This window comes from Candidatus Pacearchaeota archaeon, from assembly GCA_035404185.1.
Taxonomy (GTDB): Bacteria; Patescibacteriota; Minisyncoccia; order Minisyncoccales; family Minisyncoccaceae; genus UBA2211.
This window is the reverse complement of sequence record DAONGN010000001.1, coordinates 228,877-286,547: the sequence shown is the minus strand read 5'-3', so window position 1 is coordinate 286,547 and position 57,671 is coordinate 228,877. Positions and strand designations below refer to the sequence as shown.

Here is a 57,671-nt window from a genome sequence, read left to right as displayed (position 1 = left end):
ATAATCTTCCTATCTCTGGCTTCATCCCTGCCCCTAATCCTTTAGTAATTTTATCTCCTATTCTTAATTTTAAATGCGCTTCCTTCTTTTTTAAATCTTGGGCATCAGTATTAATACTAATTAGTTCAACATTCTTAATTTTTGCTTTCGTTAATCTATCAATAGTATTTGAACCAGCCCCTCCAACCCCTATAACTTTTATTCTTGTTAAGCTCATATATTTTAAGGAATAAAGTTTTCAAAAAACCCTTTAATTTTTTTCCCAATTCCACCACCTCCTGAATGAGAAACTTCTTTGTCAATTTTACTTATAACCAATCCGCAAACGGTAGACAAAGAACTATCTTTTTCTAATCCTTTTAAACTATTGCAATATCCAATTCTGCAAGGAAGCTTAAATTCTTTTTTAGCTAAATCAACAATGCCAGGTAACTTACTTCCTCCTCCCGTTAAAACTATTCCTCCTGGTAATAGTCCTTGTTTGGAAACTTTCTTGATTTCTTTATCAGCTAATTCAAATATTTCAGAAACCCTAGCTTCAATTATTTTACTTAGTTCTTTTTCAGAAAAAGATAATACGTTTTTAGGTTTTTTCTTTACCACTTTCTTTTTTTTACCTAAAATATCTTCTTCATCATCCTCTTCTTCGTCATTTGCAGAAAGATTAAAATCTATCTTCTTTTTTACATCGCTAGACAAACAAGAACCATACTGCTTTTTAATACGTTCTGCTATCTCTATTTCTGTTTTAAATCCTATGGCAATATCATTGGTGATATTTGCTGAGCCAATAGGAAAAACAGTCATATTCAAAAGCCTATCTTCTTCGAAAACAGCGACACCAGAAGTTCCAGCTCCAATATTAATCAAAGCCACCCCTAATTCTTTCTGATTGGGTGTTAAAACAGCATTAGCATCAGCTATTAGTCCTGGAATAATATTTTCATCTTCTAAATCAACTGCTTCTACGGAGTCAATAATTCCCTCAATATCTGAATTAAAAGAAGATAAAAGTAAAGCATCTAATTCTAATCTTACGCCTTGCAATCCTAATGGATTTCTTATCTCTTTTTCTCCATCTAAAATCCATTCTCGAGGAAACACTTCAAGAATAGTTTTATTGCTAGATTGAAGATTAATCATCTTAACTTCATCATTAATCCTTTCAATGTCTTCCAAAGAAACTTTTTGATCAGCTCTTCCCACAGAAACTAAAGCATGACTCGGAACAAGCTGAAGCTTGGTTCCATTAATATTTACAAAAATATTATCTATTCTGCAATTATGTTTTCTTTCAACTTTTTCAATAAGTTCTGCTACTCTCTTCGCAACTTCATTTGAATCTTTAACTCTTCCTTTTTGGACCCCAAATGAATCTATTTTTTCAAAGAATAAAACTTCTGGCTCAGATTCAGAATCTTTTTTAACTCCCAAAATCTTTATTGTGTTCGTTCCAATATCTAATCCAGTAATTATTTTTTTTCTAGACATGTTGCTTATTTAATTAAAATTTAATCTTAGAAAAATATTCTTCTTGTTTTTGAAACATTTTCTCCGCCTCTTTCTTTGTCTTCTCATGATCGTATTTGAAAAGATGAAGGATCCCATGAATTAAAACTAATGTTAACTCTTTTTTAAAATCTTTTCCATTCTTTTCTACTTCTTCAGGACAAATAACTACTTCTGAAATGTCTTCGCCTATTTCTCCGAACGAAAGAACATCGGTTGGCTTGTTAATATTTCTATATTTCTTATTTAATTTTTTAATTTCTTCCGGATTAACAATAGCAATAGACAATTCTATCTTTTTTTTATTCTTTTCTCCTCTCAGAACTTTCTCAGCAACTTTTTTCAAAAAAACTTTGTCTATCTTTTTATAATTCTTCGAAAGATTGTTTATTTCTATCATTTGCTTTTTCTCTATTTTACTAAATTAAGAAGGTTATTGCAAGTTTAGCCAAAAAAGGCCCGTTTAAGGCCTTTAAAGTATGAAAAAACCGCTTTTTAAGCGGCTTGTAATTAATTTCCTAACTCTTCTCTCACAATCTTCGCCACAATGTTTCCATCTGCTTTGCCTTTTGTCTGTGGAGAAACTTCTTTCATTACAATTCCGATATCTTTCATTGTCGTTGCTCCTGTTTTGGCAATCGAATCTTTAATAATTTTTCTAATCTCATCCTCTGTCAACTCTTTCGGAAGATATTTTTTTAAAACTTCTAACTCGCTCTTCTCTTTTTCAATCAAATCAGTTCTACCTCCCTGCTCAAATTGACTAATACTATCTCTTCTTTTTTTAACTTCAGAAGAAAGAACTTCTATCACTTCTTCGTCTGTTAATTTAACCCTCTCTTTTATTTGTTCTTCGCTTAAATTTGGTTCAACTTCTAAAACTTTAACTCTCTTTTCCATTTCTTTATTAAAGATAGAAGAAGTTACCATTCTCAAGGTAGAGACGGCTAGTTCATTTTTTTCTTTTAGCGCAGAAATTAAATCTTTTTTAATTTCTTCAACGATCATATTATTTTTTATTTATGGTTTTGCCCAATTTTTTGGCTTTATCAAACTCCTTCTTTTTTTCTACCTTAACTAGGGCAGCTCTTCTTTGCATGTTTTCGCTTTTTGTTCTTTTGGTGAATCTTCTTTTTCTAGCTTCAACCAAGACACCACTTTTTTGAACGGCTTTTGTAAAGCGATACACTAAAGATTGAGAAGTTTCTCTTAATTGCTTCTGTATCTTCATACTATTTTTCTTTTAATATATTCTTAACTTCTTTTATAATGTCTTCTTGTTTTACTTCGACCTGTTTAGCTGTCTGCATATTCCTTACCAATATCATATTATTTAAGGCTTCTCTTTGTCCTAAAATTAAAACTACTTTAGAGCCCAACCTACTCGCTTTTCCTAATTGGGCCTTTAAAGCGTCTTTTCCAAAAGCTTCTCCTACCTTAATTCCAGCTTTTCTTAAATCTTCTAAAATAGGTAAACTTTTCTTTTTGGCCAAAGGTCCGATCTGAGCAAAAAATATTTCAGGAACTGAAGAAAAGCTGACTCTCGCTTTATTCTCTTTCATTTCCGCGATAATCCTTTCTACTCCTGCAGCCGCTCCGCAAGCAGGTGTTTCTCCTCCTCCGAGCATCTTTGATAAGTTATCATATCTTCCCCCTCCTGCCAAGACTCCCCCCGTATTTTCTCCTGCTTTTGTGGATTCTATCTCAAAAACGGTTCTTGTATAATAATCAAGCCCACGAACAAGACGACTATCTAAACAATAAGGAACTTTCAATTCATCTAGATATTCTAAGACATCTTTCAAATGTTTTTTGCATCCCTCACATAAATAATCAACGCTTTGAGGAGCTGAAGACAATACTTCTTGGCATTTTTCATTCTTGCAGTCTAAAACCCTCAAAGGATTAACTTTCATTCTTTTTTGACAATCAGAACATAATCCTGATTTCTTTTCTCTTAAATACTTAACCAAAGCTTTTCTGTATAAAGGACGGCAATTATCGTCTCCAATTGAATTAACTTTAACCATTAATCCTTTTAATCCTAAATCATTAAGAACACTATACATTACTAAAATAGTTTGAACATCAACGATTGGATCTGCTTCTCCGATAATTTCTACTCCAAATTGATTAAATTGTCTATATCTTCCTGCTTGAGGTTTTTCATATCTAAAAAATGGTCCATAATACCAAAGTCTGACCGGTTGGGGTAAAGAAAGAAAACCATGTTCAAGATATGCTCTCATTATCGAGGCTGTTCCTTCTGGTCTTAAAACTAAAGAATCCTTACCTTTAGTTTTTAAAGTAAACATTTCTTTTTCAACAATATCAGTGTTCTCTCCCACGCTTTTAATAAATAAATTAGCATCTTCTAGAATAGGAGTGTCTATTTTTTCAAAATCATAGAACGAAAAAACCTTCTTCGCTGCCTCCTGTATTTTTTCATAATACGCTTGGTCTTGAGGAAGAATATCGTGCATTCCTGTTACCGTTTGAAATTTTGGTTTACTCATATTTTAATTTGTTGTCGCATTTTGACTTAAAGTGTTAACTAATATTTCATAAGGAGAAAGTCTTAATAATACTCTCCCTGTTATGTTGTTTGCAGGAAGAACTCCCCACACTCTTGAATCAGAAGAATTATTTCTATTATCTCCCATTACAAAATATTCATTTGCTTTCAAGGTTAATGGATTATAATTAGTACTTTTCCATTCTTCTTGAACCTTGGTAGAAAGATACAAACTTTCATCAACTTTTTTAAATTCTCCATTATTATTACCAACAAATACTTCTCCATTCTTTATTTCTATTGTTTCGCCTGGTAATCCAATAATTCTCTTAATATATCTGTATGAAGGATTCAATGGATATTTAAAAACAATAACCTCTCCTCTTTGAGGTTCTCTTAGTTTATACGATAATTCATCGATAATTAAATAATCACCTGAATGATAATTAGGCTCCATTGAAGACCCCTTTACCATAAAAGGCTGAAATAACAGCATTCTTATGGGAATAACTATTGCTAAAGCAATTAATAGTATCTTTAAAGAGTCTAATAGAAAGGTAAAAACTTCTCTTGATTCCATAATAAGACTATTATAAGGGAAAAGTAATTTTTAAGCAAGGTTTACTATTTTCTCAAAAATACATATAATAGGTATATGAAATTAATTACTGGTCTAGGAAACTACGGGCCTGAATATGAGAAAACCAGGCACAACTATGGCTTCATGGTTGTTGATGAAATTCAAAGAAAGTGTAGCTTTCCTGAATTTAAATTGGAAAAAGAACACAATGCTTTGATTTCAAAAAAAGGAGAAGTTCTTTTGGTCAAGCCTCAGACATATATGAATCAATCTGGTAAAGCGATAAAAAGCATTGCTTCTTACTATAAGATATCGCCTAAAGATATAATTGTCATTCATGATGATGCCGAAACTAATTTAGGAGAAATAAAAGAGGTTGAGGGAAGAAGCGCCGCTGGACACAATGGAGTTAGATCAATTATCGATGAATTGAAAACTAATGAATTCAAAAGATTAAAATTGGGCATTGCTTCTGATGATCCATCATTTAAAAATAATTCTCTTGAAGACGTGGTTTTAAAAAACTTCAGCAAAGCAGAAGAAATTATTGCTATGGGAGTCATAGAAAAAGCGGCTGAATTAATAATTAATGAAATTATTGATTTAATTGTATGACAATTTGTATATTTGGAGACAGCATAGCTTGGGGAGCCAGCGACTACGAAAAAGGAGGATGGGCTGATCGATTAAAAAATTATTTAATGACTGAAGACATTGATGTTTACAATCTTGGAATATCTGGAGATACCACCGAAGAACTACTTAAAAGATTTGCTGTTGAGACAGAAGCTAGAAAACCAGATATTATCATCTTTGCCATCGGAATAAATGACTCATTAAGCATAAAAGAAAATAAGCCCGTAAATTTAGAAAAATTTCGTAACAATCTAGCCTCTCTTACAGATAAAGCAAAACAATTCACTGATAAAATTATATTCATCGGTTTAACTAATGTAGATGAAACCAAAACTAATCCTTATTTCCCAAGCGAAACCGGTAAATCATATAACAATCAAAGTATTGGAGAATACGATGAGGCTATCAGATCTTTTTGCGAAGATAATGATTTAATGTTTATTGAAATGCTAGGATTATTAATAAACGATGATGATTTATGTGATGGATTGCATCCAAGTTCAATCGGACATCAAAAGATGTTCGGAATAATAAAAAATGCAATTGAATCAATATGGAGGGAATAATTTCTTTTGAAGATAAAAAATATCCAAAGAAATTAAGGGAAATAAAAAATCCTCCTAAAAATATCTATTACAAAGGACATATTATCTGGAATCAACCCTGCCTAGCCGTAATTGGCTCAAGAAATTGTTTAAATCAAAATAAAAATATCTGTTTACGAATTATCAAAAACTTGCCACAAGATTTTGTTATTGTTTCTGGTCTCGCTAGAGGAATTGATACCTTCGCACATTTATCAGCTTTAAAATCTAATAAATCAACTATTGCTATTCTCCCTTCTGGAATTGAAAGAATCTACCCTAAAGAAAATGAAAATCTATCTAAAAAAATTCTAGAAAGAGGAGGACTTTTAATTTCTGAATATCCAAGCAAGACCAGACCAACTAAATTTTCTTTCATTCAAAGAAATAGACTTACCGCCGGTTTATCATCCGCTGTTTTAGTAATTGAAACACAAATAAAATCAGGCACTATGCATACAGTAAAATATGCACAAGAACAAGGAAAAACAATTTACGCTGTTCCTGGTTCTGAAGGAACCGATTATTTAATTTTAAGCGGAGCAATTCCAGTTTTATCAGCCAATGATATTTGCCTTTAAGTTTTAAAAATGATATGAAAAATACATGAAATCATTAATAATTGTTGAAAGTCCAACCAAAGCTAATACGATTAAAAAATTCTTAGGCGCCGAAACAAGCGTCCTTTCTTCATATGGACACATTAGAGATTTACCAAAAAGCACCCTGGGTGTTGATGTAGAAAAAGACTTTGAGGTTAAATATGTTATTCCAACTAAAGCCAGAAAAAATGTTAACCTTCTCAAAAAAGAAGTAGAAAAAGCTGATACGGTATATGTCGCTACCGATCCTGATCGAGAAGGAGAAGCTATCGCTTGGCACTTAATTGAAGTTCTAAAATTAGATAAAGATAAGTATAAAAGAATATCTTTCCACGAAATTACCAAACCAGCTATTGAAGAGGCTTTAAAAAATCCAACTGAATTAAATCTTGATTTAGCTGATGCACAACAAGCAAGAAGAGTTTTGGATAGAATTGTAGGATACAAACTTTCCCCATTCCTTTGGAAAAAAGTAATGAGAGGCCTTTCTGCTGGAAGAGTTCAATCGGTTGCAGTTAGATTAATAGTTGATAGAGAAAATGAAATCAAAAACTTTAAGCCAGAAGAATACTGGAGCATAACTGCTTTATTGGAAAAAGAGTCGAAAGAACAATTCGAAGCTATTCTAAGCAAGAAAGATGGAAAAGCTATTTCCAAAATGGGAATTAAAACTAAAGACCAAGGAGAAGATATTAAAAAAGAACTGGAGGCAGCTAAATATTCAATTGCTTCGATTGAAAAAAAAGAAACAAAAAGAACTCCTCTTCCTCCATTTACAACTTCTTCTTTGCAACAAGAAGGTTCAAAAAAATTAAGGTATCCAGCTAAAATGACGATGAGTGTTGCTCAGACTCTATATGAAAAAGGTTTAATTACTTATCACAGAACAGATTCTTTGAATCTTTCTGAACAAGCCCTTCATTCAGCTCAAAACTTTATTAATAATAAATTCGGAAATAATTATCATCAATTAAGAAGATTTAAAACTAAAGGAAGAGCGCAAGAAGCTCATGAAGCTATTAGGCCAACAAACATTGAAAATGAACCTGACAGTTTAAAGATTGAAGATAAATACAAAAAACTATACAAACTAATTTGGAATAGATTTGTTGCTTCCCAAATGACTGAAGCTATTTTTGATTCAATTAAAGTTGAAGTTAAAACAGACAATAACTACACATTACAAAGCAATGGATCAACTTTAAAATTCGATGGATTCTTAAAGGTCTATCCGATGAAGTTTGAAGAAAAAACTCTTCCTCAATTAAAAGAAGAAGAAAACGTTGATTTAGTTAATATAAAACCAGAACAGCATTTTACTCAACCACCAGCCAGATATACTGAAGCCAGTTTAATTAAAGAATTAGAAGAAAACGAAATCGGAAGACCATCAACCTATGCTCCTATTATCTCAACTATCCAAGCTAGAAACTACGTTGAGAAAAACAAAGAAAGAAGATTTGAACCCACAGAAATAGGAACAACGGTTAATCAAATTCTTGTTGAACATTTTCCTCAAATAGTAGACATTAAATTCACTGCTAACATGGAAAAGGAACTAGATGAAATCGCTGAAGGGAACGAAAACTGGAAAACTATTTTAAAAGATTTCTATACTCCCTTTAATGAAAATCTTGAAAATAAATACAATGAAGTAGAAAAGAAAAAAGAAGAACCAGTTATTACTGATAAGGTTTGTCCTAAATGCGGAAAACCATTAGCTATTAAAACAGGAAGATTTGGAAAGTTCTTAGCCTGCACTGGATTCCCTGATTGTAAACATACTGAAAATATTGAAGATAAAACAAAAAAGACAGGCATCATCTGTCCCGAATGTAATCAAGGAGAAATAACTCAAAAGAAAACAAAAAAAGGTAAAATATTCTATGGCTGTCCCAATTGGCCTGATTGTAATTTTGCCTTATGGGATAAACCAACCGGAGAAAAGTGTCCTAAATGTGGAGCCTTAATGGTAGAAAAAGGAAAAAAAATAAAATGTTCAAACAAAAACTGCAAGTAATTATCAACTTGCAGTTTTCTTATTGGCGATATTATCCTCTTAATTTCTTAAGCCATTCGTTGACATCATCTTCTGACTTGAAATTAACTACCACCTGAATACTATCTTTTTTCTTCTCAATCTTTATATTTTCCAAGTTTAATATTTGTCTAACTTTCTTTTCTAAAAACTCGCTAACCATTAAAGGAACTTGCTTAACAAAGCTTCTTTTAGGACCAGCTCCAGCATTTCTTTCTTTTACTCTCCTTTCCGTTTCTCTAACTGAATATCCATTAGTTATTATTTCCTCTAATAACTCTTTAATCATTTTAACGTCTTTACATCCCAATAATGCCCTAGCGTGCCCCTCTGATACGCTTCCCTCTTTTAAAGCTTTTTTAACTTCTACTGGTAAGGCTAATATTCTTAAGCTGTTAGCAATAGCTTCTCTGCTTGTTCCAGCAATTCTAGCAATTTCTTTTTCTAAAAGACCAAATTCCTCTCTTAGTCTGTCAAAAGCCTCGGCCTTATCAATTGGATTTAAGTTCCTTCTTTGTACGTTTTCAATTAAAGCTATTTCTAATTTTTCTCTGTTTGACTGCTCACGAATAATTACTGGAACCTGTTTTAAACCAATTTTATCAGCTGCCCTCCACCTTCTTTCTCCTGCAACAATCTGATATTCATATGTAATTCCTCTATCGCTCTTTTTTTCTATCTTATTAACTATAATTGGCTGAAGTATTCCATACTTTTTGATTGATTCTCCCAAAGACTCTAAAGCTTCCTCATCAAATTCTTTACGAGGCTGATAAGGATTAGGCTTTATTTTTTCTATCTCAATCCAGAAGATAAAATCCTTACGAATCTTATCTTCGGGAATAGAAGTATCTTTTTTAGGTATCAATGATTCAATTCCTTTTCCAATCATATTTTAAATTATTAATTTTTTGATATTATTTCACGTGCTAGTTCTCTAAAAGCATGGACAGCACGAGAATTAGGAGAGTGCCTTAAAATTGTTTTACCGGTTATAGGAGATTCAGACAAAGAAACTGTTCGAGGAATAACAGTATCAAACACATAACCAGGAAAGCTTCTTCTTAGATCTTTTGAAATTGCCGCGCAAACTCTATTCTTCCTATTGTACATTGTCATTACTGAACCTAATACTTTAATATTCATTTCTAAATTATCATTAATCAATTTAATGTTCTGTAATAATTGCCCTAATCCTTCCATTGCTAGATATTCACATTGAACTGGAATTAAAACTTCATCGGCAGCAATCAAAGCATTTAAAGTTAACAATCCTAAACTAGGAGGACAATCTATTAAAACGAAATCGTATTGGTCTTTAATTGTATCTAATACTTCTTTTAATTTGAACTCTCTATTTTCCATGTTAACCAATTCTATATTAGCTCCAGCTAAATTATGTGAAGTTGGCATAATATCAAAAGCCAAAAAAGGAGTCTTCTTGATGATATCTCTCGGAGAAACTTGCCCTAATAATGCTTCATATAAAGATATATTCAAATCTCTAGGTTTTATTCCCATCGAAAAAGTAGCATTAGCTTGGGGATCAATATCAACAAGAAGAACCTTCTTTCCAAAGGCAGTTAAAAACACGGGTAAATTAACAGCAATTGCTGTTTTCCCGACTCCACCCTTTTGATTAGCAATAGCGATTACTCGAGTCATTAATATAATTTTAACACAAGGCTTTTAAATTTACAAACAATGTTTTTTATGGTAAATAAAGATATATGCCGAAGTGGCGGAACTGGCAGACGCGTAGCACTCAAAATGCTATGGGGGCAACCCCGTGAGAGTTCAAGTCTCTCCTTCGGCACATTTGTGTTTTTTTTATTTGCCGAAGTGGCGGAACTGGCAGACGCGTAGCGTTCAGAACGCTATAGATTTATTCTGTGTGGGTTCAAGTCCCACCTTCGGCACTACTTGTCTTTTTCAATCTTTTCACCAGGCAAAGTTGATTTATTAGCTCCAATTTTTCTACCGGGATAAATTATTGTGTTTATTCCTGTTTTAACATTGTCACCTATAATTGTTCCAAATTTACTTCTTTTGGTATCAATCAATTCTCCCTTTATTTCTGTCTTTACTGTTTCGTGGTTATGTTTTAAATTGGCAACAATTGTTCCAGCTCCAAAGTTACAATTTTCTCCAATTATTGAATCTCCAATATATGATAGATGACTAGCGCGTGTTCCTTTTCCGATTAAAGAATTTTTAATTTCGACTCCTTGTCCTATTCTACAACCGTCTTCAATAACAGATCCCGAACGAATAAAACAGTTGGGTCCAATAATGCAATCTTTGCCAATATATACTGGTCCTTCAATATACGCTCCACTTTTTACAACCGTTCCTTCCTTAATAATAACTTCTCCTTTTAAAACTACTCCTTTTTCTATTTTTCCTTTCCTTTCTTTCTTTTGCTTCTCAAATAAATAAGGGATTACGTCGAAAATATCCCAAGGATATGAAGCTGGCATCCAAAAAGAAGCCTCACAAATACGAAGCTTTTTTTCGTGAATAAACTTTTTAATATAATCTGTAAACTCGAATTCACCACGAGCTGATTTTTGAATCTCATAATCAAATATTGTTTTGGGCAAACAATACAAAGCTGAATTAACTAATTTAGAAACTGGCTGAGATGGTTTTTCGATAATACTTTTAGCATATCCTTCTTCTTCATCAATCACTCCAAAACAAGAAGGATTCTCATGTTCTTTAACTAAAATAGATGGACATTTATTAATTGCTTTTTTAATGTCTTCTGTTGAATAAAAATCATCACCATTTAAAAGCAAAAACTTATCTTTTAAGTAAGAATAAGCTAACTTAGCTGAAGAACCTGTTCCTTCAATCTTACTATCTTCAATATAGGTTATTTTCATTTTACCGTATTTCTTTCCAATCTTCTCTATTATCATTTCTTTCTTGTATCCAACGATAATAATAACCTCACTAACCAATCCATCTAATTCATCTAAATTATATTCCAAAATACTCTTTCCAAAAACTGAAAAGAGTGGCTTTGGTCTGCTCTCTGAAAGAGGTACAAACCTTGTTCCTTTCCCGGCTGCTAAAATTATTGCTTGCATATCTTTAATAATACTTCTGCTATCTTACTTGAATCGTGAATAATCTCACCCTCTTGAGGTAGCAAATCTAATCCGATATATTTGTCGCTCTTAGATAAATTATCAAATTTAACCATTTCAAGAAATTGAGGATGTGTTTTTAAATATTCGTCGATTCTCTCTTTATTAGGCATGTTTGTATTAAAGATAACATAATCAAGCTCACACTTCAAACAATTTTCTACTTCCCAAACAAAATCATTAACAGTGAAACCGTTTGATTCCCCGTTCTTGGTCATCAAATTGCAAATATATACTTTCTTTGCTCTGCTCATCTTTATTGTTTCTGAGGTACCGTCAACCAATAAAACCTGCATTAAAGAAGAATAAATATCTCCTGGGCCGATAACAACCATGTCTGCCCTTTTAATTCTTTTCACTGTTTGCGGACAAGCCTTAGTTATTGGTCTTAAAAACAATTTCTTAATTTTTAATTTAGGGTCATGCTTAGGAACATCAATATTTGATTCTCCAATAATTTCTTCATCATTTTCTAAAACAGCGACTAAATCAGCCTTGTGTGTTGTTGATGGAAGTATTTTGTGATTTTGGATAAGCATTGAATTCATTTTTTCGAAAAGAGACCTGTATCCACCTTTTTCCAAAGCCATGGCAACGAAAGCAATGTTCCATAAATTATGTTCATGCAAGTCACCATTTTCAAATCTATAATCTAATAACAATTTGTCTTCTTCTGATAGATTGCATAATTCTAAAAATGCTCTTCTAATATCTCCTGGAGAAATAACATCATAGTCTTTCCTTAGTCTTCCCGAAGATCCACCAGAATCTAAAACTGCCGAAACAACAGTTAGGTTAACCTTTTTATTTTTTAATCCAGAGAGAACGACCTTAGGCATAGCATTGCCCCCTCCAATACAAACAATATTCTTTTTTACAAATGGGTTTGTAAACATTTTTCTATCTCTGGTTTTTTATCTTTTACGAGATGCTTAGTCGCTTCTTCTTCAAAACAAGCTCTATCTTTTTTAAACAAAATTCCTAATGGTATTTTCCCTTCTCCATTATAGTTCCATTCTTTAATTAAAGTTAAAGCTTTTGTTCTTGAGTCTAATTCTTCATTAACTGCCTCGTAAACCTTCTCGTTATAGAATTGAATATTGTTGAAGAAACTAGTGCACGGCTGCATAACTTCAATAAAAGAAAATCCTTTATGATTTACTGCTTCGATAATTAAATTCTTCAAATGTTCTATCTTTGCTGAATACCCTCTAGCAATAAAAGAAGAATTGGCAGCCAGCATTAATTCTAATGGGTTAAGAGGCTCTTCAATTGATCCAAAAGGAGTAGATTTTCCTTTTAATCCTTTAGGAGAAACAGCTGTAAATTGCCCAGTGGTTAATGCAAATAACCTATTATTGTGCATAACAACATTAATATCTGAATTTCTCTTAGCAGCGTGGATTAAATGAGAAATTCCTTCATCCAATGCCGCTCCATCTCCCAAAAATACTATTATCTTTAATTCTGGATTAGCTAATTTAATTCCCATGGCAGTTGCAATAGATCTGCCATGAAGAGAATAAAAACTATTCAAATTTAAGTAATCTACTATTTTTGAATTGCATCCAATGTCAGAAACGATAACAATGTTTTCTTTAGGAGTTCCTTTTAAAATCAAATCATTAATCGCCAATTTAACCGCCTGAAGAATTCCAAAATTTCCACAACCAGGACACCATGTATTTATAGAATTTGTTTCTAGTTTTTCCATATTAAATATTCTTTAATTTCCTTTCTAATTCTTCTACAGTAAAAGGCCTCATGTCATACTTGAGGATTTTTTTATCAACTTTAACTCCATTACAATTAAAAAGTTTTTCCATTTGTCCTGAAGCACTACATTCGACTAATATTAATTTGCTAACGCCTTTAAGTGCTTTTTCAAATTGTTTCTTTGGGAATGGCTGGAGAACAAGAGGTTGAATAAATTTCAATCCTAATTTTTCAGCAATCTCTAATGACACGCCCTTGGTTGAACCCCAAGCAACAATTGCTTTTTTAGATTTTTTATTTCCGTAAACTTTAACAGCTTCTAATAAATCAACTTCTGCTCTCATCTCTTCAAACTTTCTTAATCTTTTTTCCTGCATCAACATAATGGTCTCGCTATCTTCAACTGATAATCCCTTTTCATCGTGTTCATAGCTAGTTCCCTTAACTATCGCTTTATCTCCTGGAAAAGCCATTGGAGAAATTCCGCTCTTCAAATCAGTATATCTTTTGTATTCTCCTTTTCCACTCCACAAAACAGGCTTCTCTTTTTTGATTTCTTTTAAAATCTTCTCATCGAATTCAAAGGTACTTTCTGATAACTCTTTATCAACTAACAAAATAGCTGGAGTTTGATATTTCCAAGCTAAATTCAATAATTTACCAGACCAATAACAAGATTCATTAGCATCTCCAGGAGCAGCAATGAATCTAACGAAATCTCCGTGTCCTGAATTAAGAGTAAAAAGCAAGTCAGCTTGGCTACCATATGTTGGAACTCCTGTCGCTGGACCTGATCTTTGACTACTAATAATCAGAACTGGAGTTTCTGCCATAGCTGCCAAACTTATCCCCTCGGTCATTAAGGCAAATCCTCCTCCTGATGTTCCAACCATTGATCGTTTTCCAGCAAAAGCTGAACCAACAGCTGAATTAATTACTGCTATTTCATTTTCTAATTGAGCAGTAATAATATTAAAATCTTTTTCGTGTTCAGCTAAATAATGAAGAATACTAGTAGCTGGAGTCATGGGATAAGCATAATAAATATCTAGTCCCGCCTTAACTGCTCCCAAAGCAATTGCTTCGTTTCCAGTTAAAAGAGGATCGGGATTAGCTTTCAATTTTTCAATATTTAAAACTGTTTTTGTTTCTTCATAGGCTTTTTTAGCTATCTCTAGATTTTTTTCAATTCCTTTTCCTAATTCCTTTTTTAAAGCATCCTCTAATACTTTCCATTCTATTCCCATCGCCTTGCTGAATCCAGCAATTAAAGCCGTGTTACTCATAATAGGAAGACCTCCTAATTCTTTAGTGATAGTATCAGAAGCTATTCCTACTCCTTTTTCTTTTTTAATTTTGTCTTTATTGAAAATAATACAACCATTCTTTTCTAGTGATTTTTCATGCCTATTAATTGTGTTTGCATCTAAGGCTAACAAAAAGTCGGCCTTTTCACGATTAGAAAAATGCTGACCTTCAGAAATTCTTACTACCGAAAAGTTATGTCCTCCTTTAATTAAAGATTGATAATCTTCAGAGATAAAAACATTGTAGCCAAGATTATTAAAAAGCTTAGCGATTATTAATCCTGCCTTTCTTGAGCCTTGTCCGGCGGCCCCTCCGATGATGATTGAGTAGTCTTTTTTATTTTTCATAATAGGCGTATTTTATCACAATAGAAACAAAAGAAAAATTAATTATCCACAGTTCTAGTGATAATTTTATTCAACGGTAACACTCTTAGCTAAGTTTTTTGGCTTATCAATATCTCTACCTAATGAATCAGCAAAATAGTAAGCGAACAAGTGAAGAGGAATGACTGAAAGTATTGGCGTTAACATTTCTAATGTTTTAGGGATATAAATAACATCATCGGCAATCTTTTCGATTTCTTTGTTTCCAATAGTTGCAATAGCAATAATTTTTCCTTTCCTGGCTTTAATTTCTTCGATGTTCGAAATCATCTTTTCATAAACTGAATCAGTTGGACAAATAGCGATTGTTGGACAATTCTCGTCAATCAAAGCCAATGGACCGTGCTTTAATTCTCCACCAGCTAATCCCTCAGCATGGACATATGAAATCTCCTTTAATTTAAGAGCTCCTTCTAGGGCAATTGGATAATTATACTTTCTTCCAATAAACCAAAAATCTCTACAGTGTTTGTATTTTTCAGCAATTTTCTTAATCTCATTTTTCTGTTTTAAAATTTCTCTAGCTAGTTCAGGAATTTTCATCAATTCAGAAATAATTCTTTTTCCTGTCACAATTGACATATCTCTCTGTCTTCCTAAATATATTGTAATTAGGGATAAAATTGTTAATTGACCAAGAAAAGCTTTAGTAGAAGCAACTGCAATTTCTGGACCAGAACGAGTATATACTCCCGCATCAGTTTCTCTTGATTGAGAAGAACCAACAACATTGGTTATTCCTAAAGTTAAAACCCCCTTAGCTTTCATTTCTCGCAAAGCTGCCAAGGTATCAGCAGTTTCTCCAGACTGGGAAACAAAAATAGCAGCTGTAGATTTATTTACAATTGGTTTCCTATATCTGAATTCAGAACCAATATCAGTTGAGGTTGGAATATTTGCATATTCTTCAAGCATGTATTCTCCAATCTTAGCAGCATAATGTGCAGTACCGCATCCAATCAAAGTAATGTTGTCTATTTTTCTTAGTTGATCTTGAACTGATTCTAATCCTCCTAATTTAACCGAGCCTTCATCTTCTAATAATCTTCCTCGCATCGCATCTTCAATTACGTTCGGCTCTTCCATTATCTCTTTTAACATAAAATGCTTGTAACCACCCTTTTCTGCTTGTTCAATGTCCCAATCAATTGTTTCAATATTTTTCTGAGCTTCTTTTTCTTCTTTTAAAATACAAAATCCATCTTTCTTTAAGATTGCCATTTCTCCGTCATCTAAATTAATAATCTGTCTAGTTCTAGTAATTATTGCTGAAGGGTCAGAAGCAACTAATAATTCATCAACTCCAACTCCGATAATTAAAGGAGAGGACATTCTTGCAGCTACAATCTTGTCTGGATCTTTTGTTGAAATAACAGCTAAGCCATATGTTCCTCTTATGTCCCTTAAAGCTTTTCCTACTGCTTCTTCTAAATTATCAACATAATATTTCTCTATTAAATGGGCGATTATTTCGGTATCAGTTTCTGATTTAAAAACATGCCCCTCATTGATTAGTTTAGCTTTTAATTCTTTATAATTTTCAACGATTCCGTTATGAACTACAAAAATTTCTTTTTTGCAATCACAATGAGGATGAGCATTTTCTTCAGTTACTAACCCAGTAGTTGCCCAACGACTGTGCCCTATTCCAATCTGTCCGCTAAAGTCTTTTTCTAAAAATTCTTTTTCGGTATTATCTATTTTACCAACTCTTTTAAAAAGAGACGCTTTGTTGTTATTTAAAAAACAAAAACCATAGCTGTCATAACCTCTGTATTCCATTCTCTTTAATCCAGACAAGAGAATCGGAGATGCTTCTTTTGTTCCAATGTATCCAATTATACCACACATATATTTATCAATTTATTTTCTACAAAAAAGATCTCCTTGATTTCTTTTCCTTCAAGCCACTTTTTAAGTTTCTCATTACTTAAAACAATTTTCTCTACTTCCTCTTTTTGGGTATCAACTTCTACTTCAATTTTTTCTCTCATTTTTCCATTAACCTGAACAATCATAATTACCTTTTCTTCCTTAATCAAGCTTAAGTCTTCTTCTGGCCATTTTTCCAAAAGAATACTATTTTTATTTCCTAAAATGCTCCATAATTCTTCGCAAAAATGTGGAACAAAAGGAGATAATAATTTTAAAATTCTTTCAATTTCATCTTTACCGAATTCATCTTTCTTCTCAGAAATATAATTAAAGAATTCCATAAAAAAAGCAATTGGAGTATTAAACTTCATTTTTAACAAATCATCGCTAACTTTCTTGTTTAGCTTATGAACCATAGCAATAATTTCAGCAGAGCTGGTTTTATTATCTTTGCATGAAATAATAATATCCCAGGCCTTATTCAAAAATCTATTAACTCCCTTAACTCCTTGCTCATTCCATTGTATCGCCTGATCAAATGGACCCATAAACATTTCATAAGCCCTTAATGTATCTGCTCCAAACTCATCAACGATAACATCAGGAGAAACAATATTTCCTTTTGATTTACTCATCTTCTGCCCATCAAAAGCAAGAATCAATCCAATATTTCTTAATTTTTTAAATGGTTCTTTAGTTGAAACAACTTTAATGTCGTATAAAAACTTATGCCAAAAACGTGAGTATAATAAATGTAAAACAGCGTGTTCCGCTCCTCCAACATATAAATCAACTGGCATCCATTTCTTCTCTATTTCTTTATCAAAAATTTCTTCGTTATTCTTATTATCTAAATATCTTAAATAATACCAACAAGAACCAGCCCATTGCGGCATAGTATTAGTTTCTCTTTTTGCATCACCTCCGCATTTAGGACATTTAACGTTTACCCAATCAGATATTGCCGCTAAAGGAGATTCCCCTGTTCCAGTTGGTTGATATCTTTCAATGTAAGGAAGTTTTAATGGCAACTCGTTTTCAGGAACCGCAACCATCCCGCATTTAGAACAGTGAATAATCGGAATCGGTTCTCCCCAATATCTTTGTCTTGAAAAAACCCAATCTCTTAATTTATAATTCACCTTCTTTTCTGCTTTTCCTTGACTCGCTAAATATTCTCCTATTTTCGCCCTTCCTTCTTCTGAAGTTAAATTGTCAAAATTAGAAGAATTAAATAATATCCCATCTTCAACAAAAGCCTTCTCTTGTTCCTTGTTCTTTCCTTTAATAACTTCTATTATTTCTAGTCCGTATTTATTAGCAAAATCAAAATCTCTTTCATCATGAGCTGGGACAGCCATAACTGCTCCTGTTCCATAATGAAATAAAACGTAATCAGCAATAAATACTCTGATTTCTTTTCCATTAATCGGATTAATAGCTTTAATTCCTTTTAATTCAACTCCCGTTTTATCCTTGACCTCACTTATTCTTTCTCTCTCGCTCTTATTCTTAGCCTTATTAATATATTCTAAAACTTCTTTTTTATTCTCAATTTGAAGTTCATTAATTAGTGGATGTTCAGGAGCTAAAACTAAATAAGTACAACCAAATAAAGTATCTACTCTGGTTGTAAAAACTGAAATTTCTTTAGTATTATCAATTAAAAATTTAATTTCCCAACCTTCACTTCTACCAATCCAGTTCTTCTGCATTTCCTTTATCTTCTCCGGCCAATCGATATCATCCAATCCTTCTAATAATTTATCAGCATAATTAGTTATTTTTAAAACCCACTGTTCGATATCCTTCTTAGTAGTCTCAGTTCCACATCTTTCACATTTTCCATCAACAACTTCTTCATTGGCTAATCCAGTTTTACAAGATGGACACCAATTAATAGGAAGTAATTTTTTATAAGCTAATCCATTCTCATATAGTTTTAGAAATATCCATTGAGTCCATTTGTAATATTCTGGACTAGTAGTATTAATTTCTCGAGACCAATCATAGCTCAATCCAATCATTTTCATTTGTCGCTTAATATTACTGATATTTTTTTCAGTAATAATCTCTGGATGAATTCCTGTTTTTATCGCATAGTTTTCTGCTGGTAAACCAAAAGCATCCCAGCCCATTGGATGGAGAACATTAAAACCTTGAGCTCTTTTTACTCTGGCAATAATATCAGTGGCAATATATCCCTTAGGGTGACCAACATGAAGACCTTCTCCTGAAGGATAAGGAAACATGTCTAAAACATAAAATTTAGGATTTTTTGAATCCTCTTTAGTTAGATAAGAATTATTCTTTTCCCAATAATCCTGCCATTTTTTTTCAATTTCTTTGTAATTATATTCCATACTACATTAATAATAGAGCCCCTATCATTCCCATAACTATCGAAATCGTTATGGTAACATACCACCACGTATCAACATTCAATTTATTACTCCCAATCATATTTTCAAACATCGGTTTAAAATACAAAAAAAAGTAAAAAAAGGCATAGCCAACAGCAATCCCAAAAAGGATAGCCCTAATAAAATATATTAATTCTCGACTGATATATTGCATAATTGTATATATTTAAAGAATACCACAAAACAAAAGGCCTGTTAAGGCCTTAAATATTAAACAAATCCTTAGTATTTTTATAGGTTATTTCTTCTATTTCTTTAGCCGTAACTCCTTTTATCTTAGAAATTTCTTCGATAATATATTTTAAGGAAAAAGGGTTGTTTCTTTCTTCAAACATGGGAGGAGAAAGATAAGGACAATCTGTTTCGAGTAGTATTTTGTCTAAAGGAATATTCTTTATCGCTTCTTCTGAATTAATCTTAAAAATTATTCCATTAATTCCAAAATACAATCCTAAAGAAAGAAATCTCTCAACCTCTTCTTTTGTTCCTGTAAAGCAATGCAAAACTCCTTTAATCTTTCTTTTAGATAAAATACTATATAAATCGTCAAAAGCCGAACGGCAATGAATAATAATCGGTAAGTTTAATTCTTCTGCTAAATCAAGCTGTCTTTCAAATATCTTTTTTTGCTCTTCTTTGAATAACTCTTTCTTAGTTGTTCCCTTCGGCTTACGCCAATAATCAAGACCACATTCCCCTATAGCGATAACCTTTTTAGATTTAGCTAATACTTTATACGCGTCATAATCAAAATCATTTTCTAAAGCTCCTTCTATTTGTTTTAAGTCCTCCTTACTTTTCAAAAATTCTGAATCAATATTAGAAGGATGCAAACCAATTGAAGCAAAAACATTATCTCTCGCTATTTCTATACATTTTTTTGAACTTTTAAAATTAGTACCAACATTAATTAGACCTATTCCTTGAGCAAGGCATTTTTTAATTAGTTCTTCTCTATCTTCATCAAATTCAAAAAAATTAAGATGAGCGTGAGTATCAAATATCATATTCTTGGAAAAAGAGCCTCTCCTTTATTAACAATAAAGACTCCATTTTCTTCTTTTAACTGTTCTTTCATTTTTTTTACGGTTGAAGGCAAGAACGGTTCTATTAATTTAGAAATATTATTTAATGAGTAGATAAGGTTTGAAAATACTTCTTTTTGTTTTTCTATATCTGTAATTTCCCATGGTTTTTCTTCGTCAATGTATTTATCACAAAAAGAAACCAATTCCCAAATATCTGATAAAGTTTCATTAAATTGAATAAATCTTTCATTTGCTTTGCCTTCTACTTCTTTATTCTTTTCAATAAAAAGACTATTCGGTTTGATTTCAAATCCGTTATTCAATCCTGTTTTTGTAACCATAGCTAAAGTTCTAGAAAATAGATTTCCCAATCCACTTGCCAAATCTGAATTATACCTCTTTTCAAACTTCTCATAAGTAAAATCACCATCTCCCAATGCTGGAATCTCTCTTAATAAAAAATATCGAACACCGTCGCTTCCGTATTTAGAAACCAATTCTTTAGGATCAATTACATTGCCGATACTTTTACTCATTTTCTGATTGTCAACGGTTAAATACCCGTGAACAAACAATGTTTTGGGTAAAGTAATTCCAGCTGATAAGAGCATGGCTAGCCAATAAACAGAATGGAATCTGATAATTCCCTTTCCTATCACGTGCGTTTTGAATTCATTGTTCTGCCAAAATTCATTAAATTTACTTTCGTCACTACTTCCATATCCAAGGGCATTAATATAATTTGAAAGAGCGTCAAACCAAACCCACATCTTTTGAGTTGAATCACCTGGAACGTCTATTCCCCAACCTTTCGCCCTTTCACTAGTTCGAGAAATACAAAAATCTTGAAGTCCTGAATTAATAAAGCTCACTACTTCTTTTTTTCTTGACTCAGGAATAATCTTAACTTTATCTGTTTCAATCAATTCTTTTATCTTCTCTTGATAATCAGAAAGCTTAAAGAAATAATTCTCTTCTTCGATCAATTCTGGCTTAACTTTGTGTTCAGGACATAGTCCATCAACAAGTTCTTCTTCTTTATAAAATTCTTCACAACCGACACAATATAATCCAGAATACTTCTTTTTATAAATATCTTTTTCACAAACTTTCCATAATTTCTGAGCTCCCTTAAAATGCCTTTCTTCGGTAGTACGAATAAAATCATCAAGAGATATGTTTAGTAAGTCTTTAAACTCAAAAAATTTATTAAAATTATCTGTAACTAATTCCATAACCGAAACTCCCGCCTTTTCAGCACTTCTGACATTTTTTAAACTATTCTCATCGCTGCCAGACAAAAAGAAGACTTTATCGCCAAGTAATCGATGGTGTCTTGCTAAAACATCTGCCTGAACAAACTCTAAAGCATGTCCTAAGTGAGGAGCAGCATTAACATATGGGATAGAGGTTGAAATAAAAATCTTTTTCATAATTAATCTTGTTCTTTTCTATGATTAAAATAATCCTTTAATCCTTCGAATATTATTCCAGCTATAGGTATCGCTAATACAGCTCCAATAACCCCTCCTAAAGATGCTCCGATTAAAATAGAAATTAAAACTAATACGGCAGGCAATCCAGACATTTTTTTAGTAAACACTGGCATTAAAATATTGCTTTCAATTTGTTGAATAAGAACAAGGAAAAATAATGCAACAATTAGTGTTGGTAAAGAAATAGAGAAAGCAAGAGCAGCTATAACTATTCCTGAAATTATTGGACCAATCATTGGAATTATATTCAATATTCCAGCTAAAATAGCTAAAGCTAGTAAAAATTTAATCTTTAAAAATAAACATAATAGAAATGTCATTATAAATACAAAGAAGCAACATAGTATTCTACTTCCAAACCAAGCCACTACATGATGCTGGCTCCTTTCCCACCTTTCTAATACTTGCTCTTCGAAACCTCTTGGTGAAACTAATTTTAATCCTTTAAGAATGTCTTTTTCTTCTATCGACATAAAAATGGCTAAAACAAATACGGTTAATCCGGCAAAAATACTACCGAATAAAGAAATAAAAATATTGAATATATTAGAAGAAATATTGATTAAGCTTTGCTTTAAACTTGAATCAAGAGAATAAATTCCATTTAAAGAATCTAATCCTATTTTATTTAAAAAGGTTGGAACCCTATCAAAATACTGAGAGAAAGTTGAGCTGAAATATTGTGTTTCCGTAATTAGTGGAGGAACAATAATAAATACTATAAATCCACAAATTAAAAGAAAAGAAAAATATACTATTATTGCTGCCAAAAATCTTTTTATTTTTCTTTTTTCAAGAATATCGATTAAAGGGTCGAAAAGAACCGAGATAAATAGAGCAATAATTGACCAAATAATGATATCTCGTAAAAGATAAACAATCCAAAAAAGAATAATAGCAGCTATTATCTTAAATATAGTTCTCCATGTAATGTCTATCATTTCAATTTCCTTTTTCATGTTATTAAAATTTTAATATTTTTTTTAAATCTTCTTCTTTTTGTTTATATGGACCTATAATTGCTAAATTTAATTTCTCTTCTTTGAAAATATCTTTTGCTACCCTCATTATATCACTTGCCTTAACTTTTTCTATTTCTTTGATTATTTCTTCAATCGATAAAATTTTATTTTTTAAAAGCTCTTGAGTACAATAAAAAGAAGCTCTGGCATCTGATGACTCCATGCCTAAAACAATCTTTCCCTTCAAGTGATCTTTAATCTTTCTCAATTCTTTTTCAGTAACTTTCGTTTCTGTTAATTTTTTATACTCTTTTAAAATAGTCTCTATAACCTTATTAATCTTTGAACTGTCTATTCCAGCAAAAGTAGAAAAAGAACCAACATCTGACTCTGATTCGTTATAAGTAGCTACATAATAAGCTGCACCCAATTTTTCTCTTACCTCATTGAATATCCTTGAACTCATCATTCCACCCAAAAGAGTAGCCATAACATCCATTACATATCTATCTTTATGTAAATAATTGTAACCTCTAACCCCTAAAGCCATTGTTGTTTGATTTGTCTTCTTGTTCAAAATAAAAACATTGGGCTCTGATTGTTCATTATTTACTAAATCCTTACCTTTATTTAACGAAGTTGGCATTTTAGAAAAATACTTTTTAGCTGATTCTATAGCCATTTTTTCTTTAATATTGCCAACAATACAAATAACCGTGTTCTTTGCAGTATATTGAGAATGGACATAACTAAGCATATCCTCCCTTTTAATATTCAAGACTGAATCTTTAGTCCCGCCGATAAACCATCCTGCAGGCTGATCTCCATACAAAGCCTTCCTCCAAATATCTCCAATATTTCTCATTGGGTTATCATCAAACATTCTAATTTCTTCGATAATAACCCCTCTTTCTTTTTCAATCTCTTCTGCGGGCATAACTGAATTAATAAAAACATCTGAAATCCAATCCATAGCGATATCAAAGTGGGTAGCATCAACTTTCGCATAATATCCAGTATATTCCTCTCCAGTAAAAGCATTCATTTCTCCTCCAATCTTATCCATCTCGCCTGAAACCTCCATCGACCCTTTTCTTTTTTTTGTTCCCTTAAACATCATATGTTCAACAAAATGGGAAATTCCTGATAATTTTTTATTTTCATATTTAGAGCCAGTTCCAGTCATTACCAAAACAGTCACAGCTTTTGTTTCTTTTTGTGGAACAGTTATTATTCTTAATCCATTTTTAATCGTTGTCTTCCTGTACATCTCCTTTTTCTTTTTTTAATTGTTTTTTTAATTCAACCATTTTAACTTCTCTATTTACAGTTAACTCAAAAAACTTCTCTAATTCATTAACCCTGTTCACCATTTCTTTTTGAGATTTTTCTAATTCACTTCTTGAACTGTACATTTTTTCCGAAGCTCCGTTTAAACTTCGAGACAAATCAACAATCTCTTTATCCATGCTTCCAGTAATAAAAACTGCCCTTTCTTCTCCCATTGGTAAATCTACTGCAAAAGCTTCCAATTCTTTTAATGCGTTACTTAGATAAACAAACAAAACCCTATCAATAATGAAAGTCATGCTCAAACCAATAAAACAAATAATCGCTACATTAATACTAAAAGGATAAACAGAAATTAGAACTATTAAAACGGTAAATAGTGGCAAAAAGAATAAAAAATAAAACTTACTTCCAATTCCAAAAAACTTTGTTTCGTCTGGCCTATCTTCTCTTTCCATTAAAATTCTTCTACATTCTTTTACTGCTGGAGATATAAATTGTTGACAGAAAAAGGCAGCAAAAGCACAAGAAAAAAATAAAGCTATTAATCCACCACAAAAAATCATTAATAATTCTAAATTTGAAGCTAAATTAAACCACTCCGTTAAAATAACTAAAACCATAATTGATAAACCATTTGCCAAAACATTAATTGAGCTTGTTTTGCTAACAAAAATAAGAGCATTAAGAGTGTCTTTAATTTCTTCGGTAGACAATCCAGGGACTATTCCTTTAGAATTTACATTCTTGTTTATCAACCTAACATTATCTTCTGTTAAAAAATTAGACCCGCCATATCTTAAAATTGCCAAAAAACAAAATAACGCCATATAGATAGGAGCCATTATCAAAAAAGATCTTCCTGCTATAGGATTCTTAAAATTAACTATGGTAGTAATTAAAACATAGGCAAACGCACCACAAAGAAGAGACCATCCTAAAATGGGAATTAAAAGATTAAAAGTATAAGGAACCCTAATTTTCATATATTTCCTTTTTTAATATAGAAATTAAATCGTCTATTTTTATTCTTTTTTGTTCCATTGTGTCTCTATTTCTTAAAGTAACCGCATTATCTTCTAGTGTTTCAAAATCAATAGTAATAGCATAAGGAGTTCCAATTTCATCATGTCTTCTGTATCTCCTACCAATAGCACCAACTTCATCGTACTGACAATTAAAACACTCTTTTAATAGATTAAAAACTTCTCTTGCTTTAGCAGTTATATTTTCTTTATTTTTAACTAAAGGTAAAATAGCAACCTTAATCGGAGCAATCTTTTTATTAAGTTTTAATAAAAATTCTGTTTCCTTGACTGATTCAGTAGTGGTTGTTCTTCCTCCTTCAATTTCAGTATAGGCATCGCATAGACAAGCTAAGAAAACTCTTTCTACTCCGCAAGATGGTTCAATAACATAAGGAATATATCTTTCCTTGGTTGCTTCTTCGTAATAAGTTAAATCTTGGCCAGAATGTTTCTGGTGTTGAGTTAAATCATAATTTCCGCGACTGGCAATTCCTTCAATTTCAGCCCAACCAATCGGAAATTTGTATTCGACATCAACACAACCTATAGCATAGTGAGCCAATTCTTCTTTTTCGTGATATCTTAATCTCAGATTTTCTTTCTTGATTCCTAAATCATTAACATACCAATTCATTCTTTCCTCAACTATCTTTTTAAAAATATCATTTTCGGTTCCTGGTTTTACAAAATACTCCATCTCCATTTGTTCAAATTCACGAAGCCTGAATATAAAATTACCAGGAGTAATTTCATTTCTAAAAGCTTTACCAATCTGAGCAATACCAAATGGCAATTTGACTCTCTGTGTATCAATAATATTTTTGTAATTAACAAAAATACCTTGTGCTGTTTCGGGACGAAGATAAGCAATCGAAGCGCTATCTTCAACTGGTCCAATAAAAGTTCTAAACATTAGATTAAAATTTCTGGCCTCAGTTAATTCCCCTCCGCACTCAGGACATTTTGTTTTGTCGTCTAAATGATCTGTTCTGAATCTTTTATGACATTCCCTACATTCAGATAAAGGATCAGAAAAATTCTCAGTATGGCCTGAAGCTTTCCAAATATTCGGATTCATTACAATTGAACTATCTAATCCGACAATATCGTCTCTTTTTCTTGTCATGGCATTCCACCATGAATCTTTAATATTTCTTTTTAATTCCACGCCTAAAGGTCCGAAGTCATAAAAACCACCCAATCCACCATAAATATCTGATGATTGAAAGACAAAACCTCTTCTTTTAGTAAATGAGACTATTTTTTCAAAACTGTTTTCCATATATGTATATACTACCAAAAAAGCTGAAATAAGCCAAGTTTTTATGGCTTCTCAAAGTTCTAGTAAAATTATTCACATTGAACATAATTTGCGCTACATTTTCCATCACCTCCAACACTTCCAAAGTTATCAATACACCATGTTCCTAATTTTTTATTTAAAAATTCTGTTTTACAACAATATTTTTCGCCATCCTTACTTATAAAAATATGAGCAACTCCACCCATTGATTCAATATCTTTAAAAACTCTTTTAACATCTTTACTATTATCAAATCCAATATAATCATTATTTTGAACCTCATATATTTTGGCCCAATTATTCAATTGATTCATATCCATCTTCACCCTTATCACTTTTGCGTTTTCTTGAGTTCTATATGATAGATATAAAGGTAAAGACATGGAAGAAAAGAAAACCACCAAAACCGCCAAGGCTCTAAATAACTTCTTAATCTTTTCAGGTTCTCCAAAGCTCATTGGCTCATTTGCCCGTAAAGAGTTTCTGTTTTTGTCGTTAACACTGTGTTGGTCCATTGATCTGTTCCCGAAAGTTGAGCAGAACCAAGAAGAATAATTGCTTCGTCAGCTAATTCGGGCTGTATCGAAATTTGGAAAGCGCAAATCTTTGGATCTTTTATCACTCCTGACCCAGCAGGAAGACTGCCGATATTACAAACTACCTCGCTCGTATTACTATCGTAATTTATTTCCATTCCCTCTGGATATGTTTTACCAACAAAGGTAATACTTTCTGGTAGGACAGTAATCATCTTGGCATTCTCAATATCGTTATAATTGTTTATTGCTTTCCATTCAACAGTCAAAGTAGTTTTTTGGCCTGTTTCTAATGGGTAAGGTCCTGAATTTTCAAAATACGTATTATCAGAATAAAACTTTTGTTGAGCTGAAATGACTGAATTAATTTTAGTTAAAAAGTCTTGCCTTGTTTCTCCTAATGTCACCTTATTTTTTAAAATAGGATTCTTATCATTTAGTGATTTCATCGCCCACTGCGGCTTAACATTAATCCAAAATTCAACCTTACCAACCTGACCTACATCTAAAAGCTTCAATTCGGGAATTTTATCTGCCTCCCAAATAATTGAATTATCTCCTGTTTGGTATTTCCCATCAGTAGTTTTAATTGAATTTAAATCAAATTGATCGCCTTCAAGCCTAGTAATTAAAACCAAATCTTGCATCGCACTATCTCCAACATTCCTAAAAGTGACTTCGTAGTGTAATTGATCGCCAGGAGAAGCCACATAATTATCACTATTATTTATTTTCTGAGTGATATATAATCCGGGAGCAACTATCTCTACTCCTTTAAGTACTTCTTTTAAAAGAATGAAATTGCCGTCTTGCCAAATTCCAATTTTAGCTTTAAAAACTTTTTGTTCCATTGATTGTCCATTCAAAATTCCAGATATCTCTATCTTTCCTGCTCCACCTTCATTTAATATCGGGATATCCCATTGACTATTATCCATTCCCTTCGGTTGCGAATATAAGAATTGGAAATCATCAGGAAGCTCAACATAACAAGTTAGATCTGTTAAAGGATAAGAGACGTTTGAAGAATAGTTAACTCTAAAAGTTAAAGCCTTACCTGTTGAAGCCTTTGAGCCAATATCGATACTCAGATTCAAAGGTATCTCTCCTAATATTGTCGTAAGGGTTGTTGAAACTTCACTTCTTGTTTTTAAATCCTTAGGCTGAAAAGAAACACTAGCTTTGGCAACTTTAGTATCATTCTCTTTTCCTAATAGTCTAGCATTAAATTTAAATGATCTTTCTTCTCCAGGATAGATATCTCCACCTAAATCAGTAGAGCTCATTACCTTAACTTTACTTTCTTTTTCTCCGATAATTGAACCTTCAGGATAAGTAAAAATCATTTCAGGATTCTCTAATCTAATACTGCCATTGTTTTTCATCTTAACAACATATTCAACGTCCTCTCCAACGGTTGTTTTCTCTGGTCCTAATATTTCTAATTTCAAAATTTCTTTAGAAAAAGACATGCTCTGCCAAGAATAATAAGTTGCCACTCCTAAAAGAGCCAAAACTATTAAAACTATAACAATAATTAAATTTTTTTTCATTTTAGTTTATTATGTCTTTTATTCTACTAAGCATATCGTTTCTAGCTGTTTTCCAGCTTCCTTCTTCTTTATTTACCTCTTTTTTTATTTCTCTAGTTATTTTATCTAACTCAACTTTAGTGTAATGTTCATATTGTCCTTTGGTGAAATGCTTTTCAGCTAATGCTTTCATCTTATCTTGATACATGCGGGACTTTCCTCCCCACATGTTCTTGTAAGCATCAGGTTGAGCAATTTTCCAAAGTATTTCTCTTTTAGTAACATCTCTCCTTCCTCTAAAAAATGATGGTTTTTCTACTGGCTCTTCTTTTTTGGGTTCTGGTCTTGCAAACTTTCTTGCTGTTTCTGGTCCTTTACTTTCATCTCTCATTAAAGGATTATTAGTATCGGGCTCTTTTTTTAAAAAAGAATTACTCTTTGTCTCATCATTCATGAAAGGATTAGGTCCACCCGTATTGCTTTGTATTGGAGCGTTGTCTTCCATATTATTGGTTTAATACTTCTTCTAATGACTTTCCCGCTAATTGAGAAGCACGATCAGGTTTATTTTTTAATGCAGTAGCAATTCTTCTAATCTCATCCTTACTAAACGTTTCATAACTATTTTTCTTATACCCAAGAGCTTCTTCTATAATTTCTTTAATTTGATCTTTGCTTGAAGCATACTCTCCCGTATTATATACATTACCATATGCATCCTTGTGTCCTGCACGACCAATAAGATCTTTTTTGGAAAGCGTTTTACCACCATCAAAAATTGATTTTGACTTTTCTTCTACTGGCTTTACTTCTTTTATTTCTTCTGGTTGTTGCTCATCTTTCTTTTCCAATGACTGTCCTAAAATAAAATCTCTGAAAGAAACCATATTATATCTTTTTAATATTTAATAATATTTTTTCACTTCCTATTTCTATCTCTTTCATTCCTTCTTCATTAGCCTTAATGAAGTCTTTTGCTAAAACTTCTTTTAAGATAGTATCCTTGTTTCTTTCTAATATTCTATCAAAAAATTCTGATTGTTGGAAGTAAATATTGATAGTATCTTCAGGAACAAACTTCAAATCCTTTCTCATTTGTTGAATTTGTCTGATTATTTCCCTTACTTCTCCTTCTTCTTTCAATTCAGGAGTAAGATTAATGTCTAATTCAACTGCTTCATTAATACTATTATCAAAGATGATTTCCTTCACATTCACTTCATCTTTAATCAAGTCTAATATCTCTGTCTTGTCTTTTATTTTAGTTTTAACTTCCTTAACTTTTAAAGATGTTAAAGGCTGTCTGACTTTAATTCCTACTTTTGATCTTAAGGCTAGCGCTAAATTAACAATATCTCTAGCTTCTTGCATTTCTTCTTCTAATTCTTCATTAATCAATTTAGCATCAACTTCTGGATAATCACATAAATGAACACTCTCCTTTCCATTATTATTCATTTTCAAATAGATTTGTTCAGTAATAAAAGGAGTAAAGGGAGCCATTAGTTTGGATAATTTAAATAAAGCGTAATTTAATGTATTAGTCGCTTCTTCTTTTTCTATTTCTGTTTCTGGTTTTTGGAATCTTCTCCTCGATCTTCTAATGTACCAATTAGATAAATCATCAATGTAGTCATTGAATAATCTAGTAGCCTTAGTTAATTCATACTTATCCATCCATTTAATCACCTCTCTGTTTAATGTTTCTGTTTTAGAAATAATCCATTTGTCTAATAAATTGTCAGTCTTTAATTCTTTAACTTCTCCTTTGTAAGTTTCAAAGAAAACAAAACAGTTTTCTAGAGCAGAAATAATCTTTCTCCAGTATTCTTTAACTTTGTCTCCTGAGAATCGGTAATCTTCTCCAATTGAAGTTGAAGCCAAAAGGAAATATCTTAAAGAATCAGCTCCGTAAGAATCAAACATTTCAGCTGGGTCAGGATAGTTCTTTAACTTCTTACTTAATTTCCTTCCTCTGTCATCTAAAACTAAACCATTCACAATGACGTTCTTAAAAGCGGGATGGTCTTTTCCTAATCCAATATTATCAATTGTTAATGCAGTTGCTAAAACATGGAGAGTGTAAAACCAACCTCTAGTCTGATCTAGTCCTTCAGCAATAAAATCAGCGGGATATGTTTTCTCAACTAATTCCTTATTCTCAAATGGATAGTGCCATTGCGCATATGGCATAGAACCTGATTCAAACCAGCAATCAAATACTTCGGGAGTTCTCTTCATTTCTCCTCCACATTTACACTTCAATTTAACTTCATCAATATATGGACGATGAAGGTCCTTTAAATCATATTCTTTAACGGCCAATGACTTTATTTCTTCAATTGAACCGATACAAATCTTTTCTTTACAATCAGGACATTGCCAAATCGGAATGGGAGCACCCCAGAATCTATTTCTACTAATGTCCCAATCTCTAGCACCCTCTAACCATTTACCGAATCTTCCCTCTTTAACATTATCTGGAACCCAATGAATTTGTTCATTGTTCTTTAATAGTCTATCTTTAATCTTAGTAACCATGACATACCAACTTTCGATAGCATAATATAATAAAGGAGTATCACATCTCCAACAGTGTGGATATTCATGAACAACTAATTCTTCTTTAAAAAGAATTTCTCTTTCTTTTAAGTTCTCAATAATCTTCGGGTCAGCTTCTTTAACTGGCATTCCTTGAAAATCAGATACTTCTTTTTTAAAATTACCAGCTATATCAACGGTGTGAAAGAAAGGTAATTCATATGTCTTACCCATATTAAAGTCATCTTCACCATACATGGGATTCAAATGAACAATTCCTGTTCCATCTTCATTAGAAACAAAATCACCAGCTAATACTTGATAAGCATTTTTAATATTATCTACTTTTTCTTCTTTTAGATAATTAAATAAGGGTTCGTATTTTATTCCCACCAATTCACTACCTTTAAATTTCTTAATTGTTTTGTATTCTTCTTCAATAATAAACAATCTATCAGTTGCTAAAACATATTCTTGATTGCTACTTGTTTTAATAAAGCTGTATTCTAAATCTTTATTAATAGCTAAAGCAACGTTCCCTGGTAATGTCCAAGGAGTAGTAGTCCAGACTAATAAATAAGCATCTTCAAATTCTTTATTGTCTATTATCTTAAATTTAACGTAAATAGATTTATCTCTAGTTTCTTTGTATCCCTGATTAACTTCAAAATTAGAAAGAGTGGTTCCACAACGAGGACAATAAGGAGAAACACGATAATTCCTATTTACTAATTCTTTATCCCATAATTGTTTTAAAACCCACCAAACTGATTCAGTATAGTTACTATCTAATGTTGAATAAGCATGATCATAGTCAGCCCATCTACCTACTCTTTTTAATGTTTCTTGAAAATCATCAACACAAGCAAAAACAGAATTCCTGCAAGCATCATTGAATTTCTGAATTCCCATTTCTTCAATCTGTTTCTTGTTTTTAATTCCTAATTCTTTTTCAATTAAGTTTTCTACTGGTAAACCGTGACAGTCCCAACCAACTCTTCTGGGTACTTGATATCCCCTCATTGTCCAATATCTTAAAACAGCATCTTTAATAGTAGTAGCTAAGATGTGGCCGTAGTGAGGTTTTCCAGTCGCAAAAGGAGGACCATCGTAAAAACTGAAATACGGAGAACCTTTTCTGTTCTCGATTGATTTATGGAAGATATCGTTATCTTCCCAGAATTTTAATATTTCTTCTTCTTTATTCATGTATTTTTTTAATCTCTCCTGTATTTGGTAATATTTCTTTTCTTTTTTCTAATAGAGTCTGATTATCTAATCCTTTGATGTATCCTTCTAGAAGCCATATAGGATCACCATGAGAAACGATGAGGATATTCTTGTCTTCAAATTCTTCTTCAATTTCATTTAAAAGCCTAATCATTCTTTCTTTACATTGATTCCATGATTCTCCGTTTGGAATGGCTGTATTAAAAGCTTTCATTCGATCATTGTTATAGAAATTCCAATACTCTTCTTTAGTTTTACCCCCAAAAGCTCCCCAATTCAAGTCCCGGAGCCTCGTATCATATATAATCTTATCGATATCATAATTAATGATTTCAGCTACTATTTTAGCTGTTTCTCGACATCGTAAAATATCTGACGAAAAAAGGCAATCAATTTTGTCTTGTTTTAATGTTTCTCCTGCTTTTTTTGCTTCCTTTTTTCCTTGTTCAGTTAAACAATATGGAGGATTACCATCGGGCCATATATATATTATATCTTTGTGCTCAGCCTGATGATTATTTTGGCCGTGCCTTAAGAAAAAATACCTGTTTTTGAGGTTAAGTTTCATACGTTAAAAATAGCAGATTTTGAGAAGGAGAGCAATAAATCAAACAAAAAATCTAATCGCTAATATATAAAAATTAATCGAATAATTTAATTTCAGATTCAATATCTAAAATTTGCATATGAAAAGGATTGTTTTCAAAATCCATCTGCACTTTACCTATTAAGAAAATTTGTATCTTATTTTTTAAAGACTCTACTAAAATGTTAAATTTTTCTCGAGAAAGAGAATGATCATAATTAAAAGAAAGCCTACTCTTTCCTATATACATAAAACCACTACAAGCTTTTGTATCTATTTTTGTTATCACTCCCTTATACCTTACTTCTTCTAGCAATTGAAAATCTTGACTATCCTTGAAATAAATAGATTCTTCTTTGTTAATTCCAATTATTTTTTTATTATTGTCTTTATCAAATAATTCAATATTTTGGATTAAAGAATCTTCAGAGGTTAAGGGTTTAACAATTTTATTTATATTCTTAATTAATGTTTTACTTTGTAAACCTCTAAAGTCGTAATAATTTATGGTTGTTGTTGAATCATCTTGGCCTACTATTTTTATATGCCTATTATCAATGGCCTTTATCTCTTTTGCTGGCTTTCCCTTTAACATCTTTCTAATTTCGATAATAACATTTAGCCCATCTAACAAATCTTTCCCTGTATTATAAATATTGCTTATATACGGAATTAAAGGAATCGCTAATTCTTTGTTTTGTTCTATAAAAATTAAAAAATCTGATATTAAGGAACCTTTTTGAAAAGCATTAATATTTATTTTTAAGTCTTTTACCGCATCTTTTCCCAATTTTATTTCTGCTATTTCATGTAAAGCCTGACTTGTGGCTAAAATTGTATTTGCTACATCATAAGCATCAACACTATTTTCAATTAGGTCTCCCTTAAAAGATAATTGAAATTGATAAAAATTTTTATTTGAAGACATAGTAATAAATCAAATTAATTAATATTTTATATAATAAATTCTACAAAAATAATCTATGTTTTAATTATTAAATTAATTTACCGAAAACTTTAGATTCATTTATTTTTGCTAATTGAAAAATTTCATCAATGGAGGCATTATTATCTCTTAATCCATAAAAATGGGTTTCCCCGAGTAAAACATATTCCCATTTACGATCCATTCTATCTTCTAGCTTAAGCTCATTAATTCTTTTAATCCAATCGAGGGTAGCTAATTGTTTCTGTTTAACATTAGGGTCGTTTAAATCTTTATCTGATTTTGTCTCAAGAAGATAAATATTATCAGATGTTTTTATAATAAAATCTGGATAATAAAAAGATAAAAATCCATCAGTTCGTATATAAATAATATTGGCAAAATTATGATAATATTCATTAATCTTCATAATAGCCTCGACTTTAGAGTCAGAATCTGCATATTCCATTAAGGCCTTTTCAAGTCTTCCTTTATTTGACGGGTACGGCAATCTTTCATAAATTGTTTTGACTATTTCTAAAGAATAATTTTCTCTAACTCTTAAATCAGTAATTTCTGAAAAATATCTTTTTTCTATTATCGCCTCACTGATACTGGTATTATTCTGCATGTCCATAATTAATTTACCAATTTCTTTAATTATGTGCTGAGTAACAATCCCATTTTTGAGAAGAAGTACTTTCCAATTATTATCGATAAATGGATCAAATGGTTTATCGAACAGTCTATTTCTTATATATTTATCAACAGCTCTGACTACTTCTAAATTATTAATTTGCATTACAGGAAAAGATTTTGTTTTTCTGTTCCCTACCTTTACCATTCTATTGATAATAACATTTAGTATTTTTTCTAAATATTCATTGTAGCTTTGTGATTTAAATAGGTTAGCATCTACGACGTACTCTCCAAATCTTGTTTTGACGGTTAACTCTTCTGAAACGAAACTTTCGCCTTCTTTTTTAAAAAATTGCTGCAGATTTTCTAAATGATAAGCTGAAAATGGTTCTAATTTTTCTATATTTATGTCTCCATTAATCAGCTCTTCTTCTGAGTCTTTAATTATTGATGGCCAATATAAATTGTACTTTTTATAATCTTTCTTTAACCCAACTTTAATGATATCGCCAAGAACTCCTTCCCTGTCTTTTGGATCTTTTTCGATTTCACCAATAAGCCCTTCTTTTAAGAATTCTTCGTAAAATTGGATAAAAGACGGATGCTCGATAATTGTCAATAAATCAATATAATTTTCTGGTTCTTTTTTATCAACTAATAATCTTTTTAGATTACTTTGTCTAATTTCTAAAAATTCTGGCTCACGCCACATAAGTCTTAATCCGCGGCCGATAGTTTGCTCTAATAATATTGGAGCTGAAGCAGAGCGCAGAGGAACAATAACGCAAATATTACTTACATCAAATCCTTCTCTTAACATTAAAACTGAGACAATAATTTTGGGCTTTTCGTGCTTATCTATATTAAATAATTTTTGTTTTAATCCTAACCATTCTGTTTCGGAAATATCTCCCTTTTTATCAGAATCAACTCTTATGACATCTTCATTTGACCATCCCTCTTCATTCAAAAATTCTACTACAAATGGAGTAACTTTAGTATCCTCGCACATAATAAGCATTTTAGGATGTTTATCAGAAATGCCATCCTTATCTTTAGTGAAATCTATGAAATTTTTTTCTAAAATTTTTAATTTATTTATTCCGGCCCTAATCATTAACTTCTGTCCTTCTGATAATCCAATAACATTATTGCCTTCTCTTATAGCATTATAATCTAAGACTATATCAGTTATTTCTTTTCTTTTATCGATAGCAATAATCTTAACTAATCCCTTCCTAATAGCATCTTTTAAGTCAAAATCTACTATAATGTGTGGGAAATAATGTTTAACTCTTTTTTGTCCGCTACCGGTAACATCATATGGCGTAGCAGAAAAATCTATTTGAATGAATTGATTCCCTTTATTTTTTGATATTTTATTTAAACTTTTTTGCCATTCAACTTCTTTAACCTCTCCGTATATTTTATTTTCATGAATATGATGAGCCTCATCATTTATTACCATTAAATCTTTAAGATTAGATAAAAAATCTACCTCCTTGCCTCCTAAATAATTAGCATCTAGAGAATCTAATGTGTTTCCGCCTGAAACCCCAGGACTAATAGGCCTTAATACTTTAATGATTGAGCTGGGATCGTCCAACGGAAAATCATTACTATCCCTTTCTTCTTTATCTAAAAATAAATGCCAATTAGCTATGGCTATCATTCCATCTCCTGTAATTTTATTTCCTATTTCATGCTTTTTGGCGACACTATTTTGAACAAATCCAAAAACATCATCTCTATACTGAGAAGGCACAAATAGCTCTTTAAATTTATAAAAATCAGATTCTTCAAAATGCCTTTCTTGATTAATATCTTCTTTTCCGAGATAAGCATCAAGTAAGCGATCGTAAACGATAATACCAGGAGCCACTAATAAAAAGTTTTTAGTAAATTTATCTGTTTTTTCTAATTCATATTTAGCATTAAGGTATTGCCATATAAGCAAGGCGTGCATAACCCATGTTTTCCCAGTTCCAGTAGCCATTTTTATGGCATATTTTGGTATTTCGTATTTATCTTTTTTTAATTCGACTATATCAATTTCTGAAAGCAAGTCTGGATTAATATTTTCATAAATATCCTTTACTGCCTTAACGTTCAAAATTTCGTGCAAATATATTGCATTTAAAATAGCCTGTCTTTGTCCTTGATTGAAGTTAATATATCTAGTTTCGATATGTGGTTCTTTAAACCAAAATTTTAACAAATCCTGAGTAACTAAAGAAACCTTTGAGAGTAATTCTCCATTATCCCAAGAAGCATTAACTTTATCAGTTAATTCTTTTGCAATCTTTAATGGTATATCCCTTGTTCCTATACTTATTGGTGATGGCATAAAGTTATAATTTTTCTATTACAATACTTTCAAAACCAAAAACATCTACTGCCTTAACGCAAATTTTCCTATCTTTCTTTTTAAGAACGATTAGCGATGTTTTGGAAATAACGTGATAGGGATCGCTATCATTTTCTATGTTTTCTCTATAATCTTGCCACTTACTACGAAAAGTTTCTCCATCATAATCAGGATCAATACTCCAATACTCAATTAGAGACAGAGGATCTTTAGCTATTATCTCCTTAAGTTTATCTTTATCTTTTTCATCAAGAGGAATATTGTCTGGAGACAACAAGACATAATCACCTAGCTCTATCTTTAATTTTTCCTCGGCTTCAGAAATAGATTCTATAATTATTGGCTTCAAAGTTAAATACTGTAAAGAAGAAAATCTAATTTTTTTACTATCGATTAAATCTTTATAACTAGACTTTGTTTTAAGCTGATCAAGTAAATCAGGTGGAATTACTAAAACTTCTAACTTGTTATCATTTAAAGATTGAATCACTTCAGTAATATCGTAGGTAAAATTCCAACCAAGGACTACAACTTTATTCCATCCCCCCATAAATGAATTTCTATATTCAATTGCTTTTTTCAGTGTGGCTAAACCAGTTAACTTGTTAGGAGAATCAACCATTACTAATGTTCTACTATCTTTTATATATCCAAGATTTCTATTGGGATTTTGTTCTTCAGTAAAAGGAATTGATCCATAAAGTTGAGCTACTACTGTAGATAAATCACCAATTCGACGATAAAGACCCGAAGAAGCAAGAGCCTCTTTTTGATAATCTCCTATAGATTGATATAAAAATGGCTTAGCATTTTGATCAATTAGTCTTTTTCTCATTATTAAATTTGCTGGCTTGCCTAAGTCTGCCATTATCCATTTTCTATTAAGTTTTTCGGCCACAGATCCAGTTGTTCCTGAACCAGCAAAAAAATCAGCAACAATGTCTCCCTCACTAGAAGATGCCTTAATAATTCTTTCTAAAACTTTGATATTTTTTTCTGTACTATAATCAAAATTAAAAGAATATGCTGAAATGTCTGTCCAGTTAGAATCCAAAAGTTGTTCATCTGTTGGTTCTATCCAGTATTCTGGTTTTTCTGTTTTTGGATTTAATCTTAACGAGCCTTTTTCTATTGCTTCGTCTATCTTAGATTGTTCCCATGCCCAATGTCTTCCATGAGGAGGAGATATTAGTTTACCAAAAAAATACTTAGCGTCTCCTTGTCCGGGAGCGTCTAAAGAATGAAAATAACCATCCTTTATTGATTCTAATTTTTTAATTATAGAATTAAAATTAATTTCTTGGCTCTTACCATAAAAAAATATTGAATCAGTCGCATAATTAAATCTTTTAGCATTTTTATCTGATTTTTTAATTCTATTAACGAGTATTTCATTTTTAAAATTATTTTTACCGAAAATATCATCCAATAAAATTTTGACATAATGTCCAACATGCCAATCAATATGAACATAAATAGATCCCTTTTCTGATAGCAATTCTTTCATTAATGCTAATCTAGGATATAACATTTTTAAATAAGAAACTGTGCCATCTTTCCAGGTATCAGCATAAGCAAACTGTTCAATGACAGTGGGTTTCTGCTCTAGGTCTACTCCAGGTAATTTTACTTTAGTTCTATAATCCGTTCTACTATCGAAAGGAGGATCTATATATATTAAATCAATTTTTCCCCTCATTGACGGTAGTTCACTTTCTTTGTCTCCAATTAAAAGAGCCTGCATAGTCAATAGATTATCTCCGTATATTAAACGACTCATCCAATCATTTTCTTTTTGTTGTGGAATTCTACCACTCCACAAATTATTATTATCTTTTGACGGCAAAACCAACTCATTTGTTTGTAATGATAATCTATTAGAACTAGAAAGTCTCTCTAGTATTTTTTCAACTTCTTTCTTTCCCTCGTCTACTATTTTAGGTAATTGATATATTAACGAATCCATAATTTACTTTACAACATTATAAGATAAATAGACCTTTAAATCAAATTAGACAAAAACCGCTTACCCTACCGGTAACTTGGTCTCTTAGAGCCCCTCATTGGTTGGCTAGGAAAATGGAACGAACTTGGAACATTTTTTACGGTTTAATTATCAATCCAGCTAGCACTGCTGCTACAAGCTGAGTAAATATATCTACAGCCTTATCACCAATATAATTCTTTATTTTTACTTCTTCTTCTTTAATCATTTTTCTAGATGATAATGTCTCTATTATTTCTCTAGACAATGTTTGTTTTAGGCAATCATCTAATTTTGATTTTGATATCTCATCAGAGAGCTTCTCAAGCAACAACACAGGATTGTTATCTCTAGAAAATTGATTATTCTCAGATAAAAAACCTTCGACATTTTCTAATTCTATGTCTGTTTCAAATCCGTAAAATTTACTATTCTTAATTATAAAATTACTAGAATTGGTTACTTTTATTGCTGGCATGTTTATTGTTTATTTTTTAACATTAAGATATTATTCCGTATTCTTTATTAATTTCATCTATTCTTAATTTTTCTCCTCTTTCTAGATTTGCGTACAAATCTTCTAAATACCTATCGAAATCATGAGCATTGTCAAAAATTACGCTAGATTTTTTAATTTTATAACTTAATTCATTATAAAACTTTTCTAAATTTTCGAAAAAACAATCTAATTCATCAATAGGAGGAATCATTATTTTCTCAATTCCGTCATTTATCTCTTTGTGTGCAAATACTTTATGTCTAACTTTTTTAATTTCCTCAATTATTTTTTTATTTTCTTCAAAAAAAATTTTATAGCCCTCCTTGTCTGCCTTATCTAAAGAGATAGAATCGTCTCTTTTGTCGTCAATATGACATATAAGTATTACCCACATTATAAGTAGAGCTTTAGTTGAAATGGAAAAAAATTCTGCATGTAAGCTTCTAATTTTATTGATTCGTTCTATTGATTCTTTTTTTTCAATAAATTTACTTGTTCGCCATGCATAATAGGCAGATTCCGCCTCAAATATGTTCCCTAAAAAATAATCTATTATATCTTCTTTATCCATAATTTAATTTTATAAGAATATCGATCGATAAAATTCGAGCCAGTTATTTCCTTAATGGTTTTTCCTAAAATACTCTCAAATCATAAATCTTTCATTTCATTAATTGTCATCATATTAATAACTTCTAAGACTTTTTATTTAAACTTTTTTATTTTCAAATTCTTTTGTTTTTAACAAAAATTTATAAACATTGCTCATTTCTTCGTTAGTTAAAATATCCTTATTTTTTCTTATCACTTTACATTCGAATCCCCTCTGACATATCCACACATTCTCTATTGGACCAGATATTGTTTTTGTATCAACTTTAGCATTTGCAAAAACTAAAATTGGAATAATGAAGTAATTTTTATTTAACTCTTTTTTTATTAAATTATCAAGGAAAAAACACTCTTTTCTTGCTTGATGTAAAAAATCTTTTTCAAGCTCTTTACCGTTAATTTTTAATTTTTTATTGTCATATGAAACAATTCCATCACTGCCTTTAGTTTCGAGAGTAAAAATACCTGTTGGAGAAATACAAATATGATCAATATTCCCTCTATCCATTTTAAAATCATTAACTACTTTGCATTCTTCCATTTTTTCTAGGTCCCCCATAATAGCAAGCTCCGCTTTGGCTCCCTTACCCCAAGTTCGATCAAGCCAATTAAATTTCTTATCAAAATCTTTCTCAATACTAGGAATTGCTGCTATTCCCAATACTCCCAACAACGAAAGAAAAAAAGCATTTTCTTTGGTTTTAAAAAACATTAAATAAAAACCAAGAACAATAAGAGAAAAAGATATAATCAATAATATTATTGCCAAGCTATATGTCTTTTTTTTATATGTTTTATATACGAATGTATCTTTATTATTTGCCATTTTATTACCCTACATCTGCTCAGGAGCAGATATTCCCATTAGTTCTAATGTATTCTTTAAAGTAATCTTAGTTGCATATACTAAACCTAATCTTGCCTCTTTCAATTTCTCATCTTCGACTAAAACATGACAGTCGTTATAAAACTTGTGGAATGTTGTAGCTAAATCAATCGCATACTGAGGAATTCTGTGAACCTGATAATCAATAGAAGTATCTTCGATTATCTCTGGCAATTTCAATATCTCTTTCATTAATTCAATTTCACTCGGATGAGTAAGCAAAGCTACATTATTAATCTTCTTAACAGAAGAAACTCCAGCACTCCTTAAAATACTGGCAATACGAGCATGAGCGTATTGAACATAATAAACAGGATTCTTTTCTGATTGTTCACAAGCCAAGCCCATATCAAAATTCAAATGAGTATTGTTTGATTTCTGCAAAAAGAAAAACTTAATTACATCAGGAGATAATTCAGATAATAAATCATCCATTAAAACAACTGTTCCCATTCTCTTCGACATCTTCACTGGCTTACCGTCTTTCATGACAGTAACGAATTGTAATAAAATGATTTCTAATTGTCCCTTGTGTCCAATCGCTTCTACTCCCGCCATTAAACCAGCAACATCGCCAAAATGATCTGCTCCCCAAATATTAATTACTTTATTAAACTTATTCTTTTCAAATTTGTTCTTGTGGTAAGCAATGTCTCCAGCTAGATAAGTATTGTTTCCATCGGTTTTAACTATTACCCTATCTCTCTCATCTCCGAACATAGTTGATTTAAACCACAAAGCTCCTTCTGATTCATATGTAAAACCTTTCTTCTTTAAGAACTCTATTACCTTTTTAACCTCTCCTTTATTATGTAATGATGTTTCTGAAAACCATTCATCAAATTTAATATTTAAATTAGCAACAGTTTTCTTAATACTTTCTAAAATAATTGAAGAAGCTTTAACTCCTACTTTGTAAGGATCTGTCTCTTTAATTACTGAAGCTAATTCATCAATATACTCTCCTGTATATTTAGCATCAGCATCTTTTAAAACAGAATGGCCTAATGATAATATCTGCTGGCCATAGTCATTAACATAGTAAGCCTTTTCAACTTTAGCTCCAGTCTTTGATAAGACATTAGCTAAAACATCTCCAAAAGGACCGCCTCTTCCATTTCCAACTGTTAAAGGACCTGTTGGATTAGCGGAAATAAATTCAACTTGTATCTTGTCTTTAGAAATATTCAAATCTCCAAACTTCTTTCCTTTTTTTAATACCTCTTGAATTTCATCTAAAACAAATTCTTTAGAAACAAAAAAATTAATGAACCCAGGATTAACTACTTCAATCTTATCAAAGTATTTACTATCAATTCCCTCCTTTATCTTAGAAGCTATTTCTAAAGGATTATGCCCTTCTTTTTTAGCTATTTCCATGGCGACACTGACTGAATAATCGCCAAAAGAAGCCTCTTTAGGCTTTAAAACTTTAATCATGAATTCATCTCCATATCCTAGAGATTTCAATGATTTAGACACATTATTCTTGATTTCTTCTCGTATATTCATAATATACCAATATTCTAGCAAAAAAGGAGTTAATTGAAAACCTATGTAAATTAATTGATATTTCTTAAATAATCCCTTATTCGATCTTTATCCTCATTTGCTTTATCTCCCTTAAAGTAAATTTCTATAAATTCAACCTTACTTATTGTTAAATGAAAAGCATAAATAACTCTTATTCCACTCATAGCTCCTCGCCCCTTTAAAGCTTTACAAGCAAATTTCTTTATCTTACAAATCTGTAAAGATTCATTACAAAAACCCGGAATAGGAAAAATACTCTGATTTTCTATACCTTTTAAATGATAGAGTTCGATTGTATTCTTTTTGACAACTTCTAAATCTTCTTCAAGAGTTCTATACTTCTTAATTAATCGTTTAAAATCCTTGCGGAAATCATCTGTTTCCTCATAATTAATCTGATTCTCCATAATCACGTAAAGAAGTATCACTAGTTCGGTAAAATACCGATTCGTAATTAATAGGTTTGCCATTTTCTGCACTCATCCATGGCACATCTTTATGAGAAAGTTCTGAAAGCTGTATCGCTGTCATATCAGATAGTCTTTGAAGTTCAAAATCTATGTGCTCTTTTTCTTTCCCATCTAAGACAGTTAAATCTGGCTCGACTTCCGGATTAACCAAATATTTAATTTGAGGATATTGATAAAATTTACTCTTCACTGTTTCTACTTCCCCATCATCAATCATTTTCTTAATAAGATTATCGAATAATAAGGGAGTTGGGCCATAATGATTTTTAATATAATTCAATCCCATTAATTGTTCTTCGTATTTTTCATAATAATCAAAATCTATAAAATATAAAAATTTATATATTGCAGTCATTCCGACATTAGGTTTCCCACCAACTTTCTTAAGAATATATAATAAAACTTGGCGAAACTTTTCTAATTTTTCCTGAGGAACACTAATACGAATTTCTTCTTTTTCAACTTTAGTATTTTTTTTCTCAATTTTAAATTTTATTTCTTTAGATTCTTTGCCTTTCAATAAATCTTCTAATGAAATATCAAAAACTTCCGCAAGCTTCTGTGCTTCGGTTACAGTTAAATCTCTTTCTCCTTGTTCTATTTGCACATAAGTCGGACGAGAAATATTAAGCAAAGAAGCTAAGTGTTCTTGGGTTATGTTGCGTTTTTTACGTTGATTTAAGATAAATTCACCAATCATATTATCTTAATTATAACTTTTGTAAATATTTTTGTCAATAGATATGTAAATAAACTTTACAAAAAACACTGTCATTAAACAGTGGTTTTCTTTTCTTCTATTTTGATGATTGCCTTGCGGGGACATAACTTTTCTCCCCCGCATTTCTCTAATTCTTTACTATTTTTAATCTTCGCTTTCCCATTACTCATTATTGTTATCCCTTTGGGACAGAAGACTGTACACCCGGCACAACCAAGACATTTCACTTTATCAATTTTGTATAAATTCATTTGTTTTTAAAATTACAAAGGCATACTGCCATGTTTTCTTGTTATCAATCCCTCTCTTTTTGTTGCTAGGGATTCTAAAGATTTAATTAAAACACTTCTTGTTTCTCTTGGATCAATAATCATGTCTACTTGACCCAACTTAGCCGCACAAAAAGGATCAAGGCAACCATCTTTAATTTCTTGTATCTTTTCTTTCTCTAATTTATCTGGATTCTTTGAATCAGCTAATTGCTTTTTAAAAATAATCTTTACTGCTTGCTCTGCTCCCATTACTGCAATCTGGGCACAGGGCCAAGCAATAACTCGATCATATCCCAACTCACGAGAAGCTAAAGCAATATATGCTCCGCCGAAAGCTTTTCTTAATATTAAACTAATCTTAGGAACAGTTGCTTCAGCATAGGCATATAATACTTTTGCTCCATGACGAATAATTCCTTGATATTCCTGATTTGTTCCCGGAAGATATCCAGGAGTATCAACTAAATTAATCAAAGGAATATTAAAAGCATCGCAAAAGCGAACAAACCTAGCAATCTTATCTGAAGAATCAATATCCAATACTCCCGCCATTGATTTAGGTTGATTGCCAACTATTCCGACCACACTTCCATTTAATCGAGCAAAACCAACTACCGCATTACTAGCAAACTTGGCCTGAACTTCAAAAAAAGTATCATCATCAAATATCTCTTTAATAATTTCTTTAATGTCATATCCTTTTTCTTGTTCTTCAGGAATTATTTCTAACAACTTTTCATTTTTAATTTCTTCAGAAGATTCTTGATTAACAATTGAATCTTCTGTATTGTTCTGAGGAAGGTAAGAAAAAAGATTCTTAACTCCATTAAAACAATCTTTTTCGTTCTCATAGACAAAATGAGCACAACCGCTTTTAGTAGAATGAACAGAAGCTCCTCCTAATCCTTCAAAATCAACATCTTCTCCAGTCACTCTTTTAATTACTTCCGGACCAGTAATATACATTTGAGAGATTCCTTCAGTCATGAAAATGAAATCAGATAGTCCGGGAGCATAGCATGCACCTCCAGCTGAAGGACCAACCATAATACTAATTTGAGGAATAACTCCAGAAGCTCTAACCATACTTCTAAAAATACTGGCATAGCCATCTAAACTAGAAGCTCCTTCTTGTATTCTCGCTCCCCCTGAATCAATGATTCCAATAACTGGACAGCCTGTTTTACGCCCAAATTCAATGATTTTAGCAATCTTTTTACCATGCATCTCTCCTAATGACCCTCCCATCTTAGAAAAGTCTTGACTGTATAAATAAACAGTTCGGCCATTAATCTTACCAAATCCAGTAATTACCGAATCTCCCAAAAACTTCTTCTTGTCCAAATCTAATCCAGAAAAACGACTTTCAATTAAAGCATCTAATTCAGTAAAACTATTTTCATCTAAAAGAAGATTGATTCTTTCTTTTGCTCCTAGCTTCCCTTTCTGGTGCTGTTTTTCTATCAACTTAGAATTATCTATATCTGATAAAGTATTATTCAATTTTTCTATTTCCTTTTTAAATTTCATAATATTTATTCACTAATTATTTTGAATTGATTTTTTAATTCAGTAATTATTTTTTCTAATAATTCCGTATTATCAACTTCTTTCCCTAGTTCCATTTTTAAAGAAGTTGCAATATCTTTTAATTCTAAAGGAAAACTTTCAATATTAGTATTAATTCCTATTCCTATTACTGAAAGTTTTACGTCACTACCAATAACATTCTCGGTTAAAATTCCACAAATCTTTTTTCCATTTAATAAAACATCATTCGGTAACTTTATCAAAGGTTCAACATTGAAAGATTCTTTAATTGTTTTTGCAACAATAAAGGCAGCTAAAATAGTTATAATCTGTAAATCATCGATATTTCCCCGAGGAAGAATAATAGAAAAATACAATCCTCCTTTAGGAGAATACCAAGCCTCCCCTTTTCGGCCATATCCATTTTCTTGAACTTCTGAAACAACAACTGTCCAAGGAGCAACACCAAGATTGCTCATTTCCTTGGCTTTCTTGTTGGTTGAAGAAATTGATTTAAACTTTTCTATTTGCATATTATTCTAAAATAATTAAGATTTCCCCTTCTTTAACTTGTTGATTCTCTTTAACTAATATCTTTTTAATTTTACAATCATTTTCTGCCACAATCTCATTTTCCATCTTCATAGCTGATAAAGTTAAAAACTTATTACCTGCTTTAACATGGCTCCCTTCTTTGACAAAAATCTTAGTTACAACTCCCGATAAAGAAGATGCTATCCCCTTATTTAAAGAATCTTTTTTAATAGAAGATGTTTCTATTAAAGATCCTTTATTTGAGCCAAAAACAAACTCTTTGCCTCCAATTTTAATCTTCACTGCCCCACAGTTTTCTTTCAATTCAATCTGGTATTCTTTATTTTTAATTTTAATCTTAAAATCCATATCTTTAATCAATCATCTTTAATTTCTCTGGATTAAGCCACTTTGAAACGTATTTATTAGAAAAACCATTGATCTTCTTAATCTTTTCGTAGATATTAAAAACAATATCAGCCAGTTCTTCTTCATTCAGTTCTTCTACTAACTTTTTTTCCATCTTCTTCTTTAAATATGGCTTTAACATTAACTCCTTCATTATTCCGCTCTTTTCTATAAAATTAGTATTGAAGTTTCCCTTTTTAAAATCCTTATCTTCTAATAATAATTTAAAAAAAGGAATAGTCGTATCAACTCCTTGAATAATAATTTCGTCTAGGGCTCTCTTTAGTCTATTAATTGCTTCTTTTCTTGTTTTTCCCGTAGCTACAACCTTAGCTAATAAAGAATCGAAGTAAGGATATATTTCTTGACCATGATGTAAAAAGCTATGTAAGAATACTCCTTGTCCTCCTGCAGGAAAATACTTTTCAATTATTCCTGGCGTTGGTTGAAAATCTCTCTGTGAATCTTCAGCATTTATTCTAGCTTCAATAGCATAGCCATTGAAATGAATATCCTTTTGAGTAAAAGATAATGATTCTCCTTGGGCAATCCTTATCTGTTGCTCAACAATATCTATTCCGGTAATAGCTTCGGTAATAGGATGTTCAACTTGAATTCTCGGATTCACTTCCATGAAATAATAATTCTTATCGTTATCAACCAAGAACTCAACTGTTGCTGCTCCTTTATATTTCAATTCTTTTATTATCTTCACGGCCCAAGCACCCATCTCTTCCCTAGTTTTAGAATCAAGGAAAGAAGAGGGTGCTTCTTCTAAAAGCTTTTGAAATCTTCTTTGGATTGTGCATTCTCTTTCTCCTAAATGAACTGCATTCTTTCCATCTCCTAATATCTGGAATTCAATATGTCTTACTTCGGGAAGATATTTTTCTAAAAAGAAATCAGCATCAGCAAAAGCGGTAGCCATTTGTCTTTGCACAGCTAAAGAGATAGCAAACAATTCTCCCAAGTTTATTTTATTCTCAATAATCCTTATTCCCATTCCTCCTCCTCCTTTCTGAGCTTTCAAGATAAAGGGCGGCTTGATTTTATTAGCCCACATGGCTAAATCTTTCTTATTCATGATTGGCTTATCACTGGCTGGTAAAGTTGGAATACCAATTTTCTTAGCAATCTTCTTAGCTTCAATCTTGTCTTCAAATTTACTTAAAAGAAGATGATTCGGTCCAATGAATTTAATCTTATTCTTTTCACAAAGCTGGGCAAATCTCCAATTCTCAGCTAAAAATCCATAGCCAGGATGAATCGCATCAACCTTAGCTTTCTTAGCTATTTCCACAATTTTCTTCATATCAAGATACCCCTTAACTCCAGACTCTTCTAAAAAGAAGTATTCATCAGCTAAGGTAGTTTCTAAGAAGTTCTTTTCCTCTCCTGGATTAGGACAAAGAACGACGGTTTTAATTCCCATCTCTTTACACGTCCTTATTATCCGCAAGGCAATTTCTCCCCTATTGGCAATTAAAATCTTTTTGATTTTCTTAATCTTCATAGGTTAGCTTTTTAATTTCTTCCATTACTTTTTCTGTAATCTTAATACAAATATCTTCATACTCTTTTGAATCACGATTCATTTCTTCAGCTAATTCAAATTCTTCTTTAAAGAAAAGTGGCTTACCAATATTTAATCTAATATTCCTTTTAACTTTTGGTTTCTCTCCCGGAGGAAATAATTCAAAAGCTCCTTTAATTCCCATCGGAAGAATCGGCACTCCTGTTTCAAGAAAAAACTTAGCCACTCCCCATTTACCTTTCCCTACTTCTCCGGTCCTAGTTCTAGTTCCTTCGGGATAAATAACTAACGAATATCCATTCTTTAAAAACTTAACTGCTTTTAAAAAAGCTTGCTTCTTTGAATTTTCATCTTTTCTGTTTACCGGAATAACTTCTGCTAAAGAATAAAGTAAATCTCTAATACCGCTCCATCCTTTATTTTCCCTATCTACTTGTCCGATATGAGTATACTTTCTTGGAACACAAACGTATCCGCAAAGAAGAATGTCTAAATAACTCTGGTGATTAGAAGCTAATATCACATTTCGATCTGGAAAATTATCTCTCCCTTTCACTTCTTTGATAAATAGGAATCCAACTAAAGGAGCTAAAGTAATTTTTAATATTGTTGAAAGAACTTTATTCATAGAAATGTTCGCTTTCTTTTATTGCCTTCTTAGCATCGTTAATAATCTCATCAATAATTTCCTTACAGCTTTTAATCTCATTTATTCCTCCGGCGCAAATACCACACAACAAAGGAGTCAAATCAATATTGGCTGAACCTTTATTTCCAGCAAATCTTTCTGAATTTAATTCTTCAGGAAAAGGACTCTTTTCTTCCATTTTCTTAATTGTTTCCGAAAGCTTGTTTTTAATTGCACGAATCGGATGGCCAGTAAATCTAGCAACGACAGTAATATCTTCATCGGTTGCATCAATAATCGCTTTTTTGTAATTCTCGTGAATCTGACATTCAGATGAGGCCATAAATCTGGTTCCTATCTGGACTCCGTCAGCACCCAAAACTATTACTGAAGCAAAGGTTGCACCATCAAATATTCCACCAGCAGCGATTAAAGGAATATTCTTAACAGCCTTTCTGGCTTGAGGAACTAAACAAAAAGTTGAATTCTCTCCAATATGTCCTCCTGATTCCATTCCCTCAACCACTACCCCATCAACTCCATTCTGTTCCATTTTAGAAGCTAATCTAACTGAAGGAACAACGGCAATAACTTTAATTCCTGATTGTTTTAAATAAGGAAGAATAGGTAAAGGATTTCCTCCGCCAGTTAAAACAACAGGAACTTTTTCTTTAATGATAACTTTAACTAAATCAGCAATGTTAGGATTCTGCATTAATAAATTAACTCCGAATGGTTTGTCAGTTAATTCTTTAGTTTTTTTAATTTCTTCTTCTAACCAATTTGGAGAAGCAAAACCAGAACCAATCACTCCCAATCCTCCAGCATTAGAAACAGAAGACACTAAAACATGCTCTGAAACTCCGGCCATTCCTCCCTGGATAATCGGATACTGAATATGCAAAAGTTTTGTTAATTTATTATTTTCAAACATATTATATTGTCTTAATTAAAGAATCTTTGATTAATATTTGTTCTGCTTCATCTACTAATTCTTTTATTAAATCTTTCACCTTAACAATCTTATCAATTCTCCAAGCATTAGCTCCGGCAAAAACTAATCCATTTTCTAAATCTCCTTTTCTAGCATTTTCTAAAGCTTTTAAAATACAATAACTTTTATCACAAACTGGACCAATGCATCCTTCGCATTCAGCAAGATTAACTTTAGGAGCATTACCTTTTAATAATTTATCAACAAAAGAAGTTCTAATTGCTCTACCTGGTAAACCAACTGGCGAATGAATGATCACGATATCTTCTTCTTTGGCTTTTAAATATGTTTCTTTAAATTTGATATCAGCATCGCATTCTTCGGTTGCAACAAAACGAGTTGCCATTTGTACGCCCGATGCTCCCGCTCGAAGCATTTCAACAATATCTTTTCCATTAAAAACTCCTCCAGCTGCAATAACGGGAATTTTAACTTCTTTAACTACTTCTTTCACAATATCTATGGCGTGCCTGAAAGGATGTCCCTCGGGAAATCCTAAATGGCCTCCTGCATCACTGCCCTCAACAACAACCGCCGAAGCCCCAGATTCCTCTGCTTTTTTAGCAACTTTAGCTGAAGAAGCGATAGCAAAAACTGGAACATTACCTTCTTTAGCAATATCAAAAACATCTTTTCTAAAACCAGCCCCCTGAATAATCAAATCTATCTTTTCTTCTACTGCCGCCTTAACTAATTCTTTAAACCTTCCTACTACTCCCATGATATTTATTCCAATTGCTCCATTGCCTTCAGAAATATCTCTCGCCTTTCTTATTTCATCCTTAACCTCTTCAGTATCTTTCATTCCTGAAACAGCAATAATTCCTACTCCACCTTCTTTAGCAACATTACCCGCTAAGTTATGTAAAGAAACTCGAACGGCCATTCCTCCTTGAATAATCGGCAATCTAGCAAAAACATTTCCTATTTTTAAATTAGGCAATTTAAAAAGTTTAACTGTGCCATCTTTATTTTCTTTATTAGCGCTAGCTAATGTTTTCTTTTCTTCCATTTCTTTCTTATCCATTATAGCAACACTAAATCTGACTTCACATTTTCTACTATCATCAACAAAAGCTTCGCCTAAAAAATTAGCAATTTTACTATTATAAATTCCTAAAAGTTTAACTTTGTATTTAATTTTATCTCCTGGCCAAATTGGTTCGTAAAACAAAGCACTTCTGACTTGATAAGCTAAAAGATGTTTTTTCTTGTGGTCTTTTCCTATCTTTTCTCTTAATAATAAAGTTCCGGTTTGGGCAATTCCCTCGACTACCAAAACTCCAGGCATAATAGGAAAATCAACAAAGTGCCCTTTAAAATATTCATCAGCAGAATTGGTCTGCTTAAAACCAATAATCGTATCTCCTTCTATTGATTCAATTTCATCAACCCACAAGAAAGGATCTTGATATGGTATTATTTCTTTAATTTGTTCTTTTGAATAAAGCATATTATAAAGATAAACCTCCATCAATATTTATTATCTCTCCAGTAATAAAACTGGCTTCAGGAGAAGCTAAAAAGACTACCGTTGAAGCAACTTCTTCTGGTTTTCCAAATCTGCCCAAGGAAGTTAATTTTCTAACCATAACTTTTAGTTCTTCGGGAATAGCTTCTGCCATTTTAGTTTCAATAAATCCCGGAGCAACAGCATTGACCCTAACATTAAATCTTCCTAACTCTTTGGAAACTGATTTAGTAAATCCAATTATTCCTGCTTTTGAAGCCGAATAATTAGCTTGTCCGAAATTACCTCTTTGTCCAACAATAGAAGAAACATTAACAATATTTCCTTGACTAGGGATAAGAAGGGCTAGAGCTGCCTTAGAACAATTGAATACTCCTGTTAAATTGATATCAATTACCTTTTGCCATTCTTCAACTGTCATTTTAGCTAAGGTTCTGTCCTTAGTTATTCCAGCATTATTAACTAAAACATTAAGTCCGCCTAATTCTTTTTGAATATCCATCATCATTTTCTCAACTTGGTCCATTTTAGAAACATCAGCTAAAAAGTATTTGCCGCCAGTTTCTTCAGTCACCTTTTTTAAGCTTTCTTCTTGTTGAGGAATATCATTCAAAGCAACCTTAGCTCCTAATGAAGCAAATTTTAAGGCCATTACTCTACCTATTCCCTGAGACGCTCCAGTTATTAAAACAACTTTGTCTTTAAACATATTTTTAAATTAATTATTAATACACTTTACTTCTTTAATATCTCTTCCTGTAATTTCAATATTTTGAATTTCTATTCCTTTTAAAATCTCTGGCATTTTATCTGCCATCATTATTTCATTAAAAACTCTATCTAAATTAAGGAAACTTTTGCTGCCTAGAATTAAGCCAGGATAGACAATAGTTTTATTCTGCTTTTGTACAAAATCAGCTTCTCCCAGCGTAACAATATTTGATAGACTATTTTTTAATTCATTTACAATGTCTTCTTCTGATTGTAAATATTTCAAAGAAGCAAAGTTTTCTTTCTTTAATATTCGATATATATTTTCCGAAGCGCTGGCCCTTCCCATTTTCATCATTGATAGATTCAAAACAATATCAGCATTTAAAACATCTTCTGAAATTTCTAAATTATCTTTCTTAACAAAATTCAATTTAGACAAATCCAATGGCATTATTTTATTTTTCAAACAAACATCAAGCAATCCTGACTTCTGAGCCATTCCTTCAATTGGAACTTCGTTAAAACTCTGAGTTGCTATTTTGATATTTTCTAACTTAATATTCTTTTCAAGAAGAAACTGAATTACTGAATCAAGAAACTCGGGAGAAGTATTTTCTCTAAAGTATGCATGATTAGGAGAAACTAAAGCTGGTAAGATAACAATCTTTGAATTTTTATTTAAAGATATATTTAAAAAACTAAATACTTTTTCAATTGAGTCGGCAATATCGTATTTAGTTCTCCAAACAGCAACTGAATTATCAGAGCCTGGATTAAAACTAATTTCTTCTCCAATAGCATATTCTTTCACTGATTTGTGAGCCCATTTATTTCCCAATTCATCTTCTAAGACCAAAGCAAAATATGGAACTTCGGGATGAGGAAGAGATGAAATACTAACCTTAGAAATTCCAATCACTTTAGCTTTTACAGTTTTTATTTTTTCTGTTTGAGAAAAACACTCGGGACAAACTTCGATTGGTTGCTGCCAGACTTTTTTACATTTTGAACATTGATAAAAAACCATATTATATTTTTTTAAATATATGAACAGTAACGCTTCCTCCTGCTCCTCCAATATTATGAGTTAAGCCAATCTTTGGATTTGAAACTTGACGCTCTCCGCATTTGCCTCTCAGTTGATTAACTATTTCAAAAACCTGAGCTAAGCCAGTAGCTGAAATAGGATGGCCCTTAGCTTTTAATCCGCCAGAAGTATTAATCGGCATTTCTCCATTTAGATTTATTTTTCCTGACCTGATTAATTCTCCTCCTTTTCCTTCTTCAGCAAATCCTAAATCTTCGTAAGAAATTAATTCAACGGAAGTAAAAGCATCATGGACTTCAGCAACATTAATATCTTTCGGAGTAATTCCTGCCTGATCATATGCTACTTTAGCTGCTAATCTAGTTGCCTTAAAATGAGTAATGTCATCTCTTTCAAAAGTTAAGATATAATCAGTTGCAAAACCAGAACCAATAATTTGAATATCAGATGCTTCAGTTGAGACAACAACTGCCGCTCCTCCATTAATTGATAGCGAACAATCCATTAAACGCAAAGGAGAAGAAACTACTGGAGAATTCTTTACTTTTTCTAAATCCATTGGGCGATTATAAAAATAAGCATTAGGATTCAAAGCTGCATTAGTATGATTCTTAAAAGCAATTAAAGATAAATCGTCCATACTCCCTCCGTATTTATTCATATATTGCTGCCAGATTAAAGCATTTTGAACTGGAAAAAGCAGTCCCTCTGTTTGTTCTATTACTTTTTCTGCCGCTGACAAGATATAATCAACGACAATTTCACTTTTATTATCAACCAATTTTTCTCCTGCCAAAACAAGGATATTTTTAAAACCTTCTAAATGTAAAGCAGCCCACAAAGCAACGCCTCCTCCGCCACAGACTGAAGGAACTTCAATGATTGGAACGTTTGTTTTAAATAGACCTGATAAAAAAGATACTTTGTGTGTTTGATGCTCTCCACCAGCAGCACTAGACATTCCTGTAAAAACAATCGCATCTATTTGAGATATTCCTATTCCTGAATCTTTTAAAGCGTCTATTGCTGCTTCGTAGGCAAACTGCCACCAATATTTCTGAGAATAATCAAACTTAGTCATTCCCACTCCTTTGATATACATATTTTGTTTCATAAATAAAAAACAATCTCTTACGGATTACTAATTAATACTACCTTTCACTTATAGCCATAGCAAAAGAATTATCCCCAGCTGAAAATTAGAAAATAAATTAAATAATTAGCAAGTCTTATTTTCTACCAAAAAACACCGCATAACGGTGTTCTTAGTAGAGGCTTACGAACTATGTTAAAGCTTATTTATTAAACAATTATTGGTTATTTATAATCGGAAATACTTCGATTGCTTCGATTATATCATCATTCAACAAAATGCCTTTAATTGTATACCCCCCATAAATATAAACTAAATTAGGATCTCCTGTATCAAAAGCATCATTCTTATAATTAATTATTGAATTCGCAAATTCGGAAAATGTTTGATAATAAACCTCTCCATTATTAGAATAATTATAAATTTTTGTTTTGTCGGTAAGGTTTATTTTATATGTTTTTGTTTTTCCAGTTATCTTGTTTTCACTTATTTGTACACTAAAAGTTGATTCGCCAAGATTAAAACTATCTTTGATAAAATATATTACCTTTATAGATATTTCATCTATTTTTGAATTGGTCCAAGTATTTCCTCCGTCTAAAGATTTTAAACCAATGTTTCCATTTTGAGTATTAATGATTAAGTTAATAATATTTGAATTATTTTGATCGATTGATATTAATTTTACACCATACAATGTGTCCGCATGATTAACAATTCCTTTTGAGATATCTATCCAATTTTCACCAGCATCCGTTGATTTTAATAAATCAATATCCATATCATCTGCCATCATATTGCCCGAAACATCACCTGCATAGATAATGTTAGAATCTTTAGGGTCAACCGCATAGATAATTTCTCCCTTATATTGTTTTAGTATTTCTTTCCAGGTCTTTCCATTATCTTCAGATTTATATAACCTTCCAGTTAAATCAGAACCATTAAAGTCTTTTTTATAAATAACACCATTAGAGGATGTAGAGATAAATTTAAAAGTAGAAAGTATTTGATCAATTTTTTTAAATCCATCTTCGTTATTATTACCAACACCACTGAAGACATAAACATAATGACTTTTATCTTGTTCGATAAAATAACCAGGACCAGCACATGGACTACTCCAACCAGAATAATCAACTTTAAATGCTAAACGATTATCTATTTTAATCTCACTTAATGAGCCTGCTGGACTAAGACCTCCAACCTTTTCTGAAATTTGAGGCTTAACAAATGATGAAAAATTTTCATTTTCATTTTTTGAATGGTTAATTTGAATTTCTAATCCTATATAATCAAAATTACATTTTAAAGGATTTTCAGAAGTTTTATTATTAGATAAATGAATATCTAAAAAATTATGAACACCTCCTGTTTCTTCATTTTCAAACAGCCAATCTTTAGGATATTTTACTTCAAACCCATATTTAGTATTTGTATAAGTCTTCCAATCAGCTGTTTCGTCTATTTTCGCTTCTGGACATGCTGCGAATTCGCAATTCGGACCAGTTCGTCCAACTGATGAACCGTCAGGACAAATCTTAACATCCATAGTACAAGCTGTTTGTCTTGAAAGTTGTTTGTTTATTAAATAATAACTAGTTCCTCCGACTCCAGCTAAAACTAGAACTATTAAAACAATGATAATAGGAGCAAATCCTTTTTGATTTATATTCATGTTTATTGATTTATTAATCTTGAAAATATCATATCACACTTTATAGAGACTTTAAATCTTATATCTTCCCTGGCGCTGAAATTCCCATTAAATCTAAAGTATTTTTAAGAACAATTTTTGTCATTACAATTAAACTTAATTGAGCTTCTTTTACTTTTTTGTCTTTAGTTGAGATATAACACCTGGTATAAAATTTATAAAAAGAGTTAACTAAGTCAATTGCATATTGAGGAATTCTCTGGACTTCGCAATCGTGAACCGTATCTTCAATAATTTCTGGAAATCTCAAAATCTGTCTCATTAGATCAATTTCTTTTTTACTATTCAAAAGATCAACATTTTTAATTTCTCTAATGCCCAATATATTTTTCAAACCCTTAAGAATTCTTGATATTTTTGCGTAAGCATTCTGAATATAAAAAACTGGATTCTTTTCAGAAATATCTTTAGCTAAGTCTAAATCAAAATTTAAATGATTTTCAGCTGATTCCATTAAAAAGAAAAATCTAATAACATCTACAGGTAATTCATCTGTTAAATCATCTAAAACAATAAATTCTCCTCCCTTCTTTGACATTCGGACAGTTTTCCCTCCTTCAACCAAAACAACAGACTGTAAAAAAATAGCCTGTAACTTATTTATATGCAAAGTTGCTTCAACTCCAGATAATAATCCTGGGAAATCATACAAATAATCTGTCCCCCTAATATCAATAATTTTATCAAATTTCTTTTTCTCAAATTTATATTTATGATAAGCAATATCATCTAATAAATAATTCTTTTCGCCATCACTTTTAATAACCATCCTATCTCTTTCATCTCCCAGGGCTGTCGACATAAACCACTCAGCCCCCTCTTGTTCGTAAATCAATCCTTCATCTTTCAAAAGATTAAATATTTTATCAGCTTCTTTATTTTTAGATAAAACACTTTCTTGTGTCCACTCATCAAATTTAATCTTTAATTTTCTGATTGTCTTCTTGATTATTTTTTGCATAATAATCTTGGCTGCTTTTTTACCAACAATAAAAGGATCTTTACTTTTTATACTTTTATGTAATCTATCAATATACTCTCCATTATATTCAGCCTCATCATCTTTCAAAACTGAATGGCCAAGGATTAAAATTAATTTTTCTTGGTCATTAATGTAGTATGATTTTTTAACATTAAACCCATACCTTTTAAAAACATCGGTTAAAACATCCCCAAAAATACCCTCCCTTCCTTGACTTACCGTCAACGGACCAGTTGGATTGGCGGAAATAAACTCAATTTGTATTTTTTCTTTCTTCTTAGAAAAATGTCCGAACTTATTTCCTCTCTTTAGAGCCTCTCTAATCTCTTTTAAAAAGTACTCCTTTGAAATAAAAAAATTAATAAATCCCGGACTCATCACTTCAATCTTTTCAAAATACTTACCTTTGATATTATCTTTTATTTTCTTAGCTATTTCCATTGGATCTTTTCCTTCCTTTTTAGCAATTTCCATAGCAATATTAACAAAATAGTCTCCAGAGGAAGACTTTTGGGACTTCAACACTTTAACTGAAAAATCCCCCTTATAATCAAGGAATTCAATTGATTTTAAGATGCTATTCTTAATTTCCTCCCTTATATTCATGCATATACTTTACCAGATATCTGTGAATTAGTAACTCTTGACATTTATCATATATTATTGCATACTAATATAGTGAGGAACTTTGACAGGAGCTGAAACAACATTGATCGTCGGGATCATAAGCATCGTGCTTATCGTCTCTGGAAGCATCATTCTTACAACAGGAATGATGATGAAGAGTAAGGTGAAAAAGATTATGGGATGTGGTGTATTTTTTGCAGGGATAATCGTGTTAATTTGCGATATCCTTTATGTATACACACTATATTCGCAAATCTTTAGGGGGTAATATGTTATTTAAAGCAATAAATATTACCCCGTTCTTTTTTTTATTTGTTACTTTCCTTTCAATATCCATAAAAATCAGATAATATAAAGATATGAGTATAGCCGAAAACAAAAAAGCATATTTTGATTATGAAATCCTCGAAAAGTTCGAAGCCGGCTTAGTATTGAATGGACAAGAAGTTAAGGGTTTAAGAACAAGAAGCACCAGTCTCTCAGGCACCTATATCCTCATTAAACGCGATAAGAACGGTTTAGCCGAGGCTTTCTGGATTGGAGGTAATATTCCTCCTTATCAACCGGAAAACGCTGATAAAGGCTACGATCCAAGAAGAGATAGAAAACTACTTTTAAACAAG

The 57,671-nt window shown here is 31.5% G+C and carries 54 protein-coding genes, 2 tRNA genes and 1 pseudogene (2 of these 57 only partly in view); 7 read left to right on the top strand and 50 right to left on the bottom strand.

All coding sequences use genetic code 11. The annotated features are described in order from the left end of the window. The 7 genes from ftsZ to lepB form a co-directional block, all read right to left on the bottom strand. Window positions 1–217 carry the beginning of a cell division protein FtsZ gene (gene ftsZ / locus PLD14_01575; protein ID HPR79888.1) on the bottom strand. 722 nt of this gene lie to the left of the window's left edge, so only the first 217 of its 939 coding nucleotides appear in the window; it begins with the start codon at window positions 215–217; the stop codon falls past the left edge of the window. A gap of 5 nt (window positions 218–222) precedes the next feature. Next, complete coding sequence (gene ftsA / locus PLD14_01570; protein HPR79887.1) at window positions 223–1,491, bottom strand: cell division protein FtsA; 1,269 nt, start codon at window positions 1,489–1,491, stop codon at window positions 223–225. Between the two features lie 13 nt (window positions 1,492–1,504). Beyond that, the gene (ybeY, locus tag PLD14_01565) at window positions 1,505–1,909 is read right to left on the bottom strand and encodes an rRNA maturation RNase YbeY (protein HPR79886.1); all 405 of its coding nucleotides are present in this window, start codon (window positions 1,907–1,909) and stop codon (window positions 1,505–1,507) included. Between the two features lie 110 nt (window positions 1,910–2,019). After that, window positions 2,020–2,517 carry a GatB/YqeY domain-containing protein gene (locus PLD14_01560; protein ID HPR79885.1) on the bottom strand — a complete coding sequence of 166 codons (498 nt, stop codon included), beginning with the start codon at window positions 2,515–2,517 and terminating at the stop codon, window positions 2,020–2,022. 1 nt (window position 2,518) lies between these two features. Further along, entirely contained in the window at window positions 2,519–2,740 is a 222-nt protein-coding gene (locus tag PLD14_01555) for a 30S ribosomal protein S21 (protein ID HPR79884.1), read from the bottom strand. A gap of 1 nt (window position 2,741) precedes the next feature. Beyond that, a complete protein-coding gene (gene hisS / locus PLD14_01550) occupies window positions 2,742–4,025 on the bottom strand; it encodes a histidine--tRNA ligase (GenBank protein ID HPR79883.1) in 1,284 nt (427 codons plus the stop codon). Window positions 4,026–4,028: 3 nt separating this feature from the next. Further along, on the bottom strand, window positions 4,029–4,604 hold the full coding sequence (lepB, locus tag PLD14_01545) for a signal peptidase I (protein ID HPR79882.1): 576 nt from the start codon (window positions 4,602–4,604) through the stop codon (window positions 4,029–4,031). 75 nt (window positions 4,605–4,679) lie between these two features. On the opposite strand from lepB, the gene pth reads away from it, so the two are divergent. The 4 genes from pth to topA are packed head-to-tail and all read left to right on the top strand — an operon-like array spanning window position 4,680 to window position 8,446. Further along, window positions 4,680–5,219, top strand: coding sequence for an aminoacyl-tRNA hydrolase (pth, locus tag PLD14_01540; GenBank protein ID HPR79881.1), 540 nt, complete (start codon window positions 4,680–4,682; stop codon window positions 5,217–5,219). Next, complete coding sequence (locus PLD14_01535; protein HPR79880.1) at window positions 5,216–5,806, top strand: GDSL-type esterase/lipase family protein; 591 nt, start codon at window positions 5,216–5,218, stop codon at window positions 5,804–5,806. The genes pth and PLD14_01535 overlap by 4 nt, the downstream gene beginning before the upstream one ends. After that, on the top strand, window positions 5,794–6,405 hold the full coding sequence (gene dprA / locus PLD14_01530; GenBank protein HPR79879.1) for a DNA-processing protein DprA: 612 nt from the start codon (window positions 5,794–5,796) through the stop codon (window positions 6,403–6,405). Before PLD14_01535 ends, dprA begins: the two co-directional genes overlap by 13 nt. Window positions 6,406–6,430: 25 nt before the next feature. Then, window positions 6,431–8,446, top strand: coding sequence for a type I DNA topoisomerase (topA, locus tag PLD14_01525; protein ID HPR79878.1), 2,016 nt, complete (start codon window positions 6,431–6,433; stop codon window positions 8,444–8,446). Between the two features lie 31 nt (window positions 8,447–8,477). Here topA and PLD14_01520 read toward each other — a convergent pair whose 3' ends face one another. Together PLD14_01520 and PLD14_01515 are read right to left on the bottom strand one after the other, a co-directional pair. After that, a complete protein-coding gene (locus PLD14_01520; GenBank protein HPR79877.1) occupies window positions 8,478–9,356 on the bottom strand; it encodes a ParB/RepB/Spo0J family partition protein in 879 nt (292 codons plus the stop codon). 11 nt (window positions 9,357–9,367) lie between these two features. Beyond that, entirely contained in the window at window positions 9,368–10,129 is a 762-nt protein-coding gene (locus tag PLD14_01515; protein HPR79876.1) for an AAA family ATPase, read from the bottom strand. Window positions 10,130–10,196: 67 nt separating this feature from the next. Between PLD14_01515 and PLD14_01510 the strand changes: the two genes are divergently transcribed. Beyond that, window positions 10,197–10,280: transfer RNA gene (locus tag PLD14_01510), tRNA-Leu, on the top strand. A 20-nt stretch (window positions 10,281–10,300) separates the two neighbouring features. Further along, window positions 10,301–10,383 (top strand) — tRNA-Leu (locus PLD14_01505). On the opposite strand, the gene PLD14_01500 is transcribed toward PLD14_01505, so the two are convergent. From PLD14_01500 to PLD14_01300, 41 genes and pseudogenes are all read right to left on the bottom strand, one after another. Next, the gene (locus tag PLD14_01500) at window positions 10,384–11,559 is read right to left on the bottom strand and encodes a sugar phosphate nucleotidyltransferase (protein HPR79875.1); all 1,176 of its coding nucleotides are present in this window, start codon (window positions 11,557–11,559) and stop codon (window positions 10,384–10,386) included. Beyond that, window positions 11,547–12,515, bottom strand: coding sequence for a uridine diphosphate-N-acetylglucosamine-binding protein YvcK (gene yvcK / locus PLD14_01495; protein HPR79874.1), 969 nt, complete (start codon window positions 12,513–12,515; stop codon window positions 11,547–11,549). The genes PLD14_01500 and yvcK overlap by 13 nt, the downstream gene beginning before the upstream one ends. Then, window positions 12,494–13,333 (bottom strand): thiamine pyrophosphate-dependent enzyme, encoded by an 840-nt coding sequence (locus tag PLD14_01490; GenBank protein HPR79873.1) that lies wholly within the window; start codon window positions 13,331–13,333, stop codon window positions 12,494–12,496. Before PLD14_01490 ends, yvcK begins: the two co-directional genes overlap by 22 nt. Window position 13,334: 1 nt before the next feature. Continuing rightward, the gene (locus PLD14_01485) at window positions 13,335–14,990 is read right to left on the bottom strand and encodes a 2-oxoacid:acceptor oxidoreductase subunit alpha (protein HPR79872.1); all 1,656 of its coding nucleotides are present in this window, start codon (window positions 14,988–14,990) and stop codon (window positions 13,335–13,337) included. A gap of 66 nt (window positions 14,991–15,056) precedes the next feature. Then, window positions 15,057–16,880 (bottom strand): glutamine--fructose-6-phosphate transaminase (isomerizing), encoded by a 1,824-nt coding sequence (gene glmS / locus PLD14_01480; GenBank protein ID HPR79871.1) that lies wholly within the window; start codon window positions 16,878–16,880, stop codon window positions 15,057–15,059. Then, window positions 16,868–19,267, bottom strand: coding sequence for a leucine--tRNA ligase (gene leuS, locus PLD14_01475; GenBank protein ID HPR79870.1), 2,400 nt, complete (start codon window positions 19,265–19,267; stop codon window positions 16,868–16,870). The genes glmS and leuS overlap by 13 nt, the downstream gene beginning before the upstream one ends. Before the next feature lie 263 nt (window positions 19,268–19,530). Next, window positions 19,531–20,334: a TatD family hydrolase gene (locus PLD14_01470; GenBank protein HPR79869.1), complete on the bottom strand. Its 804-nt coding sequence runs from the start codon at window positions 20,332–20,334 to the stop codon at window positions 19,531–19,533. Further along, window positions 20,331–21,788, bottom strand: coding sequence for a methionine--tRNA ligase (gene metG, locus PLD14_01465; protein HPR79868.1), 1,458 nt, complete (start codon window positions 21,786–21,788; stop codon window positions 20,331–20,333). Before metG ends, PLD14_01470 begins: the two co-directional genes overlap by 4 nt. 2 nt (window positions 21,789–21,790) lie before the next feature. After that, the gene (locus tag PLD14_01460) at window positions 21,791–22,810 is read right to left on the bottom strand and encodes an AI-2E family transporter (GenBank protein HPR79867.1); all 1,020 of its coding nucleotides are present in this window, start codon (window positions 22,808–22,810) and stop codon (window positions 21,791–21,793) included. 4 nt (window positions 22,811–22,814) lie between these two features. Beyond that, on the bottom strand, window positions 22,815–24,083 hold the full coding sequence (locus PLD14_01455) for a pitrilysin family protein (GenBank protein ID HPR79866.1): 1,269 nt from the start codon (window positions 24,081–24,083) through the stop codon (window positions 22,815–22,817). After that, on the bottom strand, window positions 24,061–25,089 hold the full coding sequence (locus PLD14_01450; GenBank protein ID HPR79865.1) for a hypothetical protein: 1,029 nt from the start codon (window positions 25,087–25,089) through the stop codon (window positions 24,061–24,063). Before PLD14_01450 ends, PLD14_01455 begins: the two co-directional genes overlap by 23 nt. After that, window positions 25,079–26,413 carry a glycine--tRNA ligase gene (locus PLD14_01445; GenBank protein HPR79864.1) on the bottom strand — a complete coding sequence of 445 codons (1,335 nt, stop codon included), beginning with the start codon at window positions 26,411–26,413 and terminating at the stop codon, window positions 25,079–25,081. Before PLD14_01445 ends, PLD14_01450 begins: the two co-directional genes overlap by 11 nt. A 68-nt stretch (window positions 26,414–26,481) precedes the next feature. Beyond that, window positions 26,482–26,892 carry a hypothetical protein gene (locus PLD14_01440; protein ID HPR79863.1) on the bottom strand — a complete coding sequence of 137 codons (411 nt, stop codon included), beginning with the start codon at window positions 26,890–26,892 and terminating at the stop codon, window positions 26,482–26,484. Beyond that, window positions 26,889–28,523 carry a hypothetical protein gene (locus PLD14_01435; protein HPR79862.1) on the bottom strand — a complete coding sequence of 545 codons (1,635 nt, stop codon included), beginning with the start codon at window positions 28,521–28,523 and terminating at the stop codon, window positions 26,889–26,891. The genes PLD14_01440 and PLD14_01435 overlap by 4 nt, the downstream gene beginning before the upstream one ends. 1 nt (window position 28,524) lies before the next feature. Beyond that, window positions 28,525–29,007 carry a hypothetical protein gene (locus PLD14_01430; protein HPR79861.1) on the bottom strand — a complete coding sequence of 161 codons (483 nt, stop codon included), beginning with the start codon at window positions 29,005–29,007 and terminating at the stop codon, window positions 28,525–28,527. Between the two features lies 1 nt (window position 29,008). Continuing rightward, window positions 29,009–29,389: a hypothetical protein gene (locus PLD14_01425; GenBank protein ID HPR79860.1), complete on the bottom strand. Its 381-nt coding sequence runs from the start codon at window positions 29,387–29,389 to the stop codon at window positions 29,009–29,011. 1 nt (window position 29,390) lies between these two features. After that, window positions 29,391–32,252, bottom strand: a complete 2,862-nt coding sequence (gene ileS / locus PLD14_01420; protein ID HPR79859.1) for an isoleucine--tRNA ligase — start codon at window positions 32,250–32,252, stop codon at window positions 29,391–29,393. Further along, a complete protein-coding gene (locus PLD14_01415; protein HPR79858.1) occupies window positions 32,245–32,841 on the bottom strand; it encodes a histidine phosphatase family protein in 597 nt (198 codons plus the stop codon). The genes ileS and PLD14_01415 overlap by 8 nt, the downstream gene beginning before the upstream one ends. Window positions 32,842–32,914: 73 nt before the next feature. Then, entirely contained in the window at window positions 32,915–33,787 is an 873-nt protein-coding gene (locus PLD14_01410) for a hypothetical protein (GenBank protein HPR79857.1), read from the bottom strand. 67 nt (window positions 33,788–33,854) lie between these two features. Next, window positions 33,855–36,770, bottom strand: coding sequence for a DEAD/DEAH box helicase family protein (locus PLD14_01405; GenBank protein ID HPR79856.1), 2,916 nt, complete (start codon window positions 36,768–36,770; stop codon window positions 33,855–33,857). Window positions 36,771–36,774: 4 nt separating this feature from the next. After that, a complete protein-coding gene (locus PLD14_01400; GenBank protein ID HPR79855.1) occupies window positions 36,775–38,757 on the bottom strand; it encodes a site-specific DNA-methyltransferase in 1,983 nt (660 codons plus the stop codon). A 136-nt stretch (window positions 38,758–38,893) separates the two neighbouring features. Continuing rightward, window positions 38,894–39,253 (bottom strand): hypothetical protein, encoded by a 360-nt coding sequence (locus PLD14_01395; GenBank protein HPR79854.1) that lies wholly within the window; start codon window positions 39,251–39,253, stop codon window positions 38,894–38,896. Window positions 39,254–39,275: 22 nt separating this feature from the next. Beyond that, window positions 39,276–39,845, bottom strand: a complete 570-nt coding sequence (locus tag PLD14_01390) for a hypothetical protein (protein ID HPR79853.1) — start codon at window positions 39,843–39,845, stop codon at window positions 39,276–39,278. A gap of 138 nt (window positions 39,846–39,983) precedes the next feature. Further along, window positions 39,984–40,712, bottom strand: a complete 729-nt coding sequence (locus PLD14_01385) for a nuclease-related domain-containing protein (GenBank protein HPR79852.1) — start codon at window positions 40,710–40,712, stop codon at window positions 39,984–39,986. A 9-nt stretch (window positions 40,713–40,721) separates the two neighbouring features. Next, the gene (gene argS, locus PLD14_01380) at window positions 40,722–42,284 is read right to left on the bottom strand and encodes an arginine--tRNA ligase (GenBank protein ID HPR79851.1); all 1,563 of its coding nucleotides are present in this window, start codon (window positions 42,282–42,284) and stop codon (window positions 40,722–40,724) included. Between the two features lie 50 nt (window positions 42,285–42,334). After that, window positions 42,335–42,712, bottom strand: coding sequence for a hypothetical protein (locus PLD14_01375; protein HPR79850.1), 378 nt, complete (start codon window positions 42,710–42,712; stop codon window positions 42,335–42,337). Then, on the bottom strand, window positions 42,696–43,475 hold the full coding sequence (locus PLD14_01370; GenBank protein HPR79849.1) for a DUF4065 domain-containing protein: 780 nt from the start codon (window positions 43,473–43,475) through the stop codon (window positions 42,696–42,698). Before PLD14_01370 ends, PLD14_01375 begins: the two co-directional genes overlap by 17 nt. 74 nt (window positions 43,476–43,549) lie before the next feature. Further along, entirely contained in the window at window positions 43,550–43,747 is a 198-nt protein-coding gene (locus tag PLD14_01365) for a 4Fe-4S ferredoxin (GenBank protein ID HPR79848.1), read from the bottom strand. Between the two features lie 12 nt (window positions 43,748–43,759). Further along, the gene (locus PLD14_01360) at window positions 43,760–45,298 is read right to left on the bottom strand and encodes an acyl-CoA carboxylase subunit beta (protein HPR79847.1); all 1,539 of its coding nucleotides are present in this window, start codon (window positions 45,296–45,298) and stop codon (window positions 43,760–43,762) included. A 5-nt stretch (window positions 45,299–45,303) separates the two neighbouring features. Continuing rightward, complete coding sequence (locus PLD14_01355; GenBank protein ID HPR79846.1) at window positions 45,304–45,831, bottom strand: biotin--[acetyl-CoA-carboxylase] ligase; 528 nt, start codon at window positions 45,829–45,831, stop codon at window positions 45,304–45,306. 1 nt (window position 45,832) lies between these two features. After that, complete coding sequence (locus PLD14_01350; protein HPR79845.1) at window positions 45,833–46,201, bottom strand: acetyl-CoA carboxylase biotin carboxyl carrier protein subunit; 369 nt, start codon at window positions 46,199–46,201, stop codon at window positions 45,833–45,835. Window positions 46,202–46,205: 4 nt separating this feature from the next. Beyond that, a complete protein-coding gene (locus PLD14_01345) occupies window positions 46,206–47,753 on the bottom strand; it encodes a biotin carboxylase N-terminal domain-containing protein (GenBank protein ID HPR79844.1) in 1,548 nt (515 codons plus the stop codon). After that, the gene (locus PLD14_01340; GenBank protein HPR79843.1) at window positions 47,743–48,402 is read right to left on the bottom strand and encodes a lysophospholipid acyltransferase family protein; all 660 of its coding nucleotides are present in this window, start codon (window positions 48,400–48,402) and stop codon (window positions 47,743–47,745) included. The genes PLD14_01345 and PLD14_01340 overlap by 11 nt, the downstream gene beginning before the upstream one ends. Then, window positions 48,395–49,336 (bottom strand): nitronate monooxygenase, encoded by a 942-nt coding sequence (locus PLD14_01335; protein ID HPR79842.1) that lies wholly within the window; start codon window positions 49,334–49,336, stop codon window positions 48,395–48,397. The genes PLD14_01340 and PLD14_01335 overlap by 8 nt, the downstream gene beginning before the upstream one ends. A 1-nt stretch (window position 49,337) precedes the next feature. Next, on the bottom strand, window positions 49,338–50,408 hold the full coding sequence (locus PLD14_01330) for a nitronate monooxygenase (protein ID HPR79841.1): 1,071 nt from the start codon (window positions 50,406–50,408) through the stop codon (window positions 49,338–49,340). A 51-nt stretch (window positions 50,409–50,459) separates the two neighbouring features. Then, window positions 50,460–50,849: pseudogene (locus tag PLD14_01325) on the bottom strand (3-hydroxyacyl-ACP dehydratase FabZ family protein). Window position 50,850: 1 nt separating this feature from the next. Then, window positions 50,851–51,576: a 3-oxoacyl-ACP reductase FabG gene (gene fabG / locus PLD14_01320; GenBank protein HPR79840.1), complete on the bottom strand. Its 726-nt coding sequence runs from the start codon at window positions 51,574–51,576 to the stop codon at window positions 50,851–50,853. A gap of 9 nt (window positions 51,577–51,585) precedes the next feature. After that, window positions 51,586–52,608: a DUF362 domain-containing protein gene (locus PLD14_01315; GenBank protein ID HPR79839.1), complete on the bottom strand. Its 1,023-nt coding sequence runs from the start codon at window positions 52,606–52,608 to the stop codon at window positions 51,586–51,588. Window position 52,609: 1 nt separating this feature from the next. Beyond that, window positions 52,610–53,731 (bottom strand): thiolase family protein, encoded by a 1,122-nt coding sequence (locus PLD14_01310; protein HPR79838.1) that lies wholly within the window; start codon window positions 53,729–53,731, stop codon window positions 52,610–52,612. A 208-nt stretch (window positions 53,732–53,939) separates the two neighbouring features. Beyond that, a complete protein-coding gene (locus tag PLD14_01305) occupies window positions 53,940–55,400 on the bottom strand; it encodes a PsbP-related protein (protein HPR79837.1) in 1,461 nt (486 codons plus the stop codon). Window positions 55,401–55,458: 58 nt separating this feature from the next. Continuing rightward, window positions 55,459–57,027, bottom strand: a complete 1,569-nt coding sequence (locus PLD14_01300; protein HPR79836.1) for an arginine--tRNA ligase — start codon at window positions 57,025–57,027, stop codon at window positions 55,459–55,461. Window positions 57,028–57,407: 380 nt separating this feature from the next. Here PLD14_01300 and smpB point away from each other — a divergent pair, with 380 nt between their 5' ends. Further along, window positions 57,408–57,671, top strand: the 5' portion of a protein-coding gene (gene smpB, locus PLD14_01295; GenBank protein HPR79835.1) for an SsrA-binding protein SmpB. It continues 198 nt past the right edge of the window; the window shows 264 of its 462 coding nt (coding positions 1–264); it begins with the start codon at window positions 57,408–57,410; its stop codon lies off the right edge, out of view.

What these genes read in the sequence shown, in the direction of transcription:
- ftsA (HPR79887.1), bottom strand. Translation starts at nt 1,491, where the DNA reads ATGTCTAGAAAAAAAATAATTACTGGATTAGATATTGGAACGAACACA.
- ybeY (HPR79886.1), bottom strand. Translation starts at nt 1,909, where the DNA reads ATGATAGAAATAAACAATCTTTCGAAGAATTATAAAAAGATAGACAAA.
- PLD14_01560 (HPR79885.1), bottom strand. Translation starts at nt 2,517, where the DNA reads ATGATCGTTGAAGAAATTAAAAAAGATTTAATTTCTGCGCTAAAAGAA.
- PLD14_01555 (HPR79884.1), bottom strand. Translation starts at nt 2,740, where the DNA reads ATGAAGATACAGAAGCAATTAAGAGAAACTTCTCAATCTTTAGTGTAT.
- hisS (HPR79883.1), bottom strand. Translation starts at nt 4,025, where the DNA reads ATGAGTAAACCAAAATTTCAAACGGTAACAGGAATGCACGATATTCTT.
- lepB (HPR79882.1), bottom strand. Translation starts at nt 4,604, where the DNA reads ATGGAATCAAGAGAAGTTTTTACCTTTCTATTAGACTCTTTAAAGATA.
- pth (HPR79881.1), top strand. Translation starts at nt 4,680, where the DNA reads ATGAAATTAATTACTGGTCTAGGAAACTACGGGCCTGAATATGAGAAA.
- PLD14_01535 (HPR79880.1), top strand. Translation starts at nt 5,216, where the DNA reads ATGACAATTTGTATATTTGGAGACAGCATAGCTTGGGGAGCCAGCGAC.
- dprA (HPR79879.1), top strand. Translation starts at nt 5,794, where the DNA reads ATGGAGGGAATAATTTCTTTTGAAGATAAAAAATATCCAAAGAAATTA.
- topA (HPR79878.1), top strand. Translation starts at nt 6,431, where the DNA reads ATGAAATCATTAATAATTGTTGAAAGTCCAACCAAAGCTAATACGATT.
- PLD14_01520 (HPR79877.1), bottom strand. Translation starts at nt 9,356, where the DNA reads ATGATTGGAAAAGGAATTGAATCATTGATACCTAAAAAAGATACTTCT.
- PLD14_01515 (HPR79876.1), bottom strand. Translation starts at nt 10,129, where the DNA reads ATGACTCGAGTAATCGCTATTGCTAATCAAAAGGGTGGAGTCGGGAAA.
- PLD14_01500 (HPR79875.1), bottom strand. Translation starts at nt 11,559, where the DNA reads ATGCAAGCAATAATTTTAGCAGCCGGGAAAGGAACAAGGTTTGTACCT.
- yvcK (HPR79874.1), bottom strand. Translation starts at nt 12,515, where the DNA reads ATGTTTACAAACCCATTTGTAAAAAAGAATATTGTTTGTATTGGAGGG.
- PLD14_01490 (HPR79873.1), bottom strand. Translation starts at nt 13,333, where the DNA reads ATGGAAAAACTAGAAACAAATTCTATAAATACATGGTGTCCTGGTTGT.
- PLD14_01485 (HPR79872.1), bottom strand. Translation starts at nt 14,990, where the DNA reads ATGAAAAATAAAAAAGACTACTCAATCATCATCGGAGGGGCCGCCGGA.
- glmS (HPR79871.1), bottom strand. Translation starts at nt 16,880, where the DNA reads ATGTGTGGTATAATTGGATACATTGGAACAAAAGAAGCATCTCCGATT.
- leuS (HPR79870.1), bottom strand. Translation starts at nt 19,267, where the DNA reads ATGGAATATAATTACAAAGAAATTGAAAAAAAATGGCAGGATTATTGG.
- PLD14_01470 (HPR79869.1), bottom strand. Translation starts at nt 20,334, where the DNA reads ATGATATTTGATACTCACGCTCATCTTAATTTTTTTGAATTTGATGAA.
- metG (HPR79868.1), bottom strand. Translation starts at nt 21,788, where the DNA reads ATGAAAAAGATTTTTATTTCAACCTCTATCCCATATGTTAATGCTGCT.
- PLD14_01460 (HPR79867.1), bottom strand. Translation starts at nt 22,810, where the DNA reads ATGAAAAAGGAAATTGAAATGATAGACATTACATGGAGAACTATATTT.
- PLD14_01455 (HPR79866.1), bottom strand. Translation starts at nt 24,083, where the DNA reads ATGTACAGGAAGACAACGATTAAAAATGGATTAAGAATAATAACTGTT.
- PLD14_01450 (HPR79865.1), bottom strand. Translation starts at nt 25,089, where the DNA reads ATGAAAATTAGGGTTCCTTATACTTTTAATCTTTTAATTCCCATTTTA.
- PLD14_01445 (HPR79864.1), bottom strand. Translation starts at nt 26,413, where the DNA reads ATGGAAAACAGTTTTGAAAAAATAGTCTCATTTACTAAAAGAAGAGGT.
- PLD14_01440 (HPR79863.1), bottom strand. Translation starts at nt 26,892, where the DNA reads ATGAGCTTTGGAGAACCTGAAAAGATTAAGAAGTTATTTAGAGCCTTG.
- PLD14_01435 (HPR79862.1), bottom strand. Translation starts at nt 28,523, where the DNA reads ATGAAAAAAAATTTAATTATTGTTATAGTTTTAATAGTTTTGGCTCTT.
- PLD14_01430 (HPR79861.1), bottom strand. Translation starts at nt 29,007, where the DNA reads ATGGAAGACAACGCTCCAATACAAAGCAATACGGGTGGACCTAATCCT.
- PLD14_01425 (HPR79860.1), bottom strand. Translation starts at nt 29,389, where the DNA reads ATGGTTTCTTTCAGAGATTTTATTTTAGGACAGTCATTGGAAAAGAAA.
- ileS (HPR79859.1), bottom strand. Translation starts at nt 32,252, where the DNA reads ATGAATAAAGAAGAAGAAATATTAAAATTCTGGGAAGATAACGATATC.
- PLD14_01415 (HPR79858.1), bottom strand. Translation starts at nt 32,841, where the DNA reads ATGAAACTTAACCTCAAAAACAGGTATTTTTTCTTAAGGCACGGCCAA.
- PLD14_01410 (HPR79857.1), bottom strand. Translation starts at nt 33,787, where the DNA reads ATGTCTTCAAATAAAAATTTTTATCAATTTCAATTATCTTTTAAGGGA.
- PLD14_01405 (HPR79856.1), bottom strand. Translation starts at nt 36,770, where the DNA reads ATGCCATCACCAATAAGTATAGGAACAAGGGATATACCATTAAAGATT.
- PLD14_01400 (HPR79855.1), bottom strand. Translation starts at nt 38,757, where the DNA reads ATGGATTCGTTAATATATCAATTACCTAAAATAGTAGACGAGGGAAAG.
- PLD14_01395 (HPR79854.1), bottom strand. Translation starts at nt 39,253, where the DNA reads ATGCCAGCAATAAAAGTAACCAATTCTAGTAATTTTATAATTAAGAAT.
- PLD14_01390 (HPR79853.1), bottom strand. Translation starts at nt 39,845, where the DNA reads ATGGATAAAGAAGATATAATAGATTATTTTTTAGGGAACATATTTGAG.
- PLD14_01385 (HPR79852.1), bottom strand. Translation starts at nt 40,712, where the DNA reads ATGGCAAATAATAAAGATACATTCGTATATAAAACATATAAAAAAAAG.
- argS (HPR79851.1), bottom strand. Translation starts at nt 42,284, where the DNA reads ATGAATATACGAGAAGAAATCAAGAATAATGTGTCTAAATCATTGAAA.
- PLD14_01375 (HPR79850.1), bottom strand. Translation starts at nt 42,712, where the DNA reads ATGGAGAATCAGATTAATTATGAGGAAACAGATGATTTCCGCAAGGAT.
- PLD14_01370 (HPR79849.1), bottom strand. Translation starts at nt 43,475, where the DNA reads ATGATTGGTGAATTTATCTTAAATCAACGTAAAAAACGCAACATAACC.
- PLD14_01365 (HPR79848.1), bottom strand. Translation starts at nt 43,747, where the DNA reads ATGAATTTATACAAAATTGATAAAGTGAAATGTCTTGGTTGTGCCGGG.
- PLD14_01360 (HPR79847.1), bottom strand. Translation starts at nt 45,298, where the DNA reads ATGAAATTTAAAAAGGAAATAGAAAAATTGAATAATACTTTATCAGAT.
- PLD14_01355 (HPR79846.1), bottom strand. Translation starts at nt 45,831, where the DNA reads ATGCAAATAGAAAAGTTTAAATCAATTTCTTCAACCAACAAGAAAGCC.
- PLD14_01350 (HPR79845.1), bottom strand. Translation starts at nt 46,201, where the DNA reads ATGGATTTTAAGATTAAAATTAAAAATAAAGAATACCAGATTGAATTG.
- PLD14_01345 (HPR79844.1), bottom strand. Translation starts at nt 47,753, where the DNA reads ATGAAGATTAAGAAAATCAAAAAGATTTTAATTGCCAATAGGGGAGAA.
- PLD14_01340 (HPR79843.1), bottom strand. Translation starts at nt 48,402, where the DNA reads ATGAATAAAGTTCTTTCAACAATATTAAAAATTACTTTAGCTCCTTTA.
- PLD14_01335 (HPR79842.1), bottom strand. Translation starts at nt 49,336, where the DNA reads ATGTTTGAAAATAATAAATTAACAAAACTTTTGCATATTCAGTATCCG.
- PLD14_01330 (HPR79841.1), bottom strand. Translation starts at nt 50,408, where the DNA reads ATGGAAGAAAAGAAAACATTAGCTAGCGCTAATAAAGAAAATAAAGAT.
- fabG (HPR79840.1), bottom strand. Translation starts at nt 51,576, where the DNA reads ATGTTTAAAGACAAAGTTGTTTTAATAACTGGAGCGTCTCAGGGAATA.
- PLD14_01315 (HPR79839.1), bottom strand. Translation starts at nt 52,608, where the DNA reads ATGGTTTTTTATCAATGTTCAAAATGTAAAAAAGTCTGGCAGCAACCA.
- PLD14_01310 (HPR79838.1), bottom strand. Translation starts at nt 53,731, where the DNA reads ATGTATATCAAAGGAGTGGGAATGACTAAGTTTGATTATTCTCAGAAA.
- PLD14_01305 (HPR79837.1), bottom strand. Translation starts at nt 55,400, where the DNA reads ATGAATATAAATCAAAAAGGATTTGCTCCTATTATCATTGTTTTAATA.
- PLD14_01300 (HPR79836.1), bottom strand. Translation starts at nt 57,027, where the DNA reads ATGAATATAAGGGAGGAAATTAAGAATAGCATCTTAAAATCAATTGAA.